Consider the following 57,493-nt stretch of genomic DNA (forward strand, 5'->3'; position numbering starts at 1 on the left):
CAGCTGCCTGCTGAACATCGGCTGGATTCTGACCTGGCATTATGAGTACGTGACGAGCAGCGGCTTCGTGATGCTTGCCCTGTTGATCGTTCAGATCATCATCTACCTTCGGGTCAGAACCGCATCCAGCTATCCGACGGCTGGGGAACGCTGGCTGGTGCGCCTTCCGTTCAGCCTGTATCTCGGTTGGATCAGCGTCGCGACGATCGTCAATATCGCGGTCGTGCTGCACCACGAAGGCTGGAAGGGCTTCGGTCTCTCCGACGTGACGTGGACGGTGATCGTGCTGAGCTTCGCCATCGTGCTGGCGCTTGCCGTCGATTGGTCGTTCCGGGACGCCATCTATGCGCTCGTCTTCGTTTGGGCCTTCGTGGCGATCGCAGCCAAGCAGGACGGGCATTCCGAAATCGTAACGGCGGCTTATATCGGAGCTGGCGTACTGGCGGTTTCCGCATTAGCCACTTGGTTCAGCGCAATTCGGCGACAACATTCGTCAAATTGAGGAATTGTAAAGATAGGCGAGTATCCAGTGGAAAAGGCCGCGATTTTGGCGATATACGGTAAAATTTATAATATTCTGAATATTTACAAAATATCAATATGCCTGTACACTAAAGTCAGATCAAACAAGACGAATCCTTCTCCTTCGGGGGAACGCATTCGACACTGGCTGATCGGCAGTCCACTTTCTTGCAGAGAGGGGATAGTCCATTGGAAAATGTAAGCGAAGCATGTTCCAATCTAATCCGTGAAAGGAGTTCACATCGGATTTAACGCAAGCGGAGCGTGCGGGGACCCGGGATGACTCGAAAGCGGCAGTGAAAATCTGAAAATGTGGATGAAGCATTTAGAATGGAGAGCGGTAAATAATTGAATAGGTGCATCTTGAACGAATAGGGATTCCGGTTGTCTTAGACAAGCGGGATCCCTATTATCGTTGTCCGGACGCGACCTGCATGGCGCATTCCGCGTCGCTGGCCGCTGTATGCCGTGGAATCATGCTGCAATTTTGAGTAATCGGGCTTCGTTCATCCGTTATGGCGAACACGGCGTATGTCTCTTGACTCGCCTTAGTAATTAGACTATTATCTAATTAGATAAACGTTAAATTACGAAAGGCGGATCCCCATGATGCAGCTCGATAAAATCGTCAATTACCACAAAGCGCTGGCCGATCCCACCCGCGTCCGGATGCTGATTCTGCTGTCGGAGGGCGAAATGACCGGGCAAACGCTGGCCGAGAAGCTGTGCCTCTCCCCCGCTACGATCACGCATCATGCCGCCAAGCTTCGCGCCGTCAGCCTCATCCACGAGCGTCGCGACAAGAATGCGATCTATTTCTCGCTGGATCGTTATTTCCTGAAGCAATACGAGAGCTCTCTCGGGGCGATTCTAGCGAAGCCCGCAAGCACCGAATTCAAGGAGATGGAACCGATGGACGAAAAGAACGAACGAATGAAGCAGTCCGTCCTGCGCAATTTTTTTACGGCAGACGGCAAATTGAAGCATATTCCCGCGCAATTGAAAAAGAAGCGAATCGTGCTGGAGGATCTAGCGGAACGGCTGGAGGAAGGGCGGAAGTACTCGGAGAAGGAGCTGAACGAATTCATCAAGCTCGTGCATCCCGACTTTGCCACGATACGGCGGGAATTCATTATGCATGCCTATCTGTACCGGGAACAAGAAGTATACGAGCGAAATCCCCGGGAAATGTGGGAACGCTGGGAGACGCTGGCTTGACGCCCCGCCAGAACGAATAAGGCTGCAGCAACCCCATGGGTTCCTGCAGCCTTATGGTTAGGCCGGCCTTATTCGCCGGTAATGTTGTTTTCTTTCAAAATCACGTCATGCGCGCCGCCTTCGACGATACTTGTCGCGGATACGAGCGTGATCCGCGCGTTGCGCTGCAATTCCGGAATGGTGATGGAGCCGCAGTTGCACATCGTCGATTTGATCTTGTGAATCGTCTTGCTCATGTTCTCCTGCAGGCTGCCCGCGTACGGCACGTACGAATCGACGCCTTCTTCGAACATGAGTCCGGCTTTGCCGCCGGTATCGTACCGTTCCCAGTTGCGGGCGCGGTTGGAGCCTTCGCCCCAGAACTCTTTGACGAAATTGTTGCCGACCTTGAGCTTGCGCGTCGGGCTCTCGTCGAAGCGGGCAAAGTAACGGCCCATCATGACGAAATCCGCGCCCATCGCGAGCGCCAGCGTAATATGATAGTCGTGCACGATGCCGCCGTCGGAGCAGATCGGCACGTAGATGCCGGTTTGCTGATAGTACTCGTCGCGCGCCGCAGCCACTTCGATCAGCGCGGAAGCCTGCCCGCGGCCGATCCCCTTCTGTTCGCGCGTGATGCAGATGGAGCCGCCGCCGATTCCGATTTTGATGAAGTCCGCGCCTGCCTCGACAAGGTACAGGAAGCCTTCCCGGTCGACTACGTTGCCGGCGCCGATTTTGACATCGTCGAAATTCGATTTCACGTATTCGATCGTGTTCTTCTGCCATTCGGAGTAACCATCCGAGGAGTCGATGACCAGCACGTCCACGCCGGCTGCCACGAGCGCAGGCACGCGCTCCGTGTAATCCTTCGTATTGATGCCCGCTCCGACGATGTAGCTTTTGTTGGCATCGAGCAGCTCCGTCGGATTTTCTTTATGCTCGTCGTAGTCTTTGCGGAAGACCAGATATTCCAGGTTGCCTTCTTCGCTTACGACCGGCAGGCAGTTCAGCTTATGATCCCAGATGAGATCGTTCGCTTCCGACAGCGTAATGCCGGACTTGCCGAAGATCAGCTTCGAGAACGGCGTCATGAATTGACTGACGGATTTGGTCAGCGCATCGCGGCTGATCCGATAATCGCGTCCCGTAACGATGCCGAGCAGCTTGCCCTTCGGCGAGCCGTCGCTCGTGATGGCCACGGTGGAGTGACCCGTCCGTTCCTTCAGCTCCAGGACGTCCTTCAGCGTATGTTCCGGCGTCAGGTTGGAGCGGCTGACGACGAAGCCCGCTTTGTAGCTCTTCGCCTTGCGGACCATGTCCGCTTGGCTTTCCACGGCTTGCGATCCGAAGATGAAGGAGATGCCGCCGCAGCGCGCCAGGGCGACTGCCATTCGGTCATCCGATACCGCCTGCATGACGGCGGAAGAGAACGGGATGTTAAGCGAATACTTCGGCGTCTCGCCTTTCTTGAACTTCACGATCGGGGTCTTGAGCGATACGTTCGACGGGTTGCAGTCTTTGGTCGTCAGATTCGGCACCAGCAAAAACTCGCTGAAGGTGCGGGACGGTTCCATGTAATAATGAGCCAAAAAATGTCGCCTCCTGCTAGAATGGATTCCGGATAAATTTTTACAAGCATATCACAGAGCCCTGAAACAAGCAATGGAAGCTCTTATTTTGGCTAGCTGCCCGCAGCAGCGCCTGATTTCGCCGCTTGCAGCAGTTCCATCGCTTTGCCCAGCTGCGGATCTTCGGCCTGATATTTGACCATCAGCTTCGCCATGATGCGGTTGGCGGTCCGGTCGTTCATGTCGCCGGTAACCGGCAGCGATTCCTTCTGCTGGAAGGCGCGAACCGCCGCGGCCGTCGGCTCGTCGTAGATGCCCGATCCTTCGCCGGTATCGTAACCGATCGTTTGAAGCATCTTCTGCACCGTGACGACCTGATCGCCGTAATCCCCGTTCGTCAGCTTAAGGCCGACATTCAGTCTCGGCAGCAGCGCGTAATCCGGCGCGGCGACGGCGACGTTCGGCTCGATGCCCTTCTTATGAATCCACTGGCCGTCCGGCGTCCGCCACTGCGCTTCCGTCAGCTTCAGCACGGATCCGTCCTTCAATTGATTGAAGTTCTGCACGATGCCCTTGCCGAACGTCTTCTCGCCGACCACCTGCGCGCCCGCCGTATCCTTCAGCGCCGCGGTCAGTACCTCGGCAGAGCTTGCCGTATGCGCATCCACGAGAATCGCGATCGGCAGCTTCCACGGTTCCTTTTGGCTGGATTTATGCGTCAGTACCCGCTTCTCGTCCTTGTATACGACCTGTACGATCGTCTTGCCCTTCGGCACGAAACGGTTCGCGATCTCGATCGTCGGGTTAAGCAGCCCGCCGGGATTGCCGCGCAGGTCCAGCAGCAGCGCCTTCATGCCCTGCTTTTGCAGCTTCTCGATCGCAGCCGTGAACTCCTGCGACGTCTTCTCGGCGAACCGGCTGATCGTAATTTCGCCGATGCCGCCCGACTTCATCGCGGAAGAGACCGTCAGCACCGGCACGTCCCCGCGTACGACGGGAATCGTCAGCAGCCCGCTTCCTCCCTGCCGCTCGATCTGCAGCGACACCTTGGAGCCGGACTTGCCCTGAAGCTTCGTCTTCAGCTCGTCGAAGGTCAGGCCCTTCACGCTTTTGCCGTCAATGCTCGCGATCCGGTCTTCCTTCATCAGCTTCGCCTTCTCGGCAGGCGCCCCTTTAATGATGCTGTCGATGATGAAGCTGCCGTCCTCTTGCCGGATCTCCACGCCGATGCCTACGAAATGGTCCTGGTAGGACTGCATGTAGGCTTCGCCTTTGTCCTCCGACAAATAGACCGAATACGGATCCTGGAGCGATCCCACCATGCCTTCGGCCGCGCCGTCGACGAGCGCCTTGGAGGCCGCGCCGTTCAAATAATCCGCCATGATTTCATTGTACGCGTACGATAAATTGCCGAATGCCTTGTCCTTCATGATGGGATATTGGAGCTGCATGCTCAGCCTGCCGCCCGCGAAGCCTGCCGCAACGAGCACGACGACCAGGACGATGAGCGTAATCTGCCGCTGCTTTGCGGCTTTTTCACCAAAACGATTCATTTAAGGCACCTCTTCCACATTGAACCTGTTTCCTCACTCTATCGCATTCGGGGAGCCGTCGCAAGTTGAACAGGGGAGCATGCAAAAGACCCCCTCGGGGTACAGGGCGGCAGCCGTCTTGGCTGTTTGCCGTGTCCTTGAGGGGGCGCGGATTTCTTGCTGTTTGCCGTGTCCTTGAGGGGGCGCGGATTTCTTGCTGCTTGACGCAGCTCGGCGAGGCTCCGGATCGATAATCCGGCTGCCTAATGCGTGATGCGTAACCAGGGCGCATGCCGGGGAGGCGAGCTTCTTAGTTTACGCGGCTGCCTCAACCTTCCTAAGCCGGCTCATTCTCCGACGATAAATTCAGCCAGGCACGCTCATCCGCGGTCAAGCTGACCGGAAGCGCATGCACGCTGTCCTGAAGCTCCGAAGGTTTCTGCGGTCCGATGATCGCGGCGACCGGGAACGGCTGATTCAGCACGTACGCGAGCGCGATCTGATTGGCGGTCACGGCGTATCGGTCCGCGAGAACGGCTGCCCGGCGTTTGCGCTCCCAGTTCCCCTCGCTGTAATTGACGCGGACCATCTCCGCATCGTCGCGATTGTCCTGCGAGTAGCGGTCCGTGAAGAAGCCGCCGGACTGCGATGACCAAGACAAGATCGGCAGCTGGGATTCCTCGTGCCAAGCTTCGTCCTCTGCCGTCGTCGTGACGCACCCCGCCCATCGCGGCTCGTTCGGCCGGGCAAGACCCAGATTCGGGCTGCTGCAGCTGAAGCCGGTCAAGCCGTTCTTCGCCGCGTAAACGTTGGCTTCGCGAATGCGCGCAACGCTCCAGTTGGAAGCGCCGATCGCCCGGCAGCGTCCGGAAGCGAGCTGATCGTTCAGCCCTTCCAGGATATAGCCCACATGCACGTTGGGTTCGTCGCGATGGAGCAAGTACACGTCCATGTAATCGGTAGCCAGCCGTTCAAGCGATTCCACCAGGTCGCTTTGGATGCACGTTTTCGTCATGCGCGGCTCTCCATACGGATGCGCGCCTTTGCCGATGACGACGATGTCGCCGCGATTGCCGCGCGTCTCCATCCATTTGCCGATCGCCTGCGCCGAACTCGCGCCATACACGTGTCCGGTATCGATGGCGTTGCCGCCTGCAGCCGCATAAGCATCCAGCAGCTCGTTGGAGTAAGCCATATCCTCCACTCTCAGCATCATGGAACCTTGAATCAACTGCGTGATCCCCTGCGGGACGCCCGCAACCTCTATTCGTTTCATGCCAATCGCGCTCCTTCTGATCGAATAATTCGATATTGATGCTGCCTTACCATGCTCGTGATTCTCTATATGTCGGCGCTTGCAAATCCCGCATGCCAACTTGCAGGTTCAACAGGACGAGCCGCCTTCGTTCTCCTCTAGTGTAATAAAGGATTCCGCCGCGCGACATCGAAATATATTGATGCCTTAGAACGATATTGACAATTAACTACTCAACAGGAGCCAGTGCCATGTTCCGAAACCACCTCACCCTCCCGCTCCAAAGCCGCGGGCGCTTCTACTGCTTTCCCGAATCGGCGGGCCATTACCTCCCCGACCGCGGGCATGAATCCTATCGGGAAGCAGGCTCCATGCAGGAATTCAACCTGCATCTCGTCGTAGACGGCAGCGGATATCTCGAAATCGAAGGCCAGCGCAAGGAACTGACGGCCGGCGACTGCTTTCTCTATTTTCCGGGAGACAGACAAGCTTACTTCGCCCATCCCGAGCATCCTTGGGAATTCAAATGGATCCATTTCTACGGCAGCGCCGCCTTGGCGGATTTGGCGGAACGCGGCTTTCATCGCTCCGTGCCGTGGCGCCTCCGCCATTCTTCCGAGCTGGAAAGCCGGATCGACGAGCTGCTGGCCGAGATCGAACGCCATAAAATGCTGCATCCCAGCCGCATCGCCATGCTGATGTACGGCGTGCTAGCCGAATTCATCGAACAAGCCGAGCCGATGGACGGCGCCGGCACCGGAACCTCATCCGCGGTGGAACGCATGATGGCGCTGCTGCCCGAGCTTCAAGCCTCGGCTGCCGAACCGTTCGATTTGGACGCGTGGGCCGCCCGCGCCGCGACGAACCGCTATACGTTCTGCCGCTGGTTCCGCCGGGCCGTCGGACAGACGCCGCTCGCCTTCCTGACCATGTGCCGCATCCAGCGGGCGAAGGCGCTGCTCGTGGAACGCCCCGAGCTGAGCATCGGCGATATCGCCAGGCTGTCCGGCTACGACACGCCAAGCTACTTTAACAAAAGGTTTCAAGAAAGCGAAAACATGACGCCGACCGCCTATCGGCAGCAGTTCGCCGGCATGCATGCCGTGCGAACATAACGCTTGTTCCCTCCTGCTTTTTCCGCTACAATCAATGAAAATGCGTTTGCCCATAGAGAGAAGGAGCGGGAGAGAATGACCTACAAATTAATTGCCATCGATATCGACGACACCTTGCTGACCGACGATATCGTCGTGACGCCAGGAACGAAGGCGGCGCTGGCCGCGGCGATCGAACGCGGCGTATTCGTAACGCTCGCGACGGGACGCATGTTTCCGTCGGCCAAGAAAATCGCCAAGCAAATCGAGCTGAACGTGCCGATCATCACCTATCAGGGCTCGCTCGTCAAGACGCTGCTAGACGAGCAAGTGCTCTACGAACGGTACGTGCCGGAGGATGCGGCCAGGGAGCTGCTCGCCTTCTGCCAAGCGAACGATCTTCATCTGCAGCTGTATATCGACGATGTACTCTATGTCCGCGAAGACAATGAGAAAGCGCGCAACTATTCCGCTCTCTCGAACATTCCGTTCGCCGTGGAGCCCGACTTCGAGACGCTGATCGCGAAGCCGTCAACGAAGATGCTCATGATCGACGATCCTGCCCGCCTCGACGAGATGGCGGAGAAGCTTGCTCCGCTTATCGGCGACCGCGTGCACATTACCAAGTCGAAGGCGCATTACTTGGAAGTGACGCACAAGGAAGGAACGAAAGGCCACGCGATCGCCTTCATGGCGGAACATATCGGCTGCACGCTGGACGAAGTCATCGCCATCGGGGATTCCTGGAACGACCACGAGATGATCGAGGCCGCCGGACTCGGGGTCGCGATGGGCAATGCCCTGCCGAAGCTGAAGGAAATCGCGCAATTCGTGACGAAATCGAACAATGAAGAAGGCGTCAAGCACGTCATCGACAAATTCATTCTACAAACGGTCTAAAACAGTTAGAGCTGCAGCTCCGGTCCTACAAGGACGGGATGCTGCAGCTCTTTTTGTCATACGGACAGGTACGTCCATGCGGAGAGAAGCAATGAAACTACAAGCATCGCTCCCAACGACCTCAGCACGCCGCCGCCCAAGCTGCGAAGATTCACGTTTAAGCCGAGTCCCACCATCGCCATGGTGAGCAGGAACGTGGTAAGCGTCGTTATTCCGTTCATCAGCCCGGGCTGGGATTGCATGAAGCTATGACCGAATCCGCTGCTGCCGAGCAAACTCATCAGCGCAAAACCAAGCAGGAACCACGGCAGCTGCAGCGCTGCCTTCTCCGTCTCGCCGCGACCCGGTTTGCGGCGGCGGATGCCCTGCCGAACGAGTACGAGCACCAGGCATAACGGCACGAGCAGAAACACGCGTCCCAGCTTGGCGAGCAGCGCCAGCGCCAGGGCATCCTGCCCGGCCGGCGAAGCGGCCAGCGCGGCATGCGCGATTTCATGCAGGCTCGTTCCCGCCCATACGCCGTACTGTCGGTCCGTCAAGCCGAGCAGCGGGCGAAGAAGCGTGTAGGCGACGGCGAACAAGGTACCTACGAGCGCGATCAAGCCTGCGCCGACCGCCGTATCCTCATCCTTCGAGCGCAGGATCGGGGAGACGGCAGCAATCGCCGCCGCTCCGCAAATGCCCGTGCCGATGCCGAGCAGAAGCGACAGCTTGGGATCGGCCCGCAACCACTTGGCGAGCAGCAGCGTACCTCCGATCGCGAAAAGGACGACGACGGCATCGCGGGCCAGCAGTCCAAGTCCCTCGCGGTAGATATCCAGGATGTTGAGCTTCAGGCCATAGAGAATAATCGCGAAGCGCAGCAGATGCTTGCTGGCGAACTGGATGCCAGGCTGCAGCGCCATGGGGTAACCGAGAAAATGCCGATAGCCGACGGCGAGAAGAATCGCGCAGGCCATCTGGCCGACGTAGTGCAAACCAGGCAGACTGGATAGGCTCCAGCCGACAGCCGCGAATAGAAACGTAAACGCGATCCCGCCGATTCGCCGCCTGCCGAAGCGAACGAGCATCGCGGGGAAGCCAAGCGGCTTGATCGAGTAAGGGATGGACATGATGTCTGACCGCCTCCGAATCCATAATTAACGCTATTCATTAGGATGCGAGCGTTTTTCCATGTTCATTCTGATCGAACGCTCGGGTTGGTTCCCATTATACCGCTCCGCCTGCCGATAAGAGAAATCAATCCTAATGATAAATAAGATAATGAATCGTTATGACATCAGCAGTCGAAAAAGGGGTTCGTTACCGTTTTGTTACAATCATTCGGGGTCAATCCGTTTATAGTGTAACTAGACACACATTGGAGGGATAATGATGGACAACCAACGTAAACGCTCGCCTTACCGAAAACCGGCAATCGCAGCCTTATCGGCCGCTGCCTTAAGCACCGCGCTCCTGCTGAGCGTCTCCGCGCCTTACGCATTCGCTGCTTCGGCCTCCGATACAGCCCCTGCATCGGACGAGCCGATCGCTTCGCCCATCGCGGTGGCTCAACCGATCGTGGCGGCCCAACCGATCGCAGCGGCCAATCCGGCAGCGGATGCCGTGAAAATCACGTTCAAAAGCGTTCAGCAATCCACGAAACAGCTTGAAACCGATCTTCAAGTGCCCGTCATTTCCGGCATGAAGGATACCGCCTACCAAAATACGCTGAACGCCAATATCGCTGCGCGGGCCAAGGCTGCCGTCGACGCGATCACGAAGCAGGCGGCAAAGGACTATGCGGCGAACGACGGTTCGTATGAATTCCGCCCGTACGGCATCACCGTTCGCTACGAGCTCGTATCGGATGGCAGCGCGGACGCGGATGGCATTCTATCCTTCAAAGTCCTGACGTACACCTATACCGGCGGCGCTCATGGCGGGACGTACGCCCAGACGTACAATGTGCGCAACGCCGCCAAAGCTTCGTCCATCAAGCTGAAGGAGCTGTTCGGCCCGAGCTACAAGACCATCCTCGGACGCGCGGCCACCGCGGAGGTGAATGCGTTCCCGGACGATTATTTCGCTTCGAAGAACGTAGCGATTGCCGACTCGCAATCGTTCGTCATCAAGGATGGCCTTGCCTTCATTATTTTCCAAGAATACGAAATCGCGCCGTATGCCGCCGGAATGCCGGAGATCGCCGCGGCTATTCCCGGTTCGTCCGCGATCGCCCCGGCCGCCGCGGCCAAGCTGCCCATCGTCGCCGACGGTAAAACCGTCAAAGGCGCCGTCGTTTTGCCGGCTGCCGCAGGGAACCTCATGGCGCCGCTTCGTGCCGTCGCCGCGGCGCTCGGATTCGAAGTCCGCTACGATGCCAAATCGCATGAGACAATGGTTAGCAAAGGATCGTTTACGGCCAGCGTCATGCAAGGCAAGGACCGTTACGCCTACGGCGACTTCCAAGCCTTCGCCCTCGGTGCCGCGCCGTCGGTGAAAGGCGGCGTGCTCTATGTTCCGCTGAACTTCTTCTCCGCCGGCCTGAACGCGGATCTCGCCTATACGACGACAGCCATTACGCTGAACGCCGCGAAATAATCGGTCTTCGGAGCAGCGATCTTAATCGCTGTATCGCCCTATCGCCAGAAGGCGAAGGCCTCTTAAGCAAAGCTCCAAAAAACAGAAAGACCATGACCGCATCAAGCGATCATGGTCTTTCTGTTTTAGCGTGAATACTAGTTTGCTTGATTTCACGGCTAAGAGCTAGATTCCGGCCAACACTTGGTACCAGACGCCCTTGGGCGAATACAGCGTGCGCCGGACCTCGGCCCAGCCGCCCAAATAACCGATATCGAATAGCTCGGCCGGCGTGACGAAGTCGCCCTTGACCTCTTCCATGACCGTCTTATTAATAGGGCGGAAGCCGTATTTTACGAGGATGCGCTGCGCTTCCTCGGAGTGCAGGTACGCGACGAACGCCTCCGAGACCTTGCGCGTGCCGTGTTTGTCGACGTTCTTGTCGACGACCGCCGCGGGGTTCTCGATCCGGATCGTCGAATCCGGAACGACGAGCTCGTAGGGCACGCCTTGCTTGATGCGCGCCAAAATCTCGTTCTCGTACGTCACGATCACGTCGCCGAAGCCGTACTCGAACGCCGCCATGGAGGCGCGTCCGCTCTTATCCAGCGATTCCACGTTGCGGTGAACGGCCTTCAGAAAATCCTTCGCGTAGGCGGGGTCCTTCTTGCCTGTCTTCGCCTCGGATGCTTTCAAGCCCGCGCCGTACATCGCGTTAATATCCCACTGCGCGCCGCCGGACGTCTTCGGATTCGGATAGAGCACCTTGATGCCCTTGCGGGTCAAGTCATCCCAATCGCGAATGCCTTTGGGATTGCCTTCGCGCGTCCCCATCGCGACGACCGACTGCGTAATCATGCCGCCGTCTCCGAATTGCTTGCGCCAGTCGCTCGTAATGAAGCCTGCCTGCTGGATCTTATCGATGTCGCTTTCCATCGCCATAACGGCGATATCCGCCTCGAATCCGCCGGCAATCGCCCTCGCTTGCGTTCCGGACGCCTCGTACGACTCTTGGAAGTTGACGCTCTGGCCCGTCTTCGCCTTCCACTGCTTCGCAAAAGCGGGCAGCAATTCGGCGAAGGAATCCTTCGCCACGGAGTAGGCGCCGATCACGAGCGTAATGCCGCCCTTCGGCGGAGCCGTCTGCCCGGTTCCGTTATCGGCCCCCGAGTCGTTATTCCCGCATGCGGCGGTCAACAGCACCGATGCGGCAAGGAACGCCGTACCGGCTAATCGCCATCCTTTGAGTAGGGTAGGTTTCATTATGCACACAACGCTTTCTTTGGGTTAAGAAGACTAGGATGAAGAAGACGGAGATGAAGATGCAGGTACATGGCTTCGCCGCCTTGCCGAATGCTTAGATGAAGATCGGCATCGGGTCTTCCTTCTGCTTGTTTTCCATGATCCAGGTATCGTTGTCGTTGAATAAATACGCGCGGTGGATCAGCACGCTGATGGGCTCTCCCGGCGTCAGGACGTCCTTCTCCAGCGAGCGGTACGTAATCAGCTTGATGTCGCCAATTTCGACTTCTACCATCCATTCGCTGCCGCGGAAATGCAAATGCCGCACGATGCCGTCGACGGTCGCCGAAGGAATGCGGAAGTCGCTGCGCCTGCCGATCTCGATATATTCCGGACGGATCAGCGCTTTCGTGCCCGGCCAGTTGGCTGCTTCCTCGAAGCCCTTCAGCTGCTCCACGTTCTCGACGATCGTCGACTCCCCGATGAAGCTGGCGACGAACTGCGTTTGCGGGCTTTTGTAAATATCCCAAGGCGTTCCCTTCTGTTCCAGGCGCCCCTTATTGATAATCATGATTTCGTCCGCGACTTCGATCGCCTCGTCCTGGTCATGCGTGACGAAAATCGACGTAATGCCGAGCCGCTCGATCATGTCTTTGAGCCACGTGCGCAGCTCGGTGCGGATCTTGGCGTCGATGGCCGCGAACGGCTCATCCAGCAGCAGCAGCTGCGGCTGCGGCGCAAGCGCGCGGGCGAATGCGACACGCTGGCGTTGGCCGCCCGAGAGCTGATGCGGATAGCGGTGCTCGAAGCCCTTCAACCCCGTCAGCTCGATCAGCGACATGACGCGCTCGCGGATGACGGTTTTCGATTCCTTCTTTACTTTCAGCCCGAAAGCGACATTATCGTAGACCGTCATATGCTTGAACAGCGCGTAGTTCTGAAACACGAAGCCGATTCCCCGCTCCTGCGGCGGGAGATCGTTGACCCGTTTGCCATGGAAAACGATATCGCCCGACGACGGCGTCTCCAGTCCCGCCAGCATGCGGAGAATCGATGTTTTGCCGCCGCCGCTCGGCCCGAGCAGGCCGATAAGCTGGCCTTTGGCGATATCGAAATCGACGTCCCGTACGGCATGGAAGTCGCCGAATTGCTTATTTAAACCGCGCACCTCGATATGCATCGTTCAATGCACTTCCTTTCTCTTCTTGGCCCATTCCATAAGCAGCAGCAGTCCGACGGAGAAGGCCGCCAGCACCAAAGCCACGCTGCTCGCTTCCGTCACGTTGAAATTCTCGACATCCTGATAGACGAGCGTCGTCGCCGTCTGGGTCTTGTTCATAATATTGCCGGAAACGACGAGCACGGCGCCGAATTCGCCAAGCGTTCTTGCGACCGTCAAGACGACGCCGTAGATAACGCCCCAGCGGATCGACGGCCAAGTCACTTTCCAGAAGGTATACCATGAGTACGCACCGAGCGTCGATGCGGCTTCTTCCTGCTGGGCGCCGATTTCTTGCAGCACCGGCATGACTTCCCGCACCATCAGCGGGAACGTGACGAACAGGGTCGCGAGAATCATGCCCGGCAGCGCATATACGACCTTAATGCCGACATCTTCGAAGAATGCGCCGATCGCCGAATTGGGTCCCAGCACGAGCACGATCATCAAGCCCCCGATGACGGGCGATACCGCGAATGGAAGATCGACGATGCTGTTCAACAGTCCTTTGATCCGGCGCGACATCCATTCTGCCCGAACGAGGTAGATGGCCAGCATGACGCCGAACACGGTATTGAGTACGGTTACAATGACGACGAGAATGCCTGTCATCATGAGCGCATGCAGCGATTGCTCGCGCGTCAGCGACTCCGTGAACCCGCTCCAGCCGTCCCCCCATGACCCGACGAAAATTTTCGCCAGCGGCGCGACCAGCAGAACGAGGAATACAAGATACGTAAGTCCGATCAGGAGCCTTCTCATTTGCGGTGCCTCCTCGCCTGAACGAGGTTGACGGCTCCCAGGATGAGGAACGAGAGCGTCAGCAGAAGGACGGACACCGCAGCGGCGCCCTGCGTGTTATCGCTTTCGATTTCGCCGAAAATATACACCGACGCGATCAAGGTTTTACCCGGAATGTTGCCTGCCACGAGGACGACGGCGCCGAATTCCGCCAGGGCGCGGGAGAAAGCCAGCATCGCACCGCTGATGATGCCCGGCAGCATGGACGGAAAAATCACCTGCAAAAACGTTCTCGCCCTGGACGCTCCGAGCGTATAGGAAGCTTCCTCCTCGGACTTGTCCATCTCCTCCAGCAGCGGCTGCACGCCGCGAATAACGAACGGAAACGTGACGAAGACCATGGCGACGATAATCGCCGGTTCATGAAACACGATTTCGAAGCCGAGCTTCTCGGCAAGGCCGCCGACGAAGCTGTTCGGGCCCAGCAGCAATAATATCATCAAACCGCCGACCGCCGTCGGCAGCGCAAACGGCAAATCGACGAGGCTGTTCAATATTCGGCGTCCCGGAAAACGGTAACGGATGAGAACCCATCCGATCATCGTGCCCAGCAGTACGTTAATGACCGCGGAGATGACCGCGAGCTTGATCGTCAGCAGGACGGCTTCCCATGCCAGCTGATCCGTCGCGCTTTCCCAGAAGGTCGACCAGCCCTGTTGGAAGGACTGCGAGTACACGCCGACGATCGGCAAAACGATGAGCAAGATAAAATAGAGCATGATGGTGCTGCGAAAACCGAAGCTCCATAAACGGCCGCGCATGATGAAATTCAAGCTGCATTACCCCCTGACGCTTTCCTTGAGGAATCGCGGTGTGGAATCGAATATAATCCCTATTAAATCACTTGGTATTCATACTCTAGCAGACGGAAGGATGTCTAGTCAATCCTTTATTCGACAGGTTTCCCACGGAATCCATGAACGAAAAACGAACAAAAGCTCCCCGGCGGCGATCGATAATCGCGGGGGAGCTTCCGATGGTTGACGCGTCTTCGCGATCGCGTCATTCCGAGTCGATATAATACTTATCCTCGCCGACGCTCAGCACCGCTTGACCTTGCGTCAAATCGGTGATCCAATCCGCGAACTTGTCCGCTTCCGGCGCCGCCGGCAGGCAAGTAATGACTACGCGGTCCGTGAATTCGGTCCCGCCGATGCGGACGCCCCGTGCATGGAATTCATTCTCGAGCTTACCGTACCAGGTGTAATCGACATCGACGACGACTTCCCGGTGCAGCACCTCCGTGATGGCTTCCGCAGCTTCGATGGCGGCGACGGCGCCGTCCGTGTACGCTCGGATGAGACCGCCCGCGCCCAGCAGAATGCCGCCGAAGTAACGGGTCACGACGATCACGACGTTCTTCAGTCCTTGATGCTTGATTACTTCAAGAATCGGTTTTCCCGCCGTACCGCTGGGCTCTCCGTCATCCGACTGCTTCTGGATTTCGTCCCGTTCGCCGATGACGTACGCCGAGCAGTTGTGCGCGGCATTCCAATGCAGCTTCTTCAGCTCGTCGATGAACGCGACCGCTTCCTCTTCCGAGGCGACAGGCTTGCCATACCCGATGAAGCGCGATTTCTTGATGACGATCTCTTGACTGCCCTGCTGCCGCAGCGTCCGATATCGGTCCAGCATGTATGCCGATTAAAGGCGAGCTTCCAGCTCGGCTTTCTCTTTCTCGAAGCCCGGTTTGCCGAGCAGCGCGAACATGTTCTTCTTGTACGCTTCGACGCCCGGTTGGTCGAACGGGTTCACGCCGAGCAGGTAACCGCTGATGCCGCAGGCGATCTCGAAGAAATAAACCAGGTAGCCGAAGGTGTACGGCTTCATGTCCGCGATGTTCACGACGAAGTTCGGCACTTGACCGTCCGTATGCGCGAGCAGCGTGCCTTGGAAAGCTTTCTTGTTCACGAAATCCATCGTTTTGCCGGTCAGGAAGTTCAGGCCATCCAGATCGTTCTCGTCATGCGCGATCGTGATGTGCTCCGCCACGTTCTCCACTTGGATGACCGTTTCGAAGATGTTGCGGTTGCCTTCCTGGATGAATTGACCCATGGAGTGCAGATCGGTCGAGAAATCGACGGCCGCCGGGAAGATCCCTTTGAAGTCTTTGCCTTCGCTCTCGCCGTACAGCTGCTTCCACCACTCGGATACGAAGTGAAGGGCCGGCTCGTAGTTGACGAGGATTTCGGTCGCTTTGCCTTTGCGATAGAGCGCGTTGCGGGCCGCTGCGTATTGGTACGCTTCATTCTCGGCCAGATTCGGATTGTTGTAGGCAACCGCGGCATCGGCCGCGCCTTGCATCATTTCCTCGATGTTGATGCCCGCAGCGGCGATAGGCAGCAAGCCGACCGCGGTCAGAACGGAGTAACGGCCGCCCACGTCGTCCGGAATAACGAACGATTCGTAGCCCTCTTCGTTCGCCAGCTTCTTGAGGGCGCCTTTCTCGCGGTCCGTCGTCGCGTAGATGCGCTTGCGCGCTTCGGCTTTGCCGTATTTGGCTTCCAGCGCCTCGCGGAATACGCGGAAGGCGATGGCCGGCTCGGTCGTCGTGCCGGATTTGGAGATGACGTTGATCGACCAGTCGCGGCCTTCCAGCAGCTGGAGCAGGTGGGTCACGTATGTAGAGCTGATATTGTTGCCCGCGAACAGGACCTGCGGCGTCTTGCGCTGTTCCTGCGGCAGCAGGTTATAGAAGGAGTTCGACAGCATCTCGATTGCCGCGCGCGCGCCGAGATAGGAGCCGCCGATGCCGATCACGACGAGCACTTCGGAATCCGATTTGATTTTCTCCGCCGATTTTTGAATGCGGGAGAATTCTTCTTTATCGTAGTTCGCCGGCAGGTCGATCCAGCCGAGGTAGTCCGAGCCTGCGCCCGTTCCGTTACGAAGCTGATCATGCGCCGTGCGCACCTGCTGCGCCAAATTATCGATCTCATGCTGGCCGATGAAGCCGAGTGCTTTGCTGTAATCGAATTTCACTGCTTTAGTCATGGTTTGAAGACCTCCTGAAAGTTTTTTACGGTACAGCTTGTAGGACAACTTTGCAAGTAAAAAACTTGCATCGGAAGCATACGCTTCGTATTTACGGTACTTTCCGTATGGCATCCCGCGAGAAAAAACCCGCATCGGAAGCATAAGCTCGGTTCTGTGCGATGCATCTTGCGCGGCCTCTTAGCGAGCGAAAAACTCGCGCTCACAGCCTTCATAACTCGTCCGTTTTACATCAGGATAAGGATAATGGATTTCATAGGCAAAAACAAGGGAAGGAGGGCCGAATGCAGGTTGTCCCGCAATTATGTTAAAATGGAAACAGCTACATACGGAAACCAAGGAGATGACGCGACATGTTCAAAATCGGCTTTATCGGTCTGGGCGTCATGGGCGAACCCATGGCAGCCAACTTATTGCGCAAGGGCTATCCGGTCACGGTCTACAACCGCACGCCGGGCAAGGCGGCCAAGCTGATCGAGCTTGGCGCGGACGAGGCGCCGACGCCCGCGGCGGTTGCCCGTTCCTCCGAAATGATCATCACGATGATCAGCAACGACGATTCCATTCGCGAGGTGTACTACGGCGAAGACGGGATTCTCGGCGCCCTGCTGCCGGGAACGATCGTCATGGACAGCAGCACGATTTCTCCGCCCCTATCGCGCCAGCTTCACGCGGACATCGGCGCCAAATCCTCCGACTTCCTGGATGCCCCGGTAACGGGAAGCAAACCGGCGGCGGAGAGCGGCACGCTCACGTTTATGGTCGGCGGCGAGATCGAAGCGCTGCATAAAGTGAAGGATGTCCTTCAAACCATGGGTCGCAAAATCATTCCCATGGGCCCCGGCGGCAGCGGCTCCACGGCGAAGCTGGCTCACAACACGATTGTCGGCATCAACGTCGCCGCTCTCGTGGAAGGCATGGCGATCGCCGCGAGCGGCGGCATCGACGCCAAGTCGTTCCTGGAGCTGGTGCAATCCGGCGGCGCGGCAAGCAAAATGGCCGAGCTCAAGACGCCGAAGTTTCTGGATCGCGATTTCAGCGTCCAATTCTCGCTCGCGCTCATGCTGAAGGATTTGCGGCTTGCCTCGCAGCTGTCGGATGAATTGAAGACGCCGACGCCGATTCTGGAGACGGTCAAGAGCTTGTACCAGATCGGCGATTCCATGGGCTTCGGCGATTCCGATCTCTCCGCGCTGGCGCACAGCTACGAGCAATGGATCAACAAACGCATCACGAACCACAGCGATGCGGAAGACTTTACTGCCGCCGGTTCCGCGGAAGCGGCGGCCCCGGGCGCGGATGCGGCGAGTTCCGATGCCGCTAACCTTGACCGCAGACGCAGCGAGCGCCTCGCGCTCAATGTGCCGCTCAAAGTATCCGTGTATCAATGGGAGCAGGAAGGCAGCTTCACCGGCCATTTGATCGACTGCACGCTGCGCGATCTATCGGACAGCGGCCTGCAAATCGTTTCCGATGCTCCGCTCGAATGCGATATGTTCGTCGTCCTTTATTTCCCGCAGGACGCCGGACTGCCTCCGGTTACCGGTCGCATCATTCGCATCGAGTCGAGCGGCTCTTCCTTCCGCTATGGCTGCATGCTGGCTGGCTTGGCCCCGTATCAGCGCCTGCTGCTGGAGAATTACGTCAATAAGCAGATCGCATTAGCCGACTAAACCTTGGCCGCAGAACGCATCATTGAAACGTAGGTTAAGATGATTGCCGCCTCCAAACAAGCTTCGGACAGGCTGTCTTGCTCCATTACGTACAAAAGGCTGCTCCATCCCCGCACTTGCGGCGAGATGGAGCAGCCTTTTTCTACATGGGCACTGCTGCGAAGCTAGGCGATCAAAGCCCGCGCAGTTAGGCGGGCCACGCTCGTGAAGCTAGGCGGGCAACGCTCGCGAAGCTCTTATTCTTGAATGTACGAGCAAGCGTAGTCCGTAATGGTCGCGACTTGCAGCTTGAATTTGGAGTTGGCCGGCACCGTAAATTCGCCTTCGCCGGAGATGCTGATCCACTCGGAGTCGCCTGGCAGAAGCACTTTCAGGTCGCCTGCAAGGATCTCCATGATTTCTTTGGCATCCGTGCCGAACTCATAGTCGCCCGGCAGCATGATGCCGAGCGTTTTCTTCGTGCCGTCCGCGAACAGAACGGTGCGGCTGGATACTTTGCCGTCGAAGTAAAGATTGGCTTTCTTGATCACGGTTACGTTTTCGTACTGGGACATGGGGACGATCTCCTCGCGTTTAGGAATGATGGCTATACAAAAGCGGGGCTTGCGACGCTTAAACGGCAAGCGGTGCAAGCCCCGCGATTAATCGAACATGAACTGCCGGGCGACTCGGTAAGCCGACTACAGGAGCGCTTTTACTTTGCTGACGACGTTCTCGACCGTGAAGCCGTATTCCGCGATGACGCGGTCGCCCTTCGCGGATGCCCCGAACGTGTTGATGCCGAGTACCGCGCCTTGGTCGCCGACGTAACGCTCCCAACCGAACGGCGAAGCCATTTCGATCGCAAGACGCGCTTTAACGTCCGGAAGAATCACGGAATCTTTGTACGCTTTCGGTTGACGCTCGAACAGATCGAAGCTCGGCATGCTGATGACGCGTACCTCGATGCCTTCCGCGGCGAGTGCTTTCTGCGCCGCAACCGCGAGCTGAACCTCGGATCCCGTTGCGATCAGCTGCGCCTGCGGTTTGCCGTTCGATGCGTCTGCAACGACATACGCGCCTTTGGCGATGCCTTCGCGGGAGTTCTCCTTCGTGCCTTCCAGAACCGGCAGGTTCTGACGAGTCAGAACGAGCGCTACCGGCTGGTCTGCGTCGGACAACGCATACGCCCAAGCGGAAGACGTCTCGTTCGCATCCGCAGGGCGGATCACCGTCAATTGCGGGATGATGCGCAGGGAAGCCAATTGCTCGATCGGCTCATGCGTAGGACCGTCTTCGCCGACTGCGATACTGTCATGCGTCAGCACGTAAACGACGGGCTGTTTCATCAGCGCGGACAGACGAACCGCCGGACGCAGGTAGTCCGTGAAGACGAAGAACGTTGCGCCGAACGGCTTCACGCCGCCGTGCAGGCTCATGCCGTTGACCGCGGCAGCCATCGCGAATTCGCGAACGCCGAAGTACACGTTGCGGCCTTCGTAGCTGCCCGGCTTGAAGACGGGCAGGCCCTTGAGATGCGTCATCGTGGAGCTCTCGAGGTCGGCGGAGCCGCCGATCAGGTTCGGGATGTTTTTCGCCAATCCGTTCAGGGCGTTACCGGAAGCTACGCGCGTCGACAATGCTTTGTCGGCCGGCGTATACGCAGGAAGCTCTCTGTCCCAGCCCTCCGGCAGCTTGCCGCTGATTGCGGTCTCGAATTGCGCGGCCAGTTCCGGGTAAGCGGATTTGTAGGAAGCGAAGAGCGTATCCCAAGCCGCGTTTGCTTTCTCTCCGTTCGCTTTCACTTCGGCGAAGTGCGAGCGTACTTCTGCCGGCACGGAGAATGCTTCGTTCTCCCAGCCATAGAATTGCTTCGTCAGCACCGTTTCTTCGGCGCCGAGCGGACTGCCGTGCGTGCCCAGATGGCCGCCCTTGCCGCCCTTGTTCGGGCTGCCGTAGCCGATCGTCGTTTTCACTTCGATCAGCGTCGGTTTGCTGAGGTCGGCTTGCGCCGCCGCCACCGCTGCAGCGAGGGCGTTCAGATCGTTGCCGTCTTCGACGCGCAGCACTTGCCAGCCGTAGGCCTCGAAACGGCCTTGCACGTTCTCCGAGAACGACAGGCTCAGTTCGCCGTCAAGCGAGATATCGTTGGAATCGTACAGCACGACGAGCTTGCCCAGCTTCAAGTGAGCCGCAAGCGAAGCCGCTTCGCTTGCAACGCCCTCGCTCATGTCGCCGTCGCCGCAGATCGCGAATGTATAATGGTCGATAACGTTCAGGTCTTGTTTATTGTAAGTCGCGCCAAGATGGGCTTCGGCCATTGCCATGCCGACAGCCATCGCGAAGCCTTGTCCGAGCGGTCCCGTCGTAGCGTCTACGCCGGCCGTGTGGCCGTACTCCGGATGTCCGGGCGTCAAGGAGCCCCATTGGCGGAAGTTTTGCAGTTCTTCGATCGGAAGATCGTAGCCCGAGAGATGAAGCAGGCTGTACAGCAGCATGGAGCCGTGGCCCGCGGAGAGCACGAAACGGTCGCGGTTGATCCATGTCGGGTTCGAAGGATTGTGGTTCATGGTTTTGGCGAACAATTGGTAGCCCATCGGAGCGGCTCCCATCGGCATGCCCGGGTGGCCGGAATTCGCTTTCTCGATCGAGTCGATCGCAAGGGTGCGAATCGTGTCGATGGAGAGCTGGTCGATGGATTTCTGAGTAACTGTCATTACGTAAACTCCTCCTAAATCTCAATAGGTACACGGCAGTTTGTCCAGCTTGTACGACCTGTTACGGTCGGGCGCCAAGCATTCTGCGCATGCAAATTTCAATTGTCTCCACATGCGGATTTCCCGCAATCGGCTTTGAAATATTGTACCATTACCTTTTCTCCATTTCCATCTTTAATGCGCTGCAGTCGCAAAATCGACATCGGCCCGCGGCCGGGCGACAAAAAAACGCGCCAGTTCCGGATCCCCGGCTGGCGCGTCTTCGCGGCACCGATGCCGCTGCATGAAATTAGTTAGTTAAACACGACCGTCTTGTTCTGGTGAACCAGTATCCGGTCCTCCACATGCCATTTCACGGCGCGCGCTAGCACGACGCGTTCGATGGTACGGCCGATCCGCTTGAGATTGTCGACGTCGTCGCGGTGGCTGACCCGCTGAACGTCCTGTTCGATGATCGGCCCGCCGTCAAGCTCTTCCGTGACGTAATGAGCGGTAGCCCCGATGATTTTGACGCCGCGCTGATAGGCCTGCGCGTAAGGCTTGCCGCCGACGAAGGCCGGCAGGAAGGAATGATGAATGTTAATAATCCGGTTCGGGAACTGCTCGATGAACTTGGGCGAGATAATCTGCATGTACCGTGCGAGGACGATAATGTCCGCTTTGCCGGTTACGGCTTCAAGCTGATGCTTCTCGGCTTCGGCCTTCGTGTCCGGCGTAACCGGAATATGATGGAACGGGATGCCGAACGATTCCACGAGCCCTCTCATGTCGGGATGATTGCTCACGACCATCGCGATATCCGCATCCAGGTCGCCCGCCTGCCACTGCCAGAGCAGTTCGAGCAGGCAATGGTCTTCCTTCGATACGAAGATCGCGAGGCGTTTCTTGCGGCTTGCGCGGAACGTGTGCCATTTCATCTCGAAACGGTCCGCCACGCGGGTAAAATCCTCCTGAAGCACGGGCAGCTCGCGTTCCAGGTCATTCAGATCGAACTCGAAGCGGATGAAGAACATGCCGCCGCCGGGATTCAACGTGTATTGATCCGACTGGACGATGTTCGCGCCATGCTCGTAGAGAAACTGCGATACGGCTGCCACGATGCCGTTGCGATCCGGGCAGGAAATAAGCATCCGCGCGCGGCCCGACTTATCCGGGCGCGTCGACGGCTGCTGAGTTGGATGATGACTAGTAGACATATAAAAGGCGACTTCCTTCCGTCAACAATTAAATGTGCCGGCCGAAGCCGGCATGCGCATTACGCGTTTACGAGCAGCGTCTTGCCCGCGAACCAAGCCGTGATGCGCTGGTTGACTGCCTCTTCGGATAGATCGGGCAGCACGCGGTGCTCGGCCACGAGGTCGTACAGACGATCCATCGGTTCGCGAGGATCGGCCTTCTTCGCTTTGGCATCGTTCTTCAGCACGTCCCACACGTTCAATACGAACTCGCGGTGGTCGATGTCCTGTTTGCCGAAGAAGTGGTGCAGGCGTTCGACGTCCTCCATGAATTGACCGCCGAAACGGCTGGCCGCATCGCCTCGAAGCAGCGCGATTTCCGCTTCGTACATCGGACGCTGCGTCTTGTCCTCTTGGCCGATCCATGGCGTCTCGAGAATGAACGGACGTCCTTTGAGGGCCTCGTGGTGCACGATGCCGCGGATCGCGTCATGGCCGATCCAGCCCGCGCCGATCGGAGCGTGGCGGTCCTTGCCGGCGCCGCGAGGGTTCTTGCTGTCGTTGACGTGCACGACCGCGACGCGGTTCAGACCGACGATCCGGTCGAATTCGTTCAGCACGCCGTCCACGTCGTTGACCAGATCATAGCCGGCATCGTGCATATGGCAGGTATCCATGCAGACGGTCAACCGATCGTTGGAAGCGACCTTGTCAATAATCGAAGCGATTTCGTCGAAGCTGCGGCCGATCTCCGTTCCTTTGCCGGCCATCGTTTCGAGCGCGATGTTCACGTTCGTTTCTTTCGTGCCGTTCAGCACTTCGTTCAGGCCTTCGGCGATCCGTGCGATGCCGTATTCGGCGTCCTTGTCCGTATAGGCGCCGGGGTGGAGCACGATGTTGCGAACGCCGATTGCGTCCGTGCGGCGAATTTCCTCTTGCAGGAATCGGACGGCGAGCTCAAACGTGTCGTCTTTATAGGAACCGAGATTCACGATATAGGGAGCATGCACGACGATTTCGTCGATCCCCGCTTCGCTCATCGCTGCCTTGCCTTCCGGAATGTACAGGTCTTCCATCGGCTTGCGGCGCGTATTCTGCGGCGCGCCGGTATAAATCATGAACGAGCTGGAACCGTAAGTAACGGCCTCATTCGCTGCGGTGAGCAGCCCTTTATCAGAAAATGAAACATGCGATCCGATTTTCAACATGGACGAATTTCGCTCCTTTCGTTTATACGGGCGGAACCCTGCGTCTGCAGCGATCTCCCGGATTAAACGCTTGTCCTTCCTATTTTACAAGGAATGGCGAAATAAATCTAGGTTCCGGAATTTGCCTTTGTTGCGAGAAAGGCAGGACATGGCTTATAATGAAGTACGATTTATCCGAAATTCACGGCATAATGTGCGGCAAGAGGTGAACGCTAGCGATGGCTCCGAATTGGTTCATGTATTTTATCGTATTTTGGGCGGTTGTCATGATTGTCTTCATGTCGATCGGCGGGTACTTCATGTTCCGCAAATTTCTGAAGGTTCTTCCCAAACGGGACGGCAAATCCAAGCTGGATTGGCAGAACTATTGGGTAGAGCGCAGCCGCGGCATGTGGCCCGAAGACTCCAAGGCTTTTCTGGAGAAGCTCGTGGCGCCGGTTCCAAGCGCCTTCCGCGATATCGCGAGACATTCGATCGCGGCCAAGATCGCGCAGGTGGCGGTTGAGGGCGGCTCGACCGAAGTCTCTCGCAGCCACTGCATTGAAGGCTATATTCTGGCAACGCCGAAGCGCGATTACCGGAGCTTGGTTTCCTTCCTGGAGCGGGAACAAATCGATTACAAACCCTATGCGCATTTATTGAATAAATAAGCCGCCTCTCAAGGCGGCTTTTGTTGTACCATGGAAGCAATTGGAATCGAGGAGGAATGGGCAATGAAAGTGGCGGTAACGGGAGGAACGGGCTATGTGGGCAGCCTGCTGGTACAAGCATTGCTTGATCGAGGAGACGAGGTTGCCGTCATCACCCGCTCGGCAGGACAACGGACAGGCGGGCCCAAGCTCCGCTATGTAACCTGGTCAGAGCTGGCCGAGTCGCCTTCCGCGCTGGAGGGATTCGGAGCGATCGTGAATCTAGCCGGAGAATCCATCAACCGGCGCTGGAACGAAGCAGGGAAGCATGCAATTCTGCAATCCCGTCTGGATGCCGCTTACGCGGTCGGAGCCGCCATTGCCGCATTGACGAATAAACCCGAGGTTGTCGTCAACGCTTCGGGCATCTCGATCTACGGCACCGACGCTAGCATCGCCCACGATGAAGAAAGCGATGTTCGCGGCACGGACTATCTCTCTTCCGTCGTCGTCCAATGGGAGGCAGCCGCTGACCGCATTCCGGCGCAAAGGCTTGTTAAACTCCGCGTCGGCCTCGTGCTTGGCATGAAAGGCGGCGCTTTTCCGGCCATGCTGCTGCCTTACCGACTGTTCGCCGGCGGCAGAATCGGCACCGGAAAGCAATGGATCCCTTGGATTCACGAAGACGACATGGTCCGATTGATTCTGTTCTGCATCGATAATCCCGAGATTGAAGGTCCCGTCAATGCCTCCGCGCCCGAGCCGCTGACCAACGACGATTTCGGTCGCGCCGTCGGCAAGGCTGCCGGAAGGCCGCATTGGTTTCCGCTGCCGGCCTTCCTGCTGAAGACGGTCCTCGGCGAGCTGTCCTTCCTGCTGCTCGAAGGGTCGCGAGCCGTTCCCCGCAAAGCGCTGAAGCATGGATTTACGTTCCGTTACGCAGACATCGCTTCCGCATTGCGCCAATTGCTCGGGAATGGCCGATAACCTGCTGACGTTAACCCGCTCGAAAAACATAGATCGGTCCCTGCTCGCCTGCGAGTTGAAGTTTGTCGGAATCGCCTAACGCATACGACTTGTACGGGATCATCGCACTGCCATTGAGCGTGCTGCCGTTGCGCGAGCCCATGTCCTTCACCGACCAGCCGCCCTCGCTGCCCGACAGCTCGAGATGGGCTCTGGAAATACCGGACGCCTGGTCCGTGTAATTCGTCCCTTCGCTGGATCTGCCGATCATAAATTGCAGCCGTTCCAGGGCGATCCTCTCCGCCCGTCCCTCCGATTGCCGTTCCAACCATGGGTGCTGCCGCTCGTCCGCTTGCGACGCCTTGGCAGCATCGCCTAGCATAACCGTCGCATCATTGGCCGCGGAAGAATGATAAACGATCGGCTTGACCGGAGGGCTGCTCACGGGTGCGGCCTGCCTCGCCTCGCTCCCTAGCGGAATCGGTACGGCGACTCTGATCGCTGCCGCCGCATTCGTCCTTTGGAAGGGATGCGCCATAGCGGCATCTGCCCCCAGTACGAGCGAATTGGGTACAAACGCATCCTCCGCCGACCAGCGCTTATCTTCTTCCTCCTCCTCCGACTCCGAAGCACCGCGAATACGGCGTAACGCGATCAGAGCGGCTGCCCCTGCCATGAGCGACAATCCTGCGCACAGGAGCAGCTTCGATTGGGACGGAGAACCGAGATAGATAAATCGCCACACGACGGCTGCAAAGAGAACCCACCCCGCTCCGACGATCCATCCCATCGTGGATGACGGCCGTTTCTCGGGAAGCTCGTCGAAGGGCAGATCGACTTCTTCGGCTTTTTCCTTCCGATCCCGCCCGCTTGCGCTTATCCAAGGCGAATCGGCCGGCTGGCTCTCGAAGACGTTGTTTGCACGCGCAGGCGGAGAATCGAAGGCAGCCTTCTCCAGCTTCGGCTCTCGAGAAGCAGCGAAATGCGATCCTTCAACCGTTTCCTTATTTTTCGTGCTTTGGACGGCATTCCTTTGCAATCCCGAGGTGCTTGCACCGATAAGGGCTAGCAGCGTCTGTCTAAGCCTCTCCCAAGCAGCCCGTTCGGCGTGCAGATGCTGAAACACCTGCTGCAAACCGACCCCATCGGGCTCTTCGATTGCGGCTACCCAGCGAATGGCCATGGCCAGCACGGCTTCACCCGCGGAGGTGACGACTTCCTTACCGCTTAAAGGAACGTAAGCAAGCATCGCTTCATCCCAATTCTCCCCGATGAATATATACTGCTCATGCAGCAGGAAGCACTCCGCGCGGAGCATGTAATGCCTGCAGTCATCCAGCGCTTCGACCACGGCCAGCAGCAGCGTGTAGAAGTCGAACATCGTCATGCGCTGGGTCTGAAGACGATGCATGAGCATTCGTTTACCGCCGAGCGGATAACGGAACGTGATTTCACCGTCAATGTCGATCCACTCCACGGGCAGATGTTTCGGAATGCGCTGCCCTTGGAGCATTTGGATTTCGATGCCGTCCAGCTGTTCGCGTTTCATCCCGGACTTCAAGTCCACGATCATTTCATGGCCGCGTTTCATGGCGAAATCGACCTGAAGTTCATCTAGAAGCATGGTTGTTTCCTCCTTTCAAAGTTACAAAGCCATCATGTACCATGCCGTTAGAGCTCCCGGCACGACGGCGATCATGAACGGAAACCTCAGGCTTCCGCCATCCGCGAAGCTCGCTTCCCAAGCGCGAAGCCGCGATTCGGCTACGATCACGGATGCCGCCCCAAACAGGATTCGCCTGCCGAACGAACGATTGACGAACAGCATGATCAGACCCATTAACCCACCGTACAGAACCGCGTACATGAAGATTTGCAAAACAGCGGCCATACCCACAACAGTACCTAATGATGCGAAAAACTTGACGTCCCCGGCTCCGATTCCTTTGAGCAGGTAGAGCAGCAGCAACGGCACCAAGCCTGCCGCGAAACCAGCCAAAGCCTGCGTTCCCCCGGCGAAACCGCCTGCCAGCAGATGATAGGCGGCGCCTGCCGCCAGAAACGCAAGGTTCAGCCTGTTCGGAATGGTCATACTCCGAATGTCGCTGACAAACGCAGCGATGACGAACAAGCCTGCCATGATGCAGGTGACCATGCTATCCATTCGATCCTTCCCCTTCGCTCTGTTTCTTCCGCACGTTAAAATGCTTGGCCGCTGACGTTCCGTCCTCTGCCGTTACAACGATTTCCCATTTGCCCGGGGTCGTATTGCCCGACACGAGCCATGTCCACTCCGCCATGCCTTCGTCGTCGGTAACCGTGTCTCCCAAATGTTTGGCCGTGCTTTGCCCGCTCTTATAATGGACCTGGATGGACAGGCTGCGCCCTGGACTCGTCTTCACGACAACCCGCGCTTTGTTTCCCGGTCTTACGGGAGACGGCTCCACCAGTACGATTTGGATCGGAGCATGCTCGGAATCCGAAGCGCTCCCCGTCCTTTGCGAAGGAATGCTGTCAGGCGTCCATACCCGCTCCTCTGCCCTTTCCGTAAGAACGACCGTTTTGCGCGTAAAGGGGAAGCCGAGCTTGAACGCATATTCGACTTCCATGGACAGGAACAAGTCGCTTCGCCCCTTCAAGTCGGGCAGCGAAATCTTGCTGAGCCTTAGGCGCTCGGGATCGAGAATGGCCGTATCCGCTTCGTGGCGGAGCATCGGCTCGATAATGGAACGGCCAACCTCCGCGGCAGCGGTATCCTGAATCGTTTTCCAATCCCCTCGCAGCGCGGCTGCCAATAAAGGGCCCGAAGGCGGAGGCAGCCAGCCTTCCAGCTTGTCCGCCAGAAACCGAACTGCTGCCGATGGTTCTTGAGCTGCTGCACGATCTGCTACGGCCTGCGACTCGCCGGACGATGCCGCCGATCCTTCGTTCGCCGCTCCCCCTTCATCGGGCAATTCCGATGCATCGCCATCGTCCCTCAAACTTTCTCTGACGGCGAGGTCGATCGGGTGAATATTGGCAGCCGCCAGCCTGACCGTTTGCGAGACTGCGCCATGCAGCGCCATCTGCGCCGCGCTCAATTTGATCAGCATAATGAAGAAGATAACCACCATGAGCACGACAGGCAGCACTAAACTCGCTTCGAGCGCTATGCTGCCTCGTTCGCCCTGTTCATCCGTAAGAGCTGCCGATCGTCTGCGTTTTCTCATAACGGCCGTCCTTTACCTTTCCATTCAAAATGCCCGCTGCCGTAAAGGTCCTCATCAGCCCCGGCAGGAACCATAAATTGACCGAGGAAGTCATTTCGCCGGACAGGCCCGTGGCCGCCATGGATAGATCGGCACCCGTATTACGCTCGATGACGGCAATGATGCGGGAGTTCCTCGCTTGGCCGCCGCTGCCGTGAAGAATGAGAAAGACGCGCAGGTAGTCCGCATAAGTCAATTCGGACGGAACGTATTTCGAGAGCTGTACCTTCCCTTTCTCCGAGAGAACGGCCATGTCCGCGATCGCCTTCTCCAGCCCGTACAGCACGGCCGCCGACAGTATGAGCAGCGGATGCCCAAGCGCCCTGCATGCGATTAGCCCTTCCATCGTACGAACGGCCAGCCGAGCCGCGAAGATCTCGCCGACTGCGGCCGCGATATTGGCGCCCGGCTCATGAAACCCGTAGAGGATGTACTCCACCTCCTGGTTCTCTAGGGCTAGCGCCTTCGAGAACGACGCCCGATCGCCTTGACCGCCATCGGATATCATCCCGCGAAGCTTCGTGGGATCGAAGCTGCGAAAGCGATGAACGACGTACTCGTTGACATAAAGCGGATCGCGAATCCCTTCCAGAAGCTCGGCCATGCCGCCGAACATCGTGCCCATGGATGTCAAGGCGGACTTGGCCTCATCTCCGGCATCGTCCGCGCGTCCGGCATCAGGACTGCTGCCCGTCTCTTCGCCGGCCGCCTGATTAAACCTTAAATTGTCCGCAGCCAGCCGCTTCACCTCTTCGAAAGCTTGCTTCTGCTCCGCTTGACCAGGGTCGGACTGCAGGCCGCCGAGCATCGACTTCACTTCGGACCATTTGGTCTTGGCCGCGGCTTCATTGGATTTGCGCTCTGCATCATGAGCATGCCTGCGCTGGAATTCGTTCTTCCTCGCCTGCATGACCGTTCCGGAAACGGAATAGCCTGCCTCATAACGATGGACAGTGCCGTTCAAGTCCGACCAAGCCTCGTTGAGACCAGCAGCCATGCCTGTCGATGAGACGGCCGACCGGACAACGGACTGGAAAGCGGCCGAATCGGCCCGGATGCTTCGGTACGCACTCAACTGCTCATTCAGTTCTCGGCGATAGTCGGCGAACCAAGCCTCGTCCAGAACGAGCCCTTCGGCGGAGGCCCTTGTCTGTCCGTACTGGGACAGTTCCTCCGCAGTCATGGACGTACTGTCCTTCCCGGCAACGTTCGCGTCCGATAGCTTGTCGTACCCGCTTGTTTCCTGCGACTGGCGCATGCGTTCGGCTGCGGCTGCGATCGCGGCATTCGATTGCTCTGCTGCCATCAGCTCGGATAAGGCTTTCGCCGTATCGTCCGCATGTTGTTCCAGTCCGCTATCCGCGGCGCTCAGCACGGCAGCCGCATCGCCTTGCGAACGGACCGAATAGGAGGCGATGTCTTCCGCATGCTTCGGCTTCTCGTCTTCTTCGAGCCCTGCATCCTCGGCGCGCCAGCTTTCGTAAGCGCCGTATCCGTCAACGATGCCGGAGGCTGCCGACAGCGCCCCGCTCAGCTCGGAAACCCGTGCGGCTGCTTCCTTCTGAAGCTCGGACGCTCGTTCGAGATGCTCCTCGCGATCTTCATATAGCCGCTTGATGTCCTCGAGCCCTCCGATCGTCGCGGAAGCCTCCTTCATCGCGGCGCTCATAGGCGCGAACCGCGATACGATCTCCATCGTGAAATCGATCGGCGCTTTATATTTCATTTCTTCCAGTACTTGACGGGTAAATACGACCTGATTCCCGAGCACTTCCTCGGTATCCACATGCGAAGCCTCCCGCTGAATGCGAAGCCATTGAAAATGATTGACGTCGCCGTCCAGCCAATTATGCTCGGCAGCCTGCGCGAACAGCTCGCCGCGATCCGAGCCGCCCGCGCCGAACAGTCCGTATCGCTCGTACAGCGACTGATCATAGGCGGACAGCGCCGAACGAATACCGGATTGCGCGGCCAATTCGGTCTGTTTGTCGAATGCGGCGATCCGAGCATAATCGACCAGCAGGGAGGTGAATAGCAGCATCGCTGCCGTCGAAACGATCAGATACAGCGATACCGCGCCATCCGCCCCGCGCCAAAACGACAAGCTTAACCGGAGATTCCTCGGCAGCCGGCGTCCATACCCTCGAAAGCGGCGCTTCCGGATCATGATTTGGATGCCTGCCGATCACCCAAAATAACTTGCGCCTGCTTGCGTTGATCGCCATTCGGCCCGCCTTTGAACTTGGCGGCGTAATAGCGTACCAAATCGACGTTCCGGATCAGCTCGACCGGATCGACGATGGAAGCCGAACCTTTCGTCATCGGCTCTGAATGCCCAAGGAGGCTATCGAGCAGAGGAATGGATAGCGGCTGGCGCAGCTTGAGCTCGACCCGCTTCTCTATGGTGCCGTAATACCGCACCTCCCCTTCAAACGGGGTGCCGATTCTTCCGGATTCGCTGCTCATTTTGTGCTCCGGCAATGAACGCTCCTCTCCGCTTTCCTCCAAGTCAGTACCGATGACCATGCTGACTCCGCCTCCGCCTCCGCCTTCTCCTTCTCCTCCAAAATCGAACAGCGTCTTCAGCGCGCCGTTATCCGCCATTCGCCAATACAAACCGTCGTATTGTCCGGTCGGACCGATGCCGCTGACCGGGTCGCGGGCGCTGTTATCCCAGCGAAAGGCCGTACGCTCCGCCGTCTTCGAAGCCGTATGATAGATAACGACTGTCTGATAGGTATACATGCTCAGCATAAGAAGCGCGATCAAGGCCAGGAACAGCACGGGAAACACCATGCTCGCCTCCAGCGTGAAGCTGCCGTCCTCCCGTTTCGCGAGAGCGGCTATCCAACGACCCGGTCTACTCATCGAAAATTTCGTTCGCCTTCTCGTCCGCGCTGCCCATTAAATTTTTGAGCAAATCTATGATCCAGTCCTTGAATAGAAGCGCAAGTATAATGACAACGGCAATGATGAGCACGACTTCCAGCGTGCCCAGGCCTTCCTCGTCCTTCCAAAAATTCCGAACCGCCCGATTCCACGTCAACAATATAATCCTCTCCCTATATGAGTGTTTTCCTGTTCCGCTATCCGCGCATCATCAGAATAGCCGGCGATGCGACAAGCACCATGAGGACAAAAAAGATACCGACGAGCGGAAACACAAGCTTCGAGGACGCTTCCTCCCCCCTTGCCCGAACGACGGCCTTGCGCTTCTCCCACAGCGAATACGACAGTTCCTTCAGCGATAGCACCAGCCGGTCTCCGCCGCGCCTGTAATTTAGCAGCAGCGTCGTCGTGAAGACGGATACTTCCTGCACGCCGCAGCGCCGGCTGAAAACCTCCATCGCCGCGGCGAATGATTCTCCGTTGCGGACGGATTCATTCACTCGCCGCAGCTCGAGCAGCAGCGGATGCTGCCCCTCCTCGTCGCTGCGCTCCGCGCAGCGTACCAAGGCACGCTGCAGCGTCTCGCCCGCACCGAGCAGGAGCATTAATTTACCCAGCACCTCCGGCAGCAGCAGCACGATGTCCTGTTTCCGGCGCGTGACTTGCCCGGCGACATCCTTCCATTTCGCCGCCGGAACGACGATGCCGAGGAGCAGCCCGAGGCTGAACAGCAGCGGTTCTCCGCTGAGCACGCCCAGCCAAGCGCCCGACCACATCGCCAGGAAGCCGAACCCTACTGCTTCGGCAATGAATCCGCGGCTGGCTTCGGCGGACCACGTGCTTCCATTCAGTAGGAGCAGTCTTCCATGCAAGCCCGCAGCGAGCGGCTGAAACCGATCCAGCAGCCCGCTCCGATGAAGCAGCGCCTTGAACGGCGCCGCAAGCAGACGCTCCTTGGGCTCGCTCCGGCTTCCCTTCATGCGATCGCGCTCGCTCAAATACAGCGCGAAGCACCATACGGCCGTCAGCAGCAGCCCCGCTGCCCAAGCAAGAATCATCGGCAACCACTCCTTATAGTCGGATTTTCATGATTTTGGACATGAGCATGTAACAGAAACCGAGAGCGAGCAGCGCGCCGGTCAGCAGGAAATATCCGGCACCGCTGTACAACGGCTTCATATAGTCCGGGGCGGAGATGCTGAGAAAAGCCAAAAAGATGAACGGAACGGCCATCATGATCCGGGATTCGAATCGCTTCTGAGCGACCATGACCGCGATTTCCTGCTGCACCTCGAGCTTCTCTCCTATCATTTGGGACGTGCGGCGAATGACGTCCACCATATCTCCGCCTGATCGCTTGCACGTCGTAAAGACGTCGGCGAACTGCGAAATGTCGTCAATGCGAGCTCTCCGGCTGAAATCGTTCAGCGCGTGCTCCAGCGGCTCCCCGTACCCTAAACGAGCCGCAACGATTTCGAATTCGATAATAATTTCCGTATTCGGGCTGGGATAAAGTAGCTTCAAGTCCTCCTGCGCCGTCAGAAACGCATTCTCGACGGATCGGCCTGCCGCCAGCGAGGAAGCGATGGAATAGAGCGCCTCCTTGAACTGCTGCGCTAGACGCTGCTTTCGCCGCTCCAGCAGGAATTTGCGGTACAGCCGGGGGACGACGATTCCGGCAGCGGACAATAACAGCGCAGCCGGCACCGAACGGTAGAACAAGTAGGCTGCGGTAAACGCGATGCCCCCGCCGATCACGCCCGACGTCATGAATTGCCGCCCGTCCAGCCTGTATTCCGAATAATGAATCAAGCCGTCTGCGGCATGGACGCCCGCTCTTGCCGCCGCAGAATCCGGCCAAGCGAGCCATTCTGCCCAATCTTTCTTCTCCCGTCCATGCCGTTTCACGCGCCTTTGCCTCCCCAAACATCGGATATGCCTGCCATTCTCAGCTTCCAGGCTCGCTGCAGCTCATTGCCGGCGCGCTTCAAACCGCCGAAGCGGCCGTCCCGCTCGCCTTCCTCTTCGAACCGATACAACGACTGGAGTGTTACTTCGCCGTTCACGACGCCGGTCACCTCGCAAATTTCCGTGACGCGGCGCGATCGGTCGCGCAACCTTGCTACATGTACGATGATGTCGATCGCGGAAGCGATCTGCTGCCGAATGACCGCTACCGGAAGCTCGGCGCCGCTTAGCGCCATCGTCTCGAGGCGCGCGATCATATCACGGGCACTGTTGGAATGCCCCGTGGACAAGCTGCCGTCATGCCCCGTATTCATGGCTTGCAGCATATCGATCGCCTCCCCGCCCCGCACCTCCCCGACGATAATTCGATTCGGCCTCATCCGCAGCGAAGCCCGGATCAGCTCGCGCATGGATATAGCCCCTTTGCCCTCGGTGTTGGCATTGCGCGTCTCCATCGTAACGAGGTTGGGCACGGACACGATCTGCAGTTCCGCGGCATCCTCGATCGTGACGATTCGTTCATCGTCGGGGATAAATTGGGACAGCGCATTGAGAAGCGTCGTTTTTCCGGAGCCTGTCCCGCCGCTGATGAAGATGTTGTATTTCGCCCGAACGAGCTTCTCCAACAGCGCGGCCGCCTCGTCCGGAAGCACCTCGAGCTTGATCAGATCCTGCATCAGAAGCGGCTTGTCCGGAAATTTCCGAATCGTCATCGTCGGCCCTTTCAGCGCGATCGGCGGCAGCACGATATGAACGCGCGATCCGTCTTTCAGGCGGGCGTCCACGATGGGCGACGATTCGTTCACGACCCGGTTCACGCCGGCCACGACCGATTGGATTAAATCCTCCAGCCGCTCCCGGCTTTCAAAACCGAACGGGAGGCGCATCAGCTGGCCGCCCCGCTCGACGAACAGCTCTTCATGACCGTTAATCATGATCTCCGTCACGGTGGGATCGTCCATTAAGGGTTGAATGAGATCGAGACCGCGGAAGGCGTGAAACAGCCGGCGGACCAATTGGATTTTCTCCCCCGCCGGCAGGGGATGCTCCGCGCACCAACCGAAAACGACGCGTTCGATCTTGGCCGTCAGTTCGCCGTCGGTTAAGGAGCTGTCCAATTCCAGCTGGCCCCGAATGCGCTCCTTCAACAGCTGCACCGTTTCTTCATGCATGATCCACGCCTCCTTACAAAATGCCGAGCTTGCGAACCAGGCCGTCCACGGCGCCCCTGTAATGGGGAACCATCGCGCCGGCCGCATTCAAATGATCGCCGCCCGCCCATTCCTCCACGTAAGGAAGCTGCGCGTCGAACCGCGGGGAGCTTCCTCCCTGCATGTCCGTCCGATGCGGCAAGGAGCCCTTCTGGACGAAGCGGAATTTCGGCTGCTGATCGCGGAAGGCTTGACCGAATTTACGGTCGGCATATCGCATCGCAAGCTCGTTCTTGCGCCCGCTGGCGGCATCCGGCGTCACGAGCCATAGAATCGTATCGCATGCCTCGAACACGGCGGTATGCAGAGCGTCCAGCCTGCTGTCCAAATCAACGACGACGAAGCCGTAGTCGCCGGTGTCCACGATCGCGGCGATCAGACGCTTAGCTTGTTCTGCCCCTAGCGACAACCGCTCGTCCGGATTGTCGCAGGGCATGAACATATCCATCCCCAGGGCAGGGTGCCTTCGGCGCAGCGCCGAGACGGCGGCAGCCCCTTTGCCAGGCTCCGATTGGAGTGCATACAGCAGTCTGGCAAAATCATCGCCTCCCCCGGCCGCATCCTCCGAGGCCAAAGAACCGTTCCACTGCTCGAGGTTCAAATAAAAGGATTGGACGCCCGATATGCTGGCATGCCTCGCCAGCTGCATGGCAAGCGTGGTCTTTCCCGTACCGCCCGATGCGGAGTATACAGCCGCAACCGCAGGTCCCTTCCCGCGTAGCGCCGGCTTCGGAAGCGCATGGCCGCCGGCAGCGTACAACGCGGTGAAGGCTTGAAGCAATTGCGGCAGCGGCTGATACTGCAGCAGTTCATTCGCGTGACGGGACTGCCCGCGAAAATCGACGAATGCAGCCGTCGAGATCGTCTGCGGCAGCTCGCCAACCTCCTCCAGCATCGCGGACTGCGCAGCCAATAGATCGACCGGATAGCCGCCGCGAATAAAACCGCGGAGCGCCGCAGCGTTCGTGAATGCGGTCAGCTGCCAGCTTTCGCCGAAAGCGGAATGACGAATATAATCGGCCAACCGCTCGATATAGGCGCTTTCCTTTACCGCCACAACCAGATTTCGTTTGTTCATGATGCTCCATTCCACACTCCTTCAGGATGAGAGAAACGCAAAAAAGCACCATAACGACGCAAGGTTCTGCGCAGTTACGGTGCTTCCGTAAGCAAACTTTATTGAATTGACCATAATTTACCATGGAAGTCTTAGGGTGTCAACCCTTCTCCACGCAAACTTACGACATGATTTCAAGCCTCTCTTACGAACTTATTAGTTGCTTGTTATTTGTAAGTTAGATATAATTGGGTTAGTAACGACATAAAAAATGAGTTACTTAATTTTACATTTTACCCACATACGGAGAGGAAGAATTCATAATGAACACAACCAATACATCGGCTGCCTTGACGGCGGAACAAGTCATGCGCGCCCGCAATTCCGTACGCAAATATAAGAAAGACGTAGTCGTTCCCGAAGCCGACCTGAACGAAATCCTTGAGCTCGCGGCAGCTGCTCCTTCCTCGTGGAACCTGCAGCAATGGCGCTTCCTGGTCGTACAGGAACAAGCGCAAAAAGATCTTATCCTGCCGATCGCATACGGCCAGCAGCAAGTGTCCGACGCTTCGGCTGTCATCATCGTCCTAGGCGACCTGCAAGCCAACATCACGGGCCGCGAAATCTTCGAAGGCGCCGTGGCAGCAGGCCATATGCCGAAAGAAGTCGCAGACTCGATGATCGCTCAAATCGACGGCGCGTATTCGTTCGAACAGGTTGCGCGCGACGAAGCGAACAAGAATGCCGCTTTCGCAGCTATGCAGCTGATGCTCGCAGCCAAAGCGAAAGGCTACGATACCGTTCCGATGGGCGGCTTCGACAAAGAGAAACTCGTTCAAGCATTGAACATTCCTTCGCGTTATATCCCGGTCGTTATGATCGCGCTCGGCGAAGCCGCGGCTCCTGCGCATGCGTCCGCTCGCCTGCCGCTTAGCAAGCTCGTTATCAACGAATCGTTCTAATCTCGTTACCCATGCTCTTATAAATATCAAAAAGCCCTCCGTTCTCCATCAGAGACCGAGAGGGCTTTCTTATTGTCCTGCCAATACGCTGAATCGAACGGGAAGAGTAAATGCTAATGCACCGTATGTTCGCCGCCATGATCGATCGGGTTAACGCCGAGCAGGTCAAACGAATGGGGGGCGGCATGCCTTCCGAAGAACAGCCCGATCTCCCTTGCCGCGCTGGCCGGGGAATCGGATCCATGCACGATATTGCCTGCGATATCCATCGCAAAGTCGCCTCGAATCGTTCCCGGCGACGCCTCGACGGGATTCGTCTTGCCGATCAGCGCGCGCGCATTCTCGACCGCATGTTCGCCTTGCCAGATCATGGCGCACACCGGGCCGGACGTTAAATAATCGACGAGCTCGCCGAAAAACGGTTTTGCTTTCAAGTCGCCGTAATGCTGCTCCGCCAGCGCGCGGTCAATATGCAGCAATTCGATTGCCGCCAGCTTGAATCCCTTCTGCTCGAACCGCGTGATGATCGGACCGATTAATCCCCTGCTCACGCCATCCGGTTTTACCATGACAAATGTCTGTTCCTGCCGCGTCATAGCCAATCTCCTTCCGTGGTTACCTTGCCATGCATTCTGCCGTTTGGACAGAAAAACGGCGCAGACGCCCTCTCGGGCCGCACCGTTCCTATAACATCAGTATTCCACGGACGGGAGATTTTATTCAGGCTCGCTTCCTGTATTCCGCCTTTTCGAATTGCGCTTCTACGCTTCTTTCTCCCGGGATCGTACCTATTCCTCCGTCAGCGCCAAGAACGCATCCACGTCTTCCAGCAGCAGCGCCACCGCTTCCCGCCAGAAATCGGGCTGATCCAGCCTTACGCCCAGATGCTTCTCGCCCAGCTCTTCCACCGTCATCAATCCCGTATCCCGCAGGAGCGAGACGTAGCGCTCCGCGAACGACGCGCCTTCCTTCTTCGCGATGGCGTAGATGCCGCCGCTGAACAGGTAGCCGAACGTATACGGGAAGTTATAGAACGGAACGTCCGTCAGGTAAAAATGCAGCTTCGCCGCCCAGAAGTGCGGGTGCAGCTCGCCAAGCGCGCCGCTGAATGCCTCCCGCTGCGCTTCTTCCATCAGTCCGTTCAGCTCTTCTTGACTGACCATGCCTGCGCTGCGTTTCTCGTAGAAACGCGTCTCGAACAGGAAGCGCGCGTGGATATTCATGAAGAAAGCAACCGCATTCTGCAGCTTCTCGTCCAGCAGCGCCAGCTTCTCATCGCGTTCCGTCGCCGCTTCCAGCGCGGAATCCGCCACGATCATTTCGGCGAAGGTCGAGGCCGTCTCCGCTACGTTCATCGCGTATTCCTGCGCTAGCGGCGGCAGGTCGTTCATCACATGCTGGTGATAAGCGTGGCCGAGCTCGTGCGCCAGCGTCGATACGTTGTCCGGCGTACCGGAATACGTCATGAATATACGCGTCTGCTCGCTCTTCGGGAACGCCGTGCAGAAACCGCCGGGGCGTTTGCCGGGACGGTCTTCCGCCTCGATCCAGGCGTCCTTGAACGCCATTTCCGTAAAATCGGCCAAGTCCGGGCTGAACGCGCCGAACTGCTCCTTGATGAATGCCGCCGCCTCGTCGTAGGAAACCTTCTTCTCCGTCTGACCGAGCGGCGCGGCGACATCATGCCAGTCGAGCTTCTTCAGCCCGAGCAGCTTCGCTTTTCGTTCCAAATAACGAACCAGCTTCGGCTTGCCTTCCGTAACGGCGGACCACATCGCATTCAACGTCGCTTCGCTCATCCGGTTGATTTCGAGCGGTTCTTTCAGTATCGATTTCCAGCCGCGCTTATCGTACAGCTTCAAGCGGAAACCGGAAATCCGGTTCAACGTGTCCGCGCATAGATCGGCCTGCTCGCCCCAGACGCGTTCCCACTCGGCAAAAGCCGCTTCTCGCACGGAACGGTTGCTGTTCGAGAGCCGGTTGAACATCTGTCCGGCAGAAAGCTGCTTCACGGTACCGTCTTCTTCGGTCGCATCGAAACGAATGCGGGAGACGATCGTGTTATAGAAATCTCCCCAGCCATGATAACCGTCGACCGCCAGTTCGCCAGCCAGCGCTTCCTGCTCGGGAGGAAGCTTTTCCTTCGACGCTTCGCGGCGCTCGTTCAGCACGAACGCAACCGGAGCGGCTTCGGCGGATTGCAGCCATGCCTGCCAGGAAGCATCGTCCGTGCGAAGCAGCTTCTCGTCAAAGCTCGTCAGCGCCGCATTGAATTTGGCCGACATCGTCTTCACCCGGTCGTTCAGGCCATTCGCGGCCGCGTCCTTCATCTGCTGCGCCTGCAGGCAGGACACGAACGAGTCCGACTGGCGAATTCGAAGCAGAATGGATTGCACGGAGGCCGTCCAGTTCGTCAACTGTTCCGCCGACGGAGCCGCGCCTGCTGCCAGCGCCGCAAGTTCTCCCGTCAGCGATTCGATATCCCGCTCCATACCGGCTAGCTCTGCCAGGAATGCCGCCGAATTCGAGCCGCCCTCGTAAATTACGTCCAAGTCCCAAGTCATTGGATAATTTGTCATTATGTCGTCATCTCCTAAAAGGTTTTGCGGGCGCAGCCCGCCGCCGGTTATCCGGCGGAAAAAGCAAAAACTGCCTCGGAAGCATAAGCTTAAGGTTTTGCGGGCGCAGCCCGCCGCCGGTTATCCGGCGGAAAAAGCAAAAACTGCCTCGGAAGCATAAGCTTAAGGTTTTGCGAACGAAGCCCGCCGCCGGTTATCCCCGCCGCTCTTCGCGTTGCGTAATGGACGGCATCGGTGTATAACTGATTATAACGGTAACGTTGTCCCTTTTACCAATCCTATGCAGTCCAAGCTTCCGTTCATAACAAGGGCAAGGCCTACGAAAATAAGGAGTTGACACCGATGTCCCAACCATTGCAGCTATCTGCCGAGACCGCCGTTAAGCTGTCCAAGGAGCTGAACGTTCCGCTGGAGCATCTCATGCATATGCCGAAGCATATTTTGTTGCAGAAAATCGCCGAGCTGGCCGCCAAGGCAGCCGCCGAATCCGAGAGCAAACCCGAGGTTGAAGGAGACGGCAAGCCGTGATTCCCTTCGAACGCTCCTGGCCGTACGACATCATCATGAAGGACGTCTACGTCTCCTCCTGTCCGTTCTGCGGCCAGGATAACGTCCTGCTCCCGCTCCGGCCGAGAGAAATCCCCGACATCCACACCGGCAAGAAGAAGCTGCTCGTCTTCCCCTGCTGCCGGAACCGGGTCACCGTCGTGGATGCGGACCAAGACTACCTTCTGACCGATACCGTGCTGCGGCGCGCCTAATGCTGCCCGGCAAGGCATCTGAATCCCGGCTTCAACGGCAAAGAACCTCCACATCCCCGTGCTCTCAGGCAGCCGCGAGGGTGGAGGTTCTTTTTTGTCGCTTACTTGTCTGCAGCATAACTCATATGCAATACAACTCATTCGGCCAGCACCATTCAATCCCGGGGATAATTGACGCTCATAATATCCATGAAAGGAACCTTGTCCAATCCGTCCGCCGTATCCACATGGACCCTGCCCGTTCGGGAATCCATCTTCGAAATTTGCCCCCGCACGGTCTCTTCTCTTCCCCAAACGGTCAGCAGAATCACGGATTCCTCCTGAAAGGCTTCCACCAGCTGATTTCCTATTTCCTCCAGAACGAACTCGTCTCTGGTAGGTCTCTTCGGTATTTTCGCTTTTGCCACATTCGTCACGCCTTCGCTTCATAGCTTGAACCTCTATCATAATATGAATGGCCCATTTGGGAAATGGTAATTATCTTTTTGCGGGCGAATTTTAATAAATCGCCGCCGCGAGCGATTATCGAAGAGCCTACCAATCGGATCGGTCCGATGACGCAAGAACGCCCGCCGAGATCGTCTCGGGCGGGCGTTCTTCTTATAGACAGCTGACAGTGTGCCTGCGCAGCGGACGGTCACCCGAAACGAGAGTCATGCAATGCCCTCGGCCGTCTCCTCGTCGAGGCCCATCTGCGCTTCGCGAATCATCTGCCATTGCTCCCGGCTAGCGCGGATCATCGCGGCATCCGTAATTTTCTTATCGTTCACGACGCGGGAGAACCAGCGGACGGCCAGCCGCGGATCTCCGACGCGACGGTGCAGTTCGCCGATCAGATACATCAGCTTGGCATTGTTCAGCGATACGCCCTCCGTCTCGAACACCGCGATATAAGCGTCCAGCGAGTGACGGAGAAACCGCTGCTCCTGCTCCGCGTTGCCTTCGGAGCGATAGAGCCACGCGATATGATGAAGAAGCCCTGCGATTACCCGCTCCTTCTCGCCGATGATGCCCGCGCAGAGTAAGCCGAGCTTGCAGCAGATCAGCGCCTGCTCTCTCGTCCGGCTGCCGCCGAAATCCCGGTGAATCCAGCGCGAGCCTGCTTGCTCGTAGTAAGCCTTTTTTTGGGCATCCGTCAATCTCGAAGCGCCGTTCTCCGTCGAGGAGAAGCCGCAGTCCGGACAAACCCAAACGATGTAATAATCCGGGTTGATGTCATTGGCATACAAGGCGCGAAAATCGGAATCCCTGCTTGCCGCTTTCTTGAAGCTCGGGCGGACGCGCGATGTTGGATAGGAACGCTCGCAGCAAATGCATGTTTTGGTCGTCGCGTACAGAGGTTCCATCTCATCACGTCTCCAGGTCGTTTAAGGTTGGTTAATAAAATGATGCGCCGGCCCCGAAAGCCGCACCAGGATCAGCTCCTGCAGCTCGTCCGGCAAATCGGTCTCGGCCAGCGCGGCGCGCATGCAGCCCAGCCAAGCTTCGGCACGCTCGGGCGTAATCGGGAAGGGCAAATGACGCGCCCGCATCATGGGATGGCCGTGTTGGTCGGAATAGAGAGACGGCCCGCCGAAGAACTGCGATAGAAACAATGTTTGCCGCTCCATGACCGGATCGATATCAGCCGGGAACAGCGGTCCGATCAGAGGATTCTTCAGTACCTTAGGATAAAAGGCCTCTACGATCTTTCTGATTCCTTCGACTCCCCCGACCGCTTCAAAAATAGTGCTATAGTTATTCATCGTCTTCTTCATCTCCGTTTTTTAGGTCTTTGGGATTACTTGTAAAACTTTTTTTTCGCGAAGCCATTCTCATCAAAACGTCAAAAAAATGCCCTCGCTCTGGAGGGCATCTTGGTATCGTATAGTGTTGCGACTAAGGCACCAGGACTAACGCTCGTAATCCTCTTCTCCGGGAGCCACAAGCGACTCGCGGATGACGTAAACGAAGGCACATACAAAAATGCCAGCAATTATACTCACCGTCATCACCTCAAGCGTTGGATTGACTTAATCCGATTGTACCATACCCGGGAATAAAAAGACATTCTCTTTTGCAAGCGTTTTCTAAATTTATTTTCGGCTTGAAACCTGCTTTTTCCATCGATGCAGGATGCGGACAGGTGATGATTGCGCCTGCTTGGACATATAGCAGTAATAGTCCGATTTTCACTTGTCTTTTAGGAGGGAGTCCCCTTTGTATATCGTTCGGTTCCTGTTTCGTCCGGCCATCATCCCGGCATGGTCTGCCGCCGTGCTCGCTTTGCTGCTCGCCGCCTTTCCCGCCCCCGCGCTCGAAGCCTCCCTGCGCGGCCTCTCGATATGGTGGGAAGTGCTGTTCCCTGCGCTGTTCCCGTTCTTCGTGATCTCTGAACTGCTGCTCGGCTTCGGCATCGTCCACTTCTTCGGCAAAATCCTCGATCCGCTGATGCGTCCGCTGTTCCGCATCCCCGGAATCGGCGGCTTCGTCGTCACGATGGGTTACGCCTCCGGCTACCCCGTCGGCGCGCGTCTGACCGCGCAGCTGTGGGAGCAGAAGCTGATCAATCGCGCCGAGGGCGAACGGCTCGTCGCCTTCACGACGACATCGGATCCGATCTTCCTCATCGGCGCCGTGTCGGTCGGTTTCTTCCACAGCGTCGCGCTGGCCCCCGTCCTGGCCGCCGCTCACTACGGCGGCGGGTTACTCATCGGCCTGCTCATGCGGTTCCATGACCGCCACGCCCCCGCCAGCAGCGAGGAGAAGGTGCGGCGCGCACCTGGCGCTCGCCGGAAAAGCCGTCTTGCCGAAGCCCTGCAGGCCATGCACACCGCCCGTCTAATGGATGGCCGACCGCTCGGCAAGCTGATGCAGGACGCGGTTCAAGCCGCGCTGCGCCTGATGATCGTCGTCGGCGGGCTCGTCGTCGTCTTCTCCGTCATCATGGAACTCCTCCGTCAAACGGGCAGCATCGAGGTGCTTGCCGGAGGCGTACGCTTGGCGCTCGGGCTGGCAGGGATGCCGGCCGCCTTGGCGGATGCCGTCGTGAGCGGCACCTTCGAGGTCACGCTCGGCGCGCGTTCCGCCGGCTCCGCGACCGGGAGCGGCCTCATGAACCAAGCCGCGATCGCCGCCTTCGTGCTGTCTTGGGCAGGCCTCTCGGTTCATGCTCAGGTAGCAAGCCTGCTAAGCCGAACGGACCTTCGCTACAAGCCCTTCCTCATCTCGCGCATCCTGCATGGCGTTATTGCCGCCGTGCTCGTCTACATGTTCTGGGGATGGCTCGGTCCTGCCGCGTGACGTTGTATTCAGCCCCGTTTTCAGCTATGATGCAAGGAGAATCTGGCTGATTTCCAAATGAAACGCCCGCTGGCGCTGCGACTGCAGCGGTCCGGTTCACGCGGACATCGGCTGTGCGGAAGGGGCTACTACCTTTGAACTACGTCGTCATTGACAGAGGCGACAAGCTGTCGAAGCAGCTTGCCGCCCAATTTCATATCCTAGCGGCGGCCCGCGGACTGGTACGCAACGACGAACGGCCTCAAATGGTCGTTTCCATCGGCGGGGACGGAACGCTGCTGCAGGCTTTTCACTCCCACGCGGACCAAGTCGAGGACATCGCTTTCGTCGGCGTCCATACCGGCCATCTCGGCTTCTTCGCCGACTGGAAGGCCGACGAGCTGGAGGAGCTGGTCCGCATGATGGCGGAGGACGAGCCGAAGATCGTGCGCTATCCGCTTGCGGAAATCGTGCTCGATACGTCGGAAGGCCTATCCACTTACATCGCGGTCAACGAATTCACGCTGAAGGGCGTAGACAACACGCTTGTCGCCCAGATCGATATCAACGACGAGCTGTTCGAGATGTTCCGGGGCGACGGCATCGTCGTATCGACGCCGTCCGGCAGCACGGCGTATAACAAAAGCTTGGGCGGGGCGGTCATCCACCCGTCCATCGACTGCTTGCAGATCGCGGAGATCGCATCCATCAACAATCGCGTGTATCGAACGCTGGGCTCTTCGGTCGTCCTGCCGCAGCACCACCACTGCGACATTATTTCGCGCAAGGATCAGCGGCTTCAGCTGACCTTTGACCATTTGAACATCACGAGGTCCGATATTCGCTCCATTCGGTGCAGCGTCTCTGCGCGCAAAATCAGCTTTGCCCGCTATCGGCCGTTCCCGTTCTGGAATCGGGTGCGCGAGGCATTCCTCGGCTACGAAGTCAAATAGATGAACCGTTATCGTGCATTTTACCGACTCGTCCAGCCATACCGCTGGCTCGTGGCGTTAACGCTGATCATCGGCGCCGTGAAGTTCGCGATTCCGCTTACGCTGCCGCTCTTCATCAAATACGTCGTGGACGACGTGCTGCTCTCGAGCCTGCCCGCCGCCGACAAAACCGCCAAGCTGTTCAGGGCCATCGGACTGGCCTTCCTGATTTTCGTCGTGCTGCGCTATCCAATCGAGTATTATCGGCAGTATTTCGCGCAATACACGACGAGCCGCGTGCTGTACGATCTGCGAAACAAGCTGTATGTCCACCTTCAGCAGCTTTCGCTGCGCTTCTATCAGAACCGCAAGTCCGGCGAAATCATCTCCCGGATGATGAACGACGCCGAGCAGACCAAGTCGCTCGTGGAAACCGGCCTGATGAACATTTGGCTGGATATGTTCACGCTCGTGATCGCGCTCATCATCATGTTCAACATGAATGTGACGCTGACGTTCGTCGCCATCGCGATTCTGCCGTTCTACGGCTACGCGGTGAAGAAGCTGTACAAGCGGCTGCGCGGTTATTCCCGGTCGCGTTCGCAAGCGATGGCCGACATGCAAGGCTACCTGAACGAACATGTGAACGGCATTCCCGTCATCAAGAGCTTCACGCTGGAGCGTCATGAAGAAGAACAATTCGGCGCGCGCAACCGAACGTTTCTCGACCGCGCCTTCGCCCTGACGCGCTGGAATGCGCTCACGCAATCCATCATTAACACGTTGACGGAGATCGCCCCGCTCCTGGTGCTCGCCTGCGGAGGATATCTGGTCATTCAGAATACGCTGACCCTCGGTGAATTCGTTGCGTTCTACGGCTATCTGGATCGGCTTTATGCGCCGCTTCGCAGGCTTGTCAACGCTTCGACCGAGCTGACCCAAGCCTCGGCTTCCTTGGAGCGCATCATGGAGCTGTTGGACGAAAAACCGGAAGTCAAGGATTCGCCCGGCGCGTCCGTCCTTCCTTCCGTTCGCGGCGATATCGTCTTCGAGCATGTCTCGTTCCGTTATCACGACGAGTCCGAATGGGTGCTGCGGGACATCAGTTTAACGATTCCCCATGGCCATACGGCGGCGCTCGTAGGCATGAGCGGCGGAGGCAAGTCATCGATGGTCAGCCTGCTCGCCCGCTTCTATGACGTTCAGGAGGGCCGCATTACGGTCGACGGACAGCCCATCGACGGGCTCACGCAGCAAAGCCTGCGCTCCCATATCGGCATGGTGCTGCAGGACAATATCTTGTTCAGCGGCTCCGTCCGCGAGAACATCCTGCTCGGCAATCCCGAGGCCTCGGAAGAAGCCATGATGGAGGCGGCGAAGAAAGCCAATGCCCATGACTTCATCCTGTCATTGCCCAAAGGGTACGACACCGAAATCGGCGAGCGGGGCGTAAAGCTGTCCGGCGGACAGAAGCAGCGCATCGCCATTGCCCGCGTCTTCCTGAAGGATCCCGCCATTCTGGTGTTGGACGAAGCGACGTCGGCCCTGGATTTGGAATCGGAGCGCGCCATCCAGGAGTCGCTCGCGGAGCTCGCGCGCAACCGGACGACGCTCGTCGTCGCCCATCGGCTGTCGACGATCACGCATGCGAATCCGATCGTCGTCATCGAGCACGGGGAGATCGTGGAGCAGGGCTCCCATGAGGAGTTAATGGCGCTGGACGGCGCTTATGCGCGGTTGTATAACGTGCAATATTTATAGGCGCATGCCGATCCTCAAAAAATATACGCCGGTTCATCCCAGGGATGAACCGGCGTTTTTCTTGACGATTGATTAGCTTTGCTTAGGCGCAGCGTCCTTATTGCGGTTGTGCTGCTGATGCTGCTGGCGCGGTTGAGTGTTCGGCTCGGATGCCGCCGCCACCGGCGCTTTCGGATTGAAATGCCGCTGCTTGCTGCGGCCGCGATCCGAGCGCTCCGGACGATCTCCGCGCTGTTCGCCGCGGTCCTGACGTTCAGGACGTTCGCCTCGCTGTTCGCCGCGGTCGCTGCGTTCCCCGCGATTTTGGCGTTCGGGCCGTTCGCTCCCGCGCTCTCCGCGTTCGCTTCGTTCAGGACGCTCACCGCGTTCCTGCTGCTGGCCGCGTCCGGCTTGCTGCCCTTGGCGGGCGCCGTGATCGCGGTCCTTGCCGGAAGGCTTGCGCTGATGATTGTCGCGCGGAGCGTTCTCGCGTTCCTTATCGGTTTCCTTCGTCGTTTCCTTGCGGCTGTTGCGCTGCTGCTCGCGGCGCAAGTCCCGTTCATGCCGCGGCATGAATTTGACATGCTGATTCTCGGACACCGGCGCATCGGCCGCTTTCGCGGCTGCGATCGTGCGGGAAGCCGTCAATAACGCTTCCTCCGCCGTATCCGGCACCTCGATAACCTCGTATTCGCCGGTGTTCTCGCCGCCCTCGCCGTCTTCGCCCTGCTTCACGCCGCCCGGCTGTTTCTCGAGAACGAAATACGCGCATCCGAAATTGCAATATTCGTTAATGTAATCCGCGATGGTGGAAATGACGGATTCCCGCGTCGCCTTCGGGTGAGTATCGCGAAAGAACCCTTTAAGCCGCAGCTGATTGTATCCCCAGTCTCCGACTACGTAATCATAGCGTTCCAGCACGTCGCTGTACCGTTCGCGGAATGCCTCGAGATTCCAACCGTTTCTGTTTTCGTGGATTAATGCGTAGGCTCTGCCGCTTATATGGATCAAGGCTCTTCTCACTCCTTAAAAGTTTTGCGATCACGTTAAGATGCCGGTTATCCGGCAAAAATGAGCAAAACTACTTCGTAAGCATAAACAAAGTTTTGCGATCACGTTAAGATGCCGGTTATCCGGCAAAAATGAGCAAAACTACTTCGTAAGCATAAACAAAGTTTTGCGATCACAGTTTGCTGCCGGTTATCCGGCAAAAACGAGCAAAACCACTTTGTAAGCTTAAGCTCACAGGGATGCGCTTTGCGCTTCCTCCGCCGATTTGACCTGCTCGTGCGCATGATAGGAGCTGCGTACGAGCGGCGCGGATTCCACGTGGCTGAAGCCGCGCTTCAAGCCCTCTTCCTTCAGCTTCGCAAACTCATCGGGATGCACGTAGCGGGCGATCGGCATATGATTCGGCGTCGGCTGCAAATATTGACCGAGCGTCAGAATGTTGCAATCCACGGCGCGCAAGTCGTCCATCGCCTGCAAAATCTCATCCCACTCCTCGCCGACCCCGAGCATGATGCTGGATTTGGTCGGAATTTCAGGCTGCATTTCCTTCGCCCGTTTCAGCAGCTCCATGGAACGCGGATACTTCGCTTTCGCGCGCACGCGGTCCGAGAGCCTCGCGACGGTCTCTATATTATGGTTCAAAATATCGGGTTTCGCATCCATGACCGCCTGAAGCGCTTCCCAGTTCCCCATGAAGTCCGGAATGAGCACTTCCACGCTGCACAGAGGCAGCTTGCGGCGAACGGCCTTGATCGTTTCGACGAAAATGCTTGCGCCGCCGTCCTTCAAATCATCGCGTGCCACGGAGGTGATGACGCAATGCCGCAGGCCCATCTGCTCCGCGGCTTCCGCCACGCGTTCCGGCTCCTGTAGGTCCAGCTCCGTCGGCAGTCCGGTCTTCACGGCGCAGAAGCGGCATGCCCGCGTGCAAATGTCGCCGAGAATCATGAACGTCGCCGTGCGGTTCGCCCAGCATTCGTAAATATTCGGGCAGCGCGCTTCTTCGCATACCGTATGCAGCGTCTTGGAGCGCATCATATCTTTCAGTTCGGCATAATTGCCGCCCGTCGTTAATTTTATTCGCAGCCAATCCGGCTTAGGTAGTTTCTCTTTGGTCTTCATTGTACGCAGTACCTGCTTTCCTTCTTCACTCTGCGTCTTATTATAGCATGTTTCGGATAAAAACCAATGATTTGCAAACCATAACAGCAGAGCAGCACCGCTTAAGCTGCATCCCTAACTGATAGATCGACCGGCCCGAAGAGGTCGTCCCCGACCCTTGCAACAAGGTCGCGGCCGGTGGTCTTGCTTGGAGGCTGAATCAGGTGAAATCATATGCCTACCGCCTCATGGCGGTAATTCCGCTCGCGCTGATGCTGCTTCAGTCCGTGCCGGATCGGGCGGGCGCATCGGCCCCGAATCAAAAGCCGACCCAAGAAAAACTCTATGCCGAACGTAAAATCCTGTATGACGAAATCAGCGTCGTGACCGGCATTCCCTGGTACAGGCTGGCGGCCATCGACCAATACGAGCGAACGATAACGAAGGCGCGCCCCAAAACCCGTTCCCAGCTGGGGCAGTATATCAGCGTCTTCGTCACGGAACAGGATTGGGCCGGGGAACTGAATCCCGACAGCGGCGATCAATTCCCGCTCTCGATTCATTGGTTCAAGGGCCTCGGGGAAGACGGCGACGGCGACGGGCTCGCCAAACGCACGGATGATACCGACTTGTTGTACGCGGTGGCGAATCATATCATGCAGTTCGGAACGGAAGAGGATGATTTTGCCATCGGCCTGTGGCAGTATTATCACAATACCCGGGCGGTGCAGCGCGTCCGCCAGTTCGCCCGCCTTTATGAAACGTACGGCAGACTGAACCTGTTCGATCATGCGTTCCCCGTTCCCATCGGAACCAACTATTCGTATAAAGGCACATGGGGCACGCGCCGCAGCTGGGGAGGGTACCGCATTCATGAGGGTACCGATATTTTCGCCGGCCATGGCGTTCCGGTAAGGAGCACCTGCTTCGGCATTATTGAGGTGAAGGGCTGGAACCCTTACGGCGGCTGGAGGTTAGGCATCCGCGACCTCAATAATTACTATCATTACTATGCGCATCTGAGCGGCTATGACAAGACATTGGACGTAGGCTCTATCGTGAAGCCGGGCCAAGTCGTCGGCTGGGTCGGCAGCTCCGGGTACGGACGCCCGGGCACGCAGGGCAAATTCCCCCCTCACCTGCATTACGGCATCTACCGCGACCGCGGGCTCGCGGAGTGGTCCTTCGATCCGTATCCGAGCTTAAGGCAGTGGGAAAGCGAAGAAAGACGCCGGTTGCGCGGGAAGTAAGCACTCCGCTTAGGAACGAAAACGGAAATAAACGCGAAGAGCGCTTCGTCGGTTCAGCCGATTAGCGCTCTTTTCTTTATTGGCCCCGCATCAAGAATCGTCCTCCGAGTCGGCGGACGTTCCGCCGGAGAGGCCGCTATTGACCTCCGGCGCTTCCTCTCCGCCCGTTCCGCCCTGCGAGCCGGAGACCGCGTTCTTGTCCGGCACCCCGGGGATCGCGATGCTGGGCGCATTCGGCGCGGAATCGCCGACGGGATTGCCGTTATTGTCGTAATAATACGTCGGCACGTCGCCGACGACGAGCAGATAAGAGATCGGAATTTCGGTTTCCACCAGCTCGGGCTTCGTATCGAACGGAATGATGATGGATACTTCCGCCACGATGTGCATGTACACTTCCACGAGGATCATGTTGATGCCGGCGTCCTTCTGCCGGGTATTCAGGTCCACCTTGACGGCGCCGATCGGCTCGAACTTTACTGGGATTCGGGGACCGAACGAGGCGATAATGGCGCTGCCGAGCGCCTGGCCGAGCGGAATTTTCTCCGGAATGTCGCCCATCTTGTCGAGCGTCGTTTGAACCGTATCGATCGTTTCTGACGTGATGCGCATATGCTCCGAATAGTTGAGCATGAAGCCGGATATTTTGCCGTCCGCATTCGTTTTCCATTCGATAAGCTTGTCGGCGCTTGTCTTCTCCGCCACCTGCTTCGTGATCGACTTGTTGATCGCCTGCGTCGCCTCTTGCTTCACGCGTACCTGCGCGACGGTCATGAGCGGCTTCTGCAAATTGCGCTCGATGAAGATGAACGTCTGGAAGAAGAAGAGCACGAACAGCAGCGACAGAAAGATAATCAGCCTGCGCCGGTTCGATTTCTTGCCGCGCTTGCCGCCGGAGCGGCGGCGGGCGCCCGTGCTTCTCCAGCCTCGCCGGCCCCATCTGCGCATATGGCGGCCCCCTTCCATGCCTTTGTCCGCTTTCCCCTTCCAAGCTTATGCGGGACAGGGACAAAAAAGAAGACGGCTATGGACGAGAAAGCAATCCCGCGCCGATGCAGGCGGCCGCGGACAGCTTGCGAACCCCGATGCCGAAACGGATCTCGATCGTCTCGCGGCTCGCCGCGATGAATTCGCCCGCGCCGAACGCGGAATGAAGCAGCGCATCGCCGGGCTTCAGGCCCTCGAAGCTCTTCAGCGCGCTAGGACTGCGCTCGGAAGGCTGTTCTCCGGGCCTGCCTTCGGTGACGGTTACGCCGGAGCTTGCGGGACCGCGCGTGTTCCGCTTCGCGTTCGGCGCGGTCGGCTTGCGTGCCGGCAGCCGCCTGCCGTCCGTCCCCGCGTTCCAGGCCGCCTCCGGCCTGCGGGCAGGCGCCGACGTCGGCGCCGGGGCTTGCGCCTGTGCCTTCGGCGGAGATTGCAGCTGCCGGACGGCCTCCATGAACTGCGATTCCTTCGCTTCCTCGCCGTCGCGCCTGTTGTAGCTGAGCAGCGTCAGTTCGCGTTTGGCACGCGTCATGCCGACGTAGAACAGCCGAACCGCTTCCTCCATCAGCGGAGAAACGCCGCCGTCTACTTTCTTCATATCCTCGTTCGAAGGAATGATGCCGTCGATCAGATCGATCATGAACACGCGCTCGAACTCCAGCCCTTTCGCGCTGTGAAGCGTAGAGAACGTGACCGCGTCCGCGTTCTTGTTCTTCTTCGAAGCCTTCATCGCGGCTTCCAAATACTTCAGCCGGTTCGCGAAGTCCTCCAGCGTCTCGAGCCCGTCCGCGATATCCTCCAGCGTGTTCAGAATGCCGATCAGGTACTCCTTGCGGAAGCCAAGTCGTTCGCACATCCGCTCGATCGCCCGCTCGTAACCGAGCTTGAACCGAATCAGGCGGATGGCTGCGCGCGGCTCCATGGCCCGCATGGATTGGAAGAGCTCCTTGCATTCCGCGAGCTGCTTCGGCTGATAGTCCTGCAGCGGCACGTGCGCGATCAAATTGTCGAAGACCGATTCGCCGTTGTCGATGGCGCCGAGCGCGGCCATTTGCACCTTGGAGATATAGCCGGACATCTTGGTATGGATCTTCTCGAGCAGATCGGGACGCTTGTCCGTATACGCCATGCGCATGAAACCGAGCACGTCCTCCAGCACCCAGTGGGAGAAGAAGCGGTTGTCCCCGTCCTTCATGTAGAACGGGATCCCCCGGCGGTCGAACTCGTTCATCAGCATGATCGAGGAGGCGTTATTCCGATACAGCACGGCCGTTTCGCTCAGCGATTCTTCCTTCTCCGCCGCCGCGGCCACATACTTCGCCTGCCCTTTGTAATCCTCCAGCTGCTTCAAATAGATCGGCCGGCTGCCCGGATTGCGCGTAAACATGTTCTTGTCGTACCGGTTCTCGTTGCGCTTGATGAACTTGTTCGCGATGTCCACGATGTTGCGCGAGGAGCGGTAATTTTGTTCCATCTTCAAGACGACGGCCTCGGGGAATACGCTGCGGAAGTCGAGCAGATACTGCGGCTCCGCGGCACGCCACGTGTAGATGCTCTGGTCGTCGTCGGCCACGACGCACAGGCAGCCATGCCGCCTTGCCAGTTTCTCGATAATGGCATGCTGCACGAGCGACGTATCCTGGCTTTCGTCCGTGAGGACATAATCGAACCGGTTCTGGTATTTCCACAGCAGCTCGCCGCTCTTCTCCAGCGCTTCGTTCGCGATGACGAGCATATCGTCGTAATCGACCAGCACCTTGCCCGGGAATGAACGCTTGAACGCTTCGTACTCCTTCGCCACGAGCGCGGCCTCCGGAACGTCGCATTTCGCTTCGGGCCATGCCCGCTCGGGAATGAGCTTGTTCTTGACGTAGCTGATATAGGTCGTCAGCTCTTCCATCTGATCCTCGGTCAGGTTCTCTCCCCGCACTTTGCGATACAGATCCCGCAGGATCAGCTTCTTGTGCAGCGGCAGCTCGTCCTCCTCCGGCTGCTCCACTTCGCCCTCGATGATCTGGAACGAGATGCGCGACCGCCGCAGATGCTCCCGCATCACCTCGAACGCGAAGCTGTGGATCGTCGAGAATTGGACGCCGCCGTCCGGATTGCCGGGGAAGAACCGGTTGTACCGATCCTTCATGTCCTGCGCCGATGCCCGGCTGAACGTCACCGCTTTGATCCGCGACGGATGAACGCCCTTCGCTTCGATCAAGTAGCCGATGCGCATGATGATCGTCGTCGTCTTCCCGGAGCCCGGCGACGCGAGCAGCAGCAGCGCGCCCTCGGTCTGCAGCACCGCCTTCTTCTGTACCTCGTTCAATGCCACGCCAAGCTCCTCTTGCTTGCGCGCGAAAAAGTCTTTGCCTGCGCCAGTCATTCCCATCTACCTTCCGTCCGCGAGACGCAAACATCCCTCTCCGGCTCGGGAGAGGGATGTCGTCGATCCGCCGTTTTCTGTACGTTAAGTATCGCAATAAGGAGCGCTATGACGCAAGGGTTAATTTTTCCGTTTGACCGGCTGCTCGCCGGCGCGTCTCATCTTGGCGACCGCCCATAGCAGAAGCGGCAGCCCGAACATGTGAATCGGCAGAATGTAAGGCGTCGCGATCTTCTGCGGGAACAGGACGGAGCTTTCGATGAAATCGCGGGGAACGAGCGCGATGCCCAAGGCGGCGGGCGCGACAAACCAGGCCATGCGCCGCCATCTGCGAACTTTTAACCACTGGGCGGTACCATACGTGCACGCGAAGAAATACAGCGAGACCTTAATGAAGACGCTGACGATCCAGATGGCGATGACGAGCGAATCCATATTCTGAACGAAATCGAAATACGAGGTGTTGCGGATGAGATTGAAGTACGGATAAGTCATATTGCTGCTCTGCTCCGGTCCCATGACCACGATGGAGAGAAACGTCGCTGCGCAGGTAAGGAGCCCGCTCATGCCGACCCCGAGCAGCACGTACTTCGATCCCGTTCTCTGCTCCGCGACGAAGCCGTAGACCATCCACATGAGGACGCAGTCGCCGAGGAAAGTCATCGTCGGCAGCGATCCCTTGAGGATGACCAGCAGTCCCGAATCCGAGTAGATGGGCAGCGCGTAGTTCATCTTCGCGTCATCGACCATCAGGATTAACGGAAGCAGAATGCCGAGCAGAATGAACGGACCGAACAATTCCGAACATCGGGCAAGCACTTCGATGCCGGACACGGTTACGTAAGCGGCGACGAGGATCATGCTGACGAGCGGTACCAGCAGCGGCGTTCTCGGCAGGATCGTCGACAGAATAAACTCCGTATATTGCCTGAGAATCATGCCAAGGACGACATACCAAAACAAAAAATAAAGTCCGATCACCGCGTTCCCCGCCCACTTCCCGACGATCGACGGAACGAAATCGACCAGCGTTTGACCGGGAAAACGCCGATTGACCCTGGCATGCACGAACGCGGAGAACACGCCGAGCAGGCTGGCGAACGCCGTCGACAGCCAAGCATCGCGGCCTGCCGCCATGACGGCCGGATTGATGGTAAGCAGAATGGTCATGCCCGCCTGCATGACCGCCACCAGCCAAAACAGCTGTTTGCCGCCGATTCGCATCTCCTTCATGTGCCGACCTTGCCGCCGTGAATGAGCTCCTGCCCGAGCTTCTCGAATAACGCGTCGACGACTTGGGTCGGTCCCGGCAAATGCGGGAAGATCATCAGCAGAACTGCCAAAATCCAAGCGGCGGCGAACAGCGCGAAATGCACGAACCTTTCCCTCGGCTGCGCTTGAAGCACCCATTTCCACTGGAATGCGGCAATAAGAAGACTGATCGTCATTAAGCTCGGAATGGCGTAATTCGTCATTGTCTCCCCTCCCTTTCCTTCTCGCTCGTCTGCACGTTGGATAAGCCCGGCCGCAGCAAGCGCGAGTTCGAAATCACCTTCACCTCGACCTCGGGAAAAATGTCGTCCCACTGCGATGCGTAACGATGCCATGTCTTCGGGTACGCGCGATGGAACTCCCCGGCAAAATCGAACGCGTCCGCCTTCAACCCCTTCTGCACGGCTCGAAGCGCAAGATTCACGCGGTCGGTCATGTTCTTGTCTATCGCTTTCTCCACGCTGCGCACGGCCGCTTGGCTCGTCATCAGATTCGCGCTCGACGCATTCTGCAGCGCGTCGGTTTCGGCGTGAAGCCGAACCGTCATGCTCCATTTGCCATGCTCGATATGCGGCTTCAGCTTTGTCGTGCTGCGCAGCACTTTGGCGGAAACCGTACCGTCCGCTCCCGCGGGAGTTACCGTAAGGACCGCGGACTTGACTTCGTTGCGCAGCCAGAGGAGGCCCCTGGTCGTCTCTTCGTCGACGACGCCGATCATCCGATCCTGCTTGAATATCGCGGTGCCGTTTTTGTAATTGGCCGTCGTGTCGGGATTGCTCTTCGTTCGCGGCTGATTCTGCTTGATCCAGGGCAGCGCCGCCGCGCCCGTCTCGTCGGAAAGCATCTTGGCCAGCTCGGTCATGGTCACGCTCATGGATAATTTGCTCTTCGCGATCTCCCGAAGCGCTTCCGAAGAATCCCGTTCCAGGACGGCCTGCATCTCGAGCACCCGTCTCGCCTTGCCCGCACTGACGTAGATGTAGGCCCGTTCCCTAGGCTGGGGCGCGCGCATCAGATAGTCCACGTCATCCCGAATGCCGTGCCTGGCTTCGGATTCGCCGAAAATAATGACCTCGGCATGCCCCCAGAACAGCTTGCGCGGCAGCCTTTCCTGCAGATGCGAGAGCGCATCGGCAATATTCTCGCCGACCGCGGAATGTACGAAGGTGCTGGAGCTGCCGGTGCTGCTCTTCTGTCCCATCTCCATGCTGCCTCCCCCTCCGCTGGATGCGCGCGGAATGAAGATCTGCACGGCCAGCTCGATGCTCTTGTCATCGTGCCGGTCGATGGCCGCTCCCGTAATCAATCCAAGATCGTTGATTTCCGTTCGATCCCAGCATCCCGACAGCAGCGCCGCGCCCGCGACGGCCGCGGCCAGCAGCGCGAGCCTGCCGATCATTCGCATGCTCATGAAGCCCGCGCCCCCCTTGCCGCGGCGATGCCCAGCATCAGGACCGGTATAAACACCTGCGTGAGCAGCGAGAGCATCGGAACGCTGGTCCCGAGCAAGTTCCGCAAATCCTCGAAGTCCGACGCGCACCAGAGACTGAACAGGATCATCAGCAAGCCGATCGGCGCGATCATAAAGCGGTAATCTTTCAGCCGCAGCAGCTGGGCCGTACCGAGCGAGGCGGCGTAATACACGACCATGATTTTGATGAAGATCGCGACGAGCCAAGCCGCCATCAGCAAGGATTCGATGTGCTCGATGAAGTCCGACAAAGAGACGTAGCGGACCGCGATGAGGAACGGATAATTGAAGCCCCTGTTCACATTGCCGAAAATGTAAAGCACCGCCAGGTTGATGCACAGCATCGTCAGCAGCACGGTAAGGAGGCTGATCAACAGCCACTTGAATGCGGAGATGCTTTTCTTTACCAAGTAGGGCAGGAAAATCGATACGATAAAATACTGCGAATACCAGGAAGAAAGCACGAGCGAGGAGCGCAGGACGGGCATCGGGCCGTATTCCAGCATAGGGAACATTTCCTTCGCGTTCATATCCGGCACCATGATGATCAGCATAAAGATGATGATGACGAGCGCCGCCGGAATCAGGAGCTGCGACGTCCTCACCCACACTTCGACGCCTTGATGCAGCGCGTAGGCGCATACGATCATCAAACTGGAGATGACGAACACCATCGGGGTATGCAGCAGGAAGGTCGTGGCGATGAATTCGCCGTATTCCCGAATGACGATCCCGTTCGTATATAGGAAGGAGAATAGATAAAAGGCAGCCAGCATTCGCCCGAGAACGGTCCCCAGCACGAGCTCGCAGTACTCGATGAACGTTTTCCCCTTAAATCGGTCATGCAGCTTGCACATGACGAAGATAATGACCAGGCCGATTACGGATGACACGATCGGCACGATCCACATGTCGCGGCCGGCCGTGTTCATCGTGATGCTCGGTACCGCGAGCGCAGCTGTGGCGAGTATGGTCGGATGCATGAAAATTGCCAGCTGCAGCGGCGATATACGGCCTTTTTCGATCATGAGGACTCATTCCCTTTTGGCGGTTCTGGTTTCAAATTCGTCGCTTGGCGGTTCGGATTCGGCGATTTCCCGGTCAGGCTCGGCCGCTTGCGCTGCATCCAAATCGGCGGACGCGACAGCACGTCCTTCATCTCCGAGCCTCTCATCGGCGCGATCGGCTGCAAATACGGCACGCCGAAGGAACGCAGCGAGCAGAGGTGGATGACGATGACGATGATACCCAGCATGAGGCCAAGCAGGCCCAGCACGCCGGAGAGGATCATGATGGGGAAGCGCAGCATCCGAATGGCGATCCCGCTGCTGTACTGCGGAATCATGAAGGAAGCGATTCCCGTGATGGCAACGACCATGACCATCGGCGCGGATACGAGGCCGGCTGACGTCGCGGCTTGGCCGATGACGAGGGCGCCGACGATGCTGACGGCGGCGCCGACCTGTTTGGGCAGGCGCACGCCCGCTTCGCGCAAGGCCTCGAACGAGATTTCCATCAGAAGCGCCTCCACGAGCGCGGGGAACGGGATGTCTTCCCTGGACTTCGCGATGCTGAGCAGCAGCGAGGTCGGCACCATCTCCTGATGGAAGGTCAGAATCGAGACGTACAAGGAAGGCAGAATCAGCGTCATGATAAAAAACAGATAGCGGAGCCAGCGGATGAGCGTGCCGATATAGAAGCGCTGGTAATAATCCTCCGGGGATTGCAGCATGGAGTACAGCGTTGCCGGCGCGATAAGGACGAACGGCGTGCCGTCGACCAGGATCGCGATTCGGCCTTCGAGCAGGCCGGAGCTGACGACGTCGGGGCGTTCCGATACTTGCATTTGCGGGAAAGGAGAGAACGGACTGTCTTCGATCAAACCCTCCACGTACCCGCTCTCCAGGATACCGTCGATGTCGATGCCGGCAATCCGCTCCTGCGCTTCCGCTACCAACGCATCGCTGGCGACGCCCTCGAGGTAGACAAGGTTCACTTCCGTGCGGGTTTGACGGCCGAGCCGAAAGGGCAGCATCTTGAGCGCGGGCGTCTTGATCTTGCGGCGCAGCATGGCACGATTGATGCTGATCGTCTCCGTGAAGCCCTCGCGGGGGCCGCGCACGACGGATTCCGCGGAAGGCTCCTCGATGGAGCGCTTCTCCCATTTGGCCAGCCCCATGGCGAAG

53 protein-coding genes (2 of these 53 cut by a window edge) are annotated in these 57,493 nt (G+C 58.1%); 15 read left to right on the forward strand and 38 right to left on the reverse strand.

Annotated elements, in window-relative coordinates; genetic code table 11:
• Together GT003_RS21275 and GT003_RS21280 are read left to right on the forward strand one after the other, a co-directional pair.
• Positions 1-502, forward strand: the 3' portion of a protein-coding gene (locus GT003_RS21275) for a tryptophan-rich sensory protein (RefSeq protein WP_161701590.1). 263 nt of this gene lie to the left of the window's left edge; only the last 502 of its 765 coding nucleotides appear in the window; its start codon lies off the left edge, out of view; the stop codon is at positions 500-502.
• A gap of 629 nt (positions 503-1,131) precedes the next feature.
• Entirely contained in the window at positions 1,132-1,740 is a 609-nt protein-coding gene (locus GT003_RS21280) for a DUF2087 domain-containing protein (RefSeq protein ID WP_161701761.1), read from the forward strand.
• A 68-nt stretch (positions 1,741-1,808) separates the two neighbouring features.
• Here the strand turns inward: GT003_RS21280 and GT003_RS21285 are convergent, their stop codons facing one another.
• The 3 genes from GT003_RS21285 to GT003_RS21295 form a co-directional block, all read right to left on the reverse strand.
• Positions 1,809-3,311: an IMP dehydrogenase gene (locus GT003_RS21285; RefSeq protein ID WP_161701592.1), complete on the reverse strand. Its 1,503-nt coding sequence runs from the start codon at positions 3,309-3,311 to the stop codon at positions 1,809-1,811.
• A 92-nt stretch (positions 3,312-3,403) separates the two neighbouring features.
• The gene (locus tag GT003_RS21290; RefSeq protein WP_161701594.1) at positions 3,404-4,843 is read right to left on the reverse strand and encodes a S41 family peptidase; all 1,440 of its coding nucleotides are present in this window, start codon (positions 4,841-4,843) and stop codon (positions 3,404-3,406) included.
• Positions 4,844-5,159: 316 nt separating this feature from the next.
• The gene (locus tag GT003_RS21295) at positions 5,160-6,098 is read right to left on the reverse strand and encodes an aldo/keto reductase (protein ID WP_161701596.1); all 939 of its coding nucleotides are present in this window, start codon (positions 6,096-6,098) and stop codon (positions 5,160-5,162) included.
• Positions 6,099-6,328: 230 nt separating this feature from the next.
• Here GT003_RS21295 and GT003_RS21300 point away from each other — a divergent pair, with 230 nt between their 5' ends.
• Complete coding sequence (locus GT003_RS21300) at positions 6,329-7,192, forward strand: helix-turn-helix transcriptional regulator (protein WP_161701598.1); 864 nt, start codon at positions 6,329-6,331, stop codon at positions 7,190-7,192.
• Between the two features lie 75 nt (positions 7,193-7,267).
• Entirely contained in the window at positions 7,268-8,071 is an 804-nt protein-coding gene (locus tag GT003_RS21305) for a Cof-type HAD-IIB family hydrolase (protein ID WP_161701600.1), read from the forward strand.
• Between the two features lie 56 nt (positions 8,072-8,127).
• Here the strand turns inward: GT003_RS21305 and GT003_RS21310 are convergent, their stop codons facing one another.
• Complete coding sequence (locus tag GT003_RS21310) at positions 8,128-9,183, reverse strand: YeiH family protein (RefSeq protein ID WP_161701602.1); 1,056 nt, start codon at positions 9,181-9,183, stop codon at positions 8,128-8,130.
• A gap of 262 nt (positions 9,184-9,445) precedes the next feature.
• On the opposite strand from GT003_RS21310, the gene GT003_RS21315 reads away from it, so the two are divergent.
• On the forward strand, positions 9,446-10,651 hold the full coding sequence (locus GT003_RS21315; RefSeq protein ID WP_161701604.1) for a PdaC/SigV domain-containing protein: 1,206 nt from the start codon (positions 9,446-9,448) through the stop codon (positions 10,649-10,651).
• Positions 10,652-10,816: 165 nt separating this feature from the next.
• Here the strand turns inward: GT003_RS21315 and GT003_RS21320 are convergent, their stop codons facing one another.
• From GT003_RS21320 to GT003_RS21345, 6 genes are all read right to left on the reverse strand, one after another.
• Positions 10,817-11,893 carry a sulfate ABC transporter substrate-binding protein gene (locus GT003_RS21320; RefSeq protein WP_161701607.1) on the reverse strand — a complete coding sequence of 359 codons (1,077 nt, stop codon included), beginning with the start codon at positions 11,891-11,893 and terminating at the stop codon, positions 10,817-10,819.
• A 94-nt stretch (positions 11,894-11,987) separates the two neighbouring features.
• Positions 11,988-13,052, reverse strand: a complete 1,065-nt coding sequence (locus GT003_RS21325) for a sulfate/molybdate ABC transporter ATP-binding protein (protein ID WP_161701609.1) — start codon at positions 13,050-13,052, stop codon at positions 11,988-11,990.
• A gap of 3 nt (positions 13,053-13,055) precedes the next feature.
• A complete protein-coding gene (locus GT003_RS21330) occupies positions 13,056-13,853 on the reverse strand; it encodes a sulfate ABC transporter permease (protein WP_161701611.1) in 798 nt (265 codons plus the stop codon).
• Positions 13,850-14,653 (reverse strand): sulfate ABC transporter permease subunit CysT, encoded by an 804-nt coding sequence (gene cysT, locus GT003_RS21335; protein WP_420831459.1) that lies wholly within the window; start codon positions 14,651-14,653, stop codon positions 13,850-13,852. The genes GT003_RS21330 and cysT overlap by 4 nt, the downstream gene beginning before the upstream one ends.
• A gap of 241 nt (positions 14,654-14,894) precedes the next feature.
• The gene (locus tag GT003_RS21340) at positions 14,895-15,527 is read right to left on the reverse strand and encodes a YigZ family protein (protein WP_161701615.1); all 633 of its coding nucleotides are present in this window, start codon (positions 15,525-15,527) and stop codon (positions 14,895-14,897) included.
• Positions 15,528-15,536: 9 nt separating this feature from the next.
• Complete coding sequence (locus GT003_RS21345) at positions 15,537-16,886, reverse strand: glucose-6-phosphate isomerase (RefSeq protein ID WP_161701618.1); 1,350 nt, start codon at positions 16,884-16,886, stop codon at positions 15,537-15,539.
• A gap of 353 nt (positions 16,887-17,239) precedes the next feature.
• On the opposite strand from GT003_RS21345, the gene GT003_RS21350 reads away from it, so the two are divergent.
• Positions 17,240-18,559, forward strand: coding sequence for an NAD(P)-binding domain-containing protein (locus tag GT003_RS21350; protein WP_161701620.1), 1,320 nt, complete (start codon positions 17,240-17,242; stop codon positions 18,557-18,559).
• A gap of 236 nt (positions 18,560-18,795) precedes the next feature.
• On the opposite strand, the gene ppnP is transcribed toward GT003_RS21350, so the two are convergent.
• The 4 genes from ppnP to GT003_RS21370 form a co-directional block, all read right to left on the reverse strand.
• Positions 18,796-19,113, reverse strand: a complete 318-nt coding sequence (gene ppnP, locus GT003_RS21355; protein ID WP_161701622.1) for a pyrimidine/purine nucleoside phosphorylase — start codon at positions 19,111-19,113, stop codon at positions 18,796-18,798.
• A gap of 126 nt (positions 19,114-19,239) precedes the next feature.
• On the reverse strand, positions 19,240-21,255 hold the full coding sequence (gene tkt / locus GT003_RS21360; protein WP_161701624.1) for a transketolase: 2,016 nt from the start codon (positions 21,253-21,255) through the stop codon (positions 19,240-19,242).
• A gap of 293 nt (positions 21,256-21,548) precedes the next feature.
• Complete coding sequence (gene purU / locus GT003_RS21365) at positions 21,549-22,451, reverse strand: formyltetrahydrofolate deformylase (RefSeq protein WP_161701626.1); 903 nt, start codon at positions 22,449-22,451, stop codon at positions 21,549-21,551.
• Between the two features lie 59 nt (positions 22,452-22,510).
• The gene (locus GT003_RS21370; RefSeq protein ID WP_161701629.1) at positions 22,511-23,638 is read right to left on the reverse strand and encodes a deoxyribonuclease IV; all 1,128 of its coding nucleotides are present in this window, start codon (positions 23,636-23,638) and stop codon (positions 22,511-22,513) included.
• Between the two features lie 218 nt (positions 23,639-23,856).
• Here GT003_RS21370 and GT003_RS21375 point away from each other — a divergent pair, with 218 nt between their 5' ends.
• Both GT003_RS21375 and GT003_RS21380 read left to right on the forward strand, forming a co-directional pair.
• Positions 23,857-24,288 carry a DUF2621 family protein gene (locus tag GT003_RS21375; RefSeq protein ID WP_161701631.1) on the forward strand — a complete coding sequence of 144 codons (432 nt, stop codon included), beginning with the start codon at positions 23,857-23,859 and terminating at the stop codon, positions 24,286-24,288.
• A 63-nt stretch (positions 24,289-24,351) separates the two neighbouring features.
• Complete coding sequence (locus GT003_RS21380) at positions 24,352-25,254, forward strand: TIGR01777 family oxidoreductase (RefSeq protein WP_161701633.1); 903 nt, start codon at positions 24,352-24,354, stop codon at positions 25,252-25,254.
• Positions 25,255-25,264: 10 nt separating this feature from the next.
• On the opposite strand, the gene GT003_RS21385 is transcribed toward GT003_RS21380, so the two are convergent.
• The 10 genes from GT003_RS21385 to GT003_RS21430 are packed head-to-tail and all read right to left on the reverse strand — an operon-like array spanning position 25,265 to position 35,627.
• A complete protein-coding gene (locus tag GT003_RS21385; protein ID WP_161701635.1) occupies positions 25,265-26,857 on the reverse strand; it encodes a DUF6382 and FHA domain-containing protein in 1,593 nt (530 codons plus the stop codon).
• Positions 26,858-26,878: 21 nt separating this feature from the next.
• The gene (locus GT003_RS21390) at positions 26,879-27,397 is read right to left on the reverse strand and encodes an A24 family peptidase (protein WP_161701637.1); all 519 of its coding nucleotides are present in this window, start codon (positions 27,395-27,397) and stop codon (positions 26,879-26,881) included.
• Positions 27,390-28,442 (reverse strand): hypothetical protein, encoded by a 1,053-nt coding sequence (locus GT003_RS21395; protein ID WP_161701639.1) that lies wholly within the window; start codon positions 28,440-28,442, stop codon positions 27,390-27,392. Before GT003_RS21395 ends, GT003_RS21390 begins: the two co-directional genes overlap by 8 nt.
• A complete protein-coding gene (locus GT003_RS21400; protein ID WP_161701641.1) occupies positions 28,405-30,585 on the reverse strand; it encodes a hypothetical protein in 2,181 nt (726 codons plus the stop codon). Before GT003_RS21400 ends, GT003_RS21395 begins: the two co-directional genes overlap by 38 nt.
• A 59-nt stretch (positions 30,586-30,644) precedes the next feature.
• Positions 30,645-31,349, reverse strand: coding sequence for a TadE/TadG family type IV pilus assembly protein (locus GT003_RS21405; RefSeq protein WP_161701643.1), 705 nt, complete (start codon positions 31,347-31,349; stop codon positions 30,645-30,647).
• A complete protein-coding gene (locus tag GT003_RS21410; protein ID WP_170312295.1) occupies positions 31,342-31,530 on the reverse strand; it encodes a Flp1 family type IVb pilin in 189 nt (62 codons plus the stop codon). The genes GT003_RS21405 and GT003_RS21410 overlap by 8 nt, the downstream gene beginning before the upstream one ends.
• Positions 31,531-31,567: 37 nt before the next feature.
• A complete protein-coding gene (locus tag GT003_RS21415; protein ID WP_161701645.1) occupies positions 31,568-32,428 on the reverse strand; it encodes a type II secretion system F family protein in 861 nt (286 codons plus the stop codon).
• Positions 32,429-32,441: 13 nt separating this feature from the next.
• Positions 32,442-33,278, reverse strand: coding sequence for a type II secretion system F family protein (locus tag GT003_RS21420; RefSeq protein ID WP_338045968.1), 837 nt, complete (start codon positions 33,276-33,278; stop codon positions 32,442-32,444).
• The gene (locus GT003_RS21425) at positions 33,275-34,510 is read right to left on the reverse strand and encodes a TadA family conjugal transfer-associated ATPase (RefSeq protein ID WP_161701647.1); all 1,236 of its coding nucleotides are present in this window, start codon (positions 34,508-34,510) and stop codon (positions 33,275-33,277) included. Before GT003_RS21425 ends, GT003_RS21420 begins: the two co-directional genes overlap by 4 nt.
• A gap of 13 nt (positions 34,511-34,523) precedes the next feature.
• Positions 34,524-35,627, reverse strand: a complete 1,104-nt coding sequence (locus GT003_RS21430; RefSeq protein WP_161701649.1) for an AAA family ATPase — start codon at positions 35,625-35,627, stop codon at positions 34,524-34,526.
• 302 nt (positions 35,628-35,929) lie between these two features.
• On the opposite strand from GT003_RS21430, the gene GT003_RS21435 reads away from it, so the two are divergent.
• Positions 35,930-36,568 (forward strand): nitroreductase family protein, encoded by a 639-nt coding sequence (locus GT003_RS21435; protein WP_161701651.1) that lies wholly within the window; start codon positions 35,930-35,932, stop codon positions 36,566-36,568.
• 113 nt (positions 36,569-36,681) lie between these two features.
• Here the strand turns inward: GT003_RS21435 and ndk are convergent, their stop codons facing one another.
• The gene (gene ndk / locus GT003_RS21440; RefSeq protein WP_161701653.1) at positions 36,682-37,164 is read right to left on the reverse strand and encodes a nucleoside-diphosphate kinase; all 483 of its coding nucleotides are present in this window, start codon (positions 37,162-37,164) and stop codon (positions 36,682-36,684) included.
• A gap of 192 nt (positions 37,165-37,356) precedes the next feature.
• Positions 37,357-39,147 carry a M3 family oligoendopeptidase gene (locus tag GT003_RS21445; protein ID WP_161701655.1) on the reverse strand — a complete coding sequence of 597 codons (1,791 nt, stop codon included), beginning with the start codon at positions 39,145-39,147 and terminating at the stop codon, positions 37,357-37,359.
• Between the two features lie 342 nt (positions 39,148-39,489).
• Between GT003_RS21445 and GT003_RS21450 the strand changes: the two genes are divergently transcribed.
• Positions 39,490-39,675: a YycC family protein gene (locus tag GT003_RS21450; protein WP_161701657.1), complete on the forward strand. Its 186-nt coding sequence runs from the start codon at positions 39,490-39,492 to the stop codon at positions 39,673-39,675.
• On the forward strand, positions 39,672-39,908 hold the full coding sequence (locus tag GT003_RS21455; protein ID WP_161701659.1) for a hypothetical protein: 237 nt from the start codon (positions 39,672-39,674) through the stop codon (positions 39,906-39,908). The genes GT003_RS21450 and GT003_RS21455 overlap by 4 nt, the downstream gene beginning before the upstream one ends.
• Positions 39,909-40,063: 155 nt before the next feature.
• Here the strand turns inward: GT003_RS21455 and GT003_RS21460 are convergent, their stop codons facing one another.
• The 3 genes from GT003_RS21460 to GT003_RS21470 form a co-directional block, all read right to left on the reverse strand.
• A complete protein-coding gene (locus GT003_RS21460) occupies positions 40,064-40,315 on the reverse strand; it encodes a YolD-like family protein (RefSeq protein ID WP_161701661.1) in 252 nt (83 codons plus the stop codon).
• A gap of 246 nt (positions 40,316-40,561) precedes the next feature.
• Complete coding sequence (locus GT003_RS21465; RefSeq protein ID WP_161701663.1) at positions 40,562-41,254, reverse strand: DUF2225 domain-containing protein; 693 nt, start codon at positions 41,252-41,254, stop codon at positions 40,562-40,564.
• A 21-nt stretch (positions 41,255-41,275) separates the two neighbouring features.
• Entirely contained in the window at positions 41,276-41,653 is a 378-nt protein-coding gene (locus tag GT003_RS21470) for a globin domain-containing protein (RefSeq protein WP_161701665.1), read from the reverse strand.
• Between the two features lie 460 nt (positions 41,654-42,113).
• On the opposite strand from GT003_RS21470, the gene ylbJ reads away from it, so the two are divergent.
• From ylbJ to GT003_RS21485, 3 genes are all read left to right on the forward strand, one after another.
• Positions 42,114-43,190 carry a sporulation integral membrane protein YlbJ gene (gene ylbJ / locus GT003_RS21475; RefSeq protein WP_161701767.1) on the forward strand — a complete coding sequence of 359 codons (1,077 nt, stop codon included), beginning with the start codon at positions 42,114-42,116 and terminating at the stop codon, positions 43,188-43,190.
• Between the two features lie 134 nt (positions 43,191-43,324).
• A complete protein-coding gene (locus tag GT003_RS21480) occupies positions 43,325-44,122 on the forward strand; it encodes an NAD kinase (RefSeq protein WP_161701667.1) in 798 nt (265 codons plus the stop codon).
• Complete coding sequence (locus GT003_RS21485) at positions 44,123-45,862, forward strand: ABC transporter ATP-binding protein (protein WP_161701669.1); 1,740 nt, start codon at positions 44,123-44,125, stop codon at positions 45,860-45,862. It abuts the gene before it with no gap.
• Between the two features lie 72 nt (positions 45,863-45,934).
• Here GT003_RS21485 and GT003_RS32285 read toward each other — a convergent pair whose 3' ends face one another.
• Together GT003_RS32285 and lipA are read right to left on the reverse strand one after the other, a co-directional pair.
• Positions 45,935-46,852: a YutD family protein gene (locus GT003_RS32285; RefSeq protein ID WP_161701671.1), complete on the reverse strand. Its 918-nt coding sequence runs from the start codon at positions 46,850-46,852 to the stop codon at positions 45,935-45,937.
• Positions 46,853-47,083: 231 nt separating this feature from the next.
• Entirely contained in the window at positions 47,084-48,064 is a 981-nt protein-coding gene (lipA, locus tag GT003_RS21495) for a lipoyl synthase (protein WP_338045973.1), read from the reverse strand.
• A 137-nt stretch (positions 48,065-48,201) separates the two neighbouring features.
• Here lipA and GT003_RS21500 point away from each other — a divergent pair, with 137 nt between their 5' ends.
• Complete coding sequence (locus tag GT003_RS21500) at positions 48,202-49,203, forward strand: M23 family metallopeptidase (RefSeq protein ID WP_161701771.1); 1,002 nt, start codon at positions 48,202-48,204, stop codon at positions 49,201-49,203.
• A gap of 90 nt (positions 49,204-49,293) precedes the next feature.
• On the opposite strand, the gene yunB is transcribed toward GT003_RS21500, so the two are convergent.
• The 7 genes from yunB to GT003_RS21535 all read right to left on the reverse strand — a co-directional run.
• Entirely contained in the window at positions 49,294-50,151 is an 858-nt protein-coding gene (gene yunB / locus GT003_RS21505) for a sporulation protein YunB (RefSeq protein ID WP_161701673.1), read from the reverse strand.
• A gap of 76 nt (positions 50,152-50,227) precedes the next feature.
• On the reverse strand, positions 50,228-52,564 hold the full coding sequence (locus GT003_RS21510; RefSeq protein WP_161701773.1) for an ATP-dependent helicase: 2,337 nt from the start codon (positions 52,562-52,564) through the stop codon (positions 50,228-50,230).
• Positions 52,565-52,684: 120 nt separating this feature from the next.
• On the reverse strand, positions 52,685-53,797 hold the full coding sequence (locus tag GT003_RS21515; RefSeq protein ID WP_161701675.1) for a GerAB/ArcD/ProY family transporter: 1,113 nt from the start codon (positions 53,795-53,797) through the stop codon (positions 52,685-52,687).
• On the reverse strand, positions 53,794-54,039 hold the full coding sequence (locus GT003_RS21520; RefSeq protein WP_161701677.1) for a hypothetical protein: 246 nt from the start codon (positions 54,037-54,039) through the stop codon (positions 53,794-53,796). Before GT003_RS21520 ends, GT003_RS21515 begins: the two co-directional genes overlap by 4 nt.
• On the reverse strand, positions 54,036-55,247 hold the full coding sequence (locus GT003_RS21525) for a Ger(x)C family spore germination protein (protein WP_161701679.1): 1,212 nt from the start codon (positions 55,245-55,247) through the stop codon (positions 54,036-54,038). The genes GT003_RS21520 and GT003_RS21525 overlap by 4 nt, the downstream gene beginning before the upstream one ends.
• Positions 55,244-56,335 (reverse strand): GerAB/ArcD/ProY family transporter, encoded by a 1,092-nt coding sequence (locus tag GT003_RS21530; protein WP_161701681.1) that lies wholly within the window; start codon positions 56,333-56,335, stop codon positions 55,244-55,246. Before GT003_RS21530 ends, GT003_RS21525 begins: the two co-directional genes overlap by 4 nt.
• Positions 56,332-57,493: the 3' portion of a spore germination protein gene (locus GT003_RS21535; protein ID WP_161701683.1), read on the reverse strand. Its footprint extends 356 nt past the window's final position; only the last 1,162 of its 1,518 coding nucleotides appear in the window; its start codon lies off the right edge, out of view; it ends in the stop codon at positions 56,332-56,334. Before GT003_RS21535 ends, GT003_RS21530 begins: the two co-directional genes overlap by 4 nt.

It is taken from the genome of Paenibacillus sacheonensis, assembly GCF_009909195.1.
Taxonomy (GTDB): domain Bacteria; phylum Bacillota; class Bacilli; order Paenibacillales; family Paenibacillaceae; genus Paenibacillus_Z; species Paenibacillus_Z sacheonensis.

Coding starts and splice junctions, on each gene's coding strand:
- GT003_RS21340 (WP_161701615.1), bottom strand. CDS start 15,527: ATGCTGGACCGATATCGGACGCTGCGGCAGCAGGGCAGTCAAGAGATC.
- GT003_RS21390 (WP_161701637.1), bottom strand. CDS start 27,397: ATGGATAGCATGGTCACCTGCATCATGGCAGGCTTGTTCGTCATCGCT.
- GT003_RS21305 (WP_161701600.1), top strand. CDS start 7,268: ATGACCTACAAATTAATTGCCATCGATATCGACGACACCTTGCTGACC.
- cysT (WP_420831459.1), bottom strand. CDS start 14,653: ATGCGCGGCCGTTTATGGAGCTTCGGTTTTCGCAGCACCATCATGCTC.
- GT003_RS21375 (WP_161701631.1), top strand. CDS start 23,857: ATGGCTCCGAATTGGTTCATGTATTTTATCGTATTTTGGGCGGTTGTC.
- GT003_RS21515 (WP_161701675.1), bottom strand. CDS start 53,797: ATGAAGGAGATGCGAATCGGCGGCAAACAGCTGTTTTGGCTGGTGGCG.
- GT003_RS21395 (WP_161701639.1), bottom strand. CDS start 28,442: ATGAGAAAACGCAGACGATCGGCAGCTCTTACGGATGAACAGGGCGAA.
- GT003_RS21485 (WP_161701669.1), top strand. CDS start 44,123: ATGAACCGTTATCGTGCATTTTACCGACTCGTCCAGCCATACCGCTGG.
- GT003_RS21310 (WP_161701602.1), bottom strand. CDS start 9,183: ATGTCCATCCCTTACTCGATCAAGCCGCTTGGCTTCCCCGCGATGCTC.
- GT003_RS21295 (WP_161701596.1), bottom strand. CDS start 6,098: ATGAAACGAATAGAGGTTGCGGGCGTCCCGCAGGGGATCACGCAGTTG.
- GT003_RS21425 (WP_161701647.1), bottom strand. CDS start 34,510: ATGCATGAAGAAACGGTGCAGCTGTTGAAGGAGCGCATTCGGGGCCAG.
- GT003_RS21500 (WP_161701771.1), top strand. CDS start 48,202: ATGGCGGTAATTCCGCTCGCGCTGATGCTGCTTCAGTCCGTGCCGGAT.
- GT003_RS21290 (WP_161701594.1), bottom strand. CDS start 4,843: ATGAATCGTTTTGGTGAAAAAGCCGCAAAGCAGCGGCAGATTACGCTC.
- GT003_RS21330 (WP_161701611.1), bottom strand. CDS start 13,853: ATGAGAAGGCTCCTGATCGGACTTACGTATCTTGTATTCCTCGTTCTG.
- GT003_RS21350 (WP_161701620.1), top strand. CDS start 17,240: ATGTTCAAAATCGGCTTTATCGGTCTGGGCGTCATGGGCGAACCCATG.
- GT003_RS21380 (WP_161701633.1), top strand. CDS start 24,352: ATGAAAGTGGCGGTAACGGGAGGAACGGGCTATGTGGGCAGCCTGCTG.
- GT003_RS21345 (WP_161701618.1), bottom strand. CDS start 16,886: ATGACTAAAGCAGTGAAATTCGATTACAGCAAAGCACTCGGCTTCATC.
- GT003_RS21510 (WP_161701773.1), bottom strand. CDS start 52,564: ATGACTGGCGCAGGCAAAGACTTTTTCGCGCGCAAGCAAGAGGAGCTT.
- GT003_RS21465 (WP_161701663.1), bottom strand. CDS start 41,254: ATGGAACCTCTGTACGCGACGACCAAAACATGCATTTGCTGCGAGCGT.
- purU (WP_161701626.1), bottom strand. CDS start 22,451: ATGTCTACTAGTCATCATCCAACTCAGCAGCCGTCGACGCGCCCGGAT.
- GT003_RS21280 (WP_161701761.1), top strand. CDS start 1,132: ATGCAGCTCGATAAAATCGTCAATTACCACAAAGCGCTGGCCGATCCC.
- yunB (WP_161701673.1), bottom strand. CDS start 50,151: ATGCGCAGATGGGGCCGGCGAGGCTGGAGAAGCACGGGCGCCCGCCGC.
- GT003_RS21325 (WP_161701609.1), bottom strand. CDS start 13,052: ATGCATATCGAGGTGCGCGGTTTAAATAAGCAATTCGGCGACTTCCAT.
- GT003_RS21470 (WP_161701665.1), bottom strand. CDS start 41,653: ATGAATAACTATAGCACTATTTTTGAAGCGGTCGGGGGAGTCGAAGGA.
- ndk (WP_161701653.1), bottom strand. CDS start 37,164: ATGACGCGGCAGGAACAGACATTTGTCATGGTAAAACCGGATGGCGTG.
- ppnP (WP_161701622.1), bottom strand. CDS start 19,113: ATGTCCCAGTACGAAAACGTAACCGTGATCAAGAAAGCCAATCTTTAC.
- GT003_RS21320 (WP_161701607.1), bottom strand. CDS start 11,893: ATGAAACCTACCCTACTCAAAGGATGGCGATTAGCCGGTACGGCGTTC.
- GT003_RS21370 (WP_161701629.1), bottom strand. CDS start 23,638: ATGTTGAAAATCGGATCGCATGTTTCATTTTCTGATAAAGGGCTGCTC.
- GT003_RS21525 (WP_161701679.1), bottom strand. CDS start 55,247: ATGAGCATGCGAATGATCGGCAGGCTCGCGCTGCTGGCCGCGGCCGTC.
- tkt (WP_161701624.1), bottom strand. CDS start 21,255: ATGACAGTTACTCAGAAATCCATCGACCAGCTCTCCATCGACACGATT.
- GT003_RS21300 (WP_161701598.1), top strand. CDS start 6,329: ATGTTCCGAAACCACCTCACCCTCCCGCTCCAAAGCCGCGGGCGCTTC.
- GT003_RS21385 (WP_161701635.1), bottom strand. CDS start 26,857: ATGCTTCTAGATGAACTTCAGGTCGATTTCGCCATGAAACGCGGCCAT.
- GT003_RS21520 (WP_161701677.1), bottom strand. CDS start 54,039: ATGACGAATTACGCCATTCCGAGCTTAATGACGATCAGTCTTCTTATT.
- GT003_RS21445 (WP_161701655.1), bottom strand. CDS start 39,147: ATGACAAATTATCCAATGACTTGGGACTTGGACGTAATTTACGAGGGC.
- GT003_RS21415 (WP_161701645.1), bottom strand. CDS start 32,428: ATGATTCTTGCTTGGGCAGCGGGGCTGCTGCTGACGGCCGTATGGTGC.
- GT003_RS21405 (WP_161701643.1), bottom strand. CDS start 31,349: ATGAGTAGACCGGGTCGTTGGATAGCCGCTCTCGCGAAACGGGAGGAC.
- GT003_RS21435 (WP_161701651.1), top strand. CDS start 35,930: ATGAACACAACCAATACATCGGCTGCCTTGACGGCGGAACAAGTCATG.
- GT003_RS21450 (WP_161701657.1), top strand. CDS start 39,490: ATGTCCCAACCATTGCAGCTATCTGCCGAGACCGCCGTTAAGCTGTCC.
- GT003_RS21430 (WP_161701649.1), bottom strand. CDS start 35,627: ATGAACAAACGAAATCTGGTTGTGGCGGTAAAGGAAAGCGCCTATATC.
- GT003_RS21315 (WP_161701604.1), top strand. CDS start 9,446: ATGGACAACCAACGTAAACGCTCGCCTTACCGAAAACCGGCAATCGCA.
- GT003_RS21530 (WP_161701681.1), bottom strand. CDS start 56,335: ATGATCGAAAAAGGCCGTATATCGCCGCTGCAGCTGGCAATTTTCATG.